49 protein-coding genes, 1 tRNA gene, 2 pseudogenes and 1 riboswitch (2 of these 53 running past the window's edge) are annotated in these 57,671 nt (G+C 47.9%); of the genes and pseudogenes, 28 read left to right on the plus strand and 24 right to left on the minus strand.

Translation table 11 applies throughout. The annotated features are described in order from the left end of the window. Positions 1-45, minus strand: the start of a protein-coding gene (locus ACL9RG_RS10400; protein WP_422792528.1) for a tRNA/rRNA methyltransferase. It extends 663 nt beyond the left edge of the window; 45 of the gene's 708 nt are visible here — the first part of the coding sequence; it begins with the start codon at positions 43-45; its stop codon lies beyond the left edge, outside the window. Positions 46-715: 670 nt separating this feature from the next. Here ACL9RG_RS10400 and arcA point away from each other — a divergent pair. Beyond that, complete coding sequence (arcA, locus tag ACL9RG_RS10405) at positions 716-1,432, plus strand: two-component system response regulator ArcA (RefSeq protein WP_422792529.1); 717 nt, start codon at positions 716-718, stop codon at positions 1,430-1,432. A 110-nt stretch (positions 1,433-1,542) separates the two neighbouring features. On the opposite strand, the gene creA is transcribed toward arcA, so the two are convergent. Next, positions 1,543-2,019 carry a protein CreA gene (creA, locus tag ACL9RG_RS10410; RefSeq protein ID WP_422792530.1) on the minus strand — a complete coding sequence of 159 codons (477 nt, stop codon included), beginning with the start codon at positions 2,017-2,019 and terminating at the stop codon, positions 1,543-1,545. Between the two features lie 207 nt (positions 2,020-2,226). Here creA and robA point away from each other — a divergent pair, with 207 nt between their 5' ends. Continuing rightward, positions 2,227-3,096, plus strand: a complete 870-nt coding sequence (gene robA, locus ACL9RG_RS10415; protein ID WP_422792531.1) for an MDR efflux pump AcrAB transcriptional activator RobA — start codon at positions 2,227-2,229, stop codon at positions 3,094-3,096. 144 nt (positions 3,097-3,240) lie between these two features. On the opposite strand, the gene gpmB is transcribed toward robA, so the two are convergent. Further along, positions 3,241-3,888: a 2,3-diphosphoglycerate-dependent phosphoglycerate mutase GpmB gene (gpmB, locus tag ACL9RG_RS10420; RefSeq protein WP_422792532.1), complete on the minus strand. Its 648-nt coding sequence runs from the start codon at positions 3,886-3,888 to the stop codon at positions 3,241-3,243. A gap of 50 nt (positions 3,889-3,938) precedes the next feature. Here gpmB and yjjX point away from each other — a divergent pair, with 50 nt between their 5' ends. Continuing rightward, a complete protein-coding gene (gene yjjX, locus ACL9RG_RS10425; protein ID WP_422792533.1) occupies positions 3,939-4,472 on the plus strand; it encodes an inosine/xanthosine triphosphatase in 534 nt (177 codons plus the stop codon). Positions 4,473-4,490: 18 nt separating this feature from the next. Here yjjX and trpR read toward each other — a convergent pair whose 3' ends face one another. Further along, on the minus strand, positions 4,491-4,835 hold the full coding sequence (trpR, locus tag ACL9RG_RS10430; RefSeq protein ID WP_422792534.1) for a trp operon repressor: 345 nt from the start codon (positions 4,833-4,835) through the stop codon (positions 4,491-4,493). A 56-nt stretch (positions 4,836-4,891) separates the two neighbouring features. Continuing rightward, the gene (gene sltY, locus ACL9RG_RS10435) at positions 4,892-6,811 is read right to left on the minus strand and encodes a murein transglycosylase (protein ID WP_422792605.1); all 1,920 of its coding nucleotides are present in this window, start codon (positions 6,809-6,811) and stop codon (positions 4,892-4,894) included. Positions 6,812-7,265: 454 nt separating this feature from the next. Here sltY and ettA point away from each other — a divergent pair, with 454 nt between their 5' ends. Then, positions 7,266-8,933, plus strand: a complete 1,668-nt coding sequence (ettA, locus tag ACL9RG_RS10440; RefSeq protein ID WP_422792535.1) for an energy-dependent translational throttle protein EttA — start codon at positions 7,266-7,268, stop codon at positions 8,931-8,933. Between the two features lie 55 nt (positions 8,934-8,988). Here the strand turns inward: ettA and ACL9RG_RS10445 are convergent, their stop codons facing one another. After that, positions 8,989-9,897 carry a LysR family transcriptional regulator gene (locus tag ACL9RG_RS10445; RefSeq protein ID WP_422792537.1) on the minus strand — a complete coding sequence of 303 codons (909 nt, stop codon included), beginning with the start codon at positions 9,895-9,897 and terminating at the stop codon, positions 8,989-8,991. Between the two features lie 120 nt (positions 9,898-10,017). On the opposite strand from ACL9RG_RS10445, the gene ACL9RG_RS10450 reads away from it, so the two are divergent. Beyond that, positions 10,018-11,019, plus strand: a complete 1,002-nt coding sequence (locus ACL9RG_RS10450) for a zinc-binding alcohol dehydrogenase family protein (protein WP_422792539.1) — start codon at positions 10,018-10,020, stop codon at positions 11,017-11,019. Between the two features lie 176 nt (positions 11,020-11,195). Here ACL9RG_RS10450 and ACL9RG_RS10455 read toward each other — a convergent pair whose 3' ends face one another. The 6 genes from ACL9RG_RS10455 to nudF all read right to left on the minus strand — a co-directional run bounded on the left by ACL9RG_RS10455 (position 11,196) and on the right by nudF (position 16,158). Further along, positions 11,196-11,336, minus strand: a complete 141-nt coding sequence (locus ACL9RG_RS10455; protein WP_422792540.1) for a hypothetical protein — start codon at positions 11,334-11,336, stop codon at positions 11,196-11,198. A 327-nt stretch (positions 11,337-11,663) separates the two neighbouring features. Further along, positions 11,664-13,559, minus strand: a complete 1,896-nt coding sequence (parE, locus tag ACL9RG_RS10460; protein WP_422792541.1) for a DNA topoisomerase IV subunit B — start codon at positions 13,557-13,559, stop codon at positions 11,664-11,666. Between the two features lie 105 nt (positions 13,560-13,664). Then, positions 13,665-14,246 (minus strand): esterase YqiA, encoded by a 582-nt coding sequence (yqiA, locus tag ACL9RG_RS10465; protein WP_422792542.1) that lies wholly within the window; start codon positions 14,244-14,246, stop codon positions 13,665-13,667. Next, a complete protein-coding gene (cpdA, locus tag ACL9RG_RS10470) occupies positions 14,246-15,073 on the minus strand; it encodes a 3',5'-cyclic-AMP phosphodiesterase (protein WP_422792543.1) in 828 nt (275 codons plus the stop codon). The genes yqiA and cpdA overlap by 1 nt, the downstream gene beginning before the upstream one ends. Positions 15,074-15,100: 27 nt before the next feature. Next, positions 15,101-15,526, minus strand: a complete 426-nt coding sequence (locus tag ACL9RG_RS10475) for a DUF1249 family protein (RefSeq protein ID WP_422792544.1) — start codon at positions 15,524-15,526, stop codon at positions 15,101-15,103. Continuing rightward, positions 15,523-16,158 (minus strand): ADP-ribose diphosphatase, encoded by a 636-nt coding sequence (nudF, locus tag ACL9RG_RS10480; protein WP_422792545.1) that lies wholly within the window; start codon positions 16,156-16,158, stop codon positions 15,523-15,525. The genes ACL9RG_RS10475 and nudF overlap by 4 nt, the downstream gene beginning before the upstream one ends. Before the next feature lie 229 nt (positions 16,159-16,387). Here nudF and tolC point away from each other — a divergent pair, with 229 nt between their 5' ends. The 3 genes from tolC (at position 16,388) to ACL9RG_RS10495 (ending at position 20,055) form a co-directional block, all read left to right on the plus strand. Continuing rightward, positions 16,388-17,896 carry an outer membrane channel protein TolC gene (gene tolC / locus ACL9RG_RS10485; protein WP_422792546.1) on the plus strand — a complete coding sequence of 503 codons (1,509 nt, stop codon included), beginning with the start codon at positions 16,388-16,390 and terminating at the stop codon, positions 17,894-17,896. 299 nt (positions 17,897-18,195) lie between these two features. Further along, positions 18,196-18,864, plus strand: a complete 669-nt coding sequence (locus ACL9RG_RS10490; protein WP_422792547.1) for a DUF1190 family protein — start codon at positions 18,196-18,198, stop codon at positions 18,862-18,864. Positions 18,865-18,867: 3 nt separating this feature from the next. Beyond that, positions 18,868-20,055 carry a glutathionylspermidine synthase family protein gene (locus tag ACL9RG_RS10495; RefSeq protein ID WP_422792548.1) on the plus strand — a complete coding sequence of 396 codons (1,188 nt, stop codon included), beginning with the start codon at positions 18,868-18,870 and terminating at the stop codon, positions 20,053-20,055. 73 nt (positions 20,056-20,128) lie between these two features. On the opposite strand, the gene ygiD is transcribed toward ACL9RG_RS10495, so the two are convergent. Both ygiD and ribB read right to left on the minus strand, forming a co-directional pair. Continuing rightward, positions 20,129-20,923, minus strand: coding sequence for a 4,5-DOPA dioxygenase extradiol (gene ygiD / locus ACL9RG_RS10500; protein ID WP_422792549.1), 795 nt, complete (start codon positions 20,921-20,923; stop codon positions 20,129-20,131). A 332-nt stretch (positions 20,924-21,255) separates the two neighbouring features. Beyond that, positions 21,256-21,909 carry a 3,4-dihydroxy-2-butanone-4-phosphate synthase gene (gene ribB, locus ACL9RG_RS10505; protein WP_422792550.1) on the minus strand — a complete coding sequence of 218 codons (654 nt, stop codon included), beginning with the start codon at positions 21,907-21,909 and terminating at the stop codon, positions 21,256-21,258. A gap of 137 nt (positions 21,910-22,046) precedes the next feature. After that, positions 22,047-22,206: riboswitch (FMN riboswitch) on the minus strand. 135 nt (positions 22,207-22,341) lie between these two features. On the opposite strand from ribB, the gene ubiK reads away from it, so the two are divergent. Beyond that, a complete protein-coding gene (ubiK, locus tag ACL9RG_RS10510; RefSeq protein ID WP_422792551.1) occupies positions 22,342-22,611 on the plus strand; it encodes a ubiquinone biosynthesis accessory factor UbiK in 270 nt (89 codons plus the stop codon). Positions 22,612-22,685: 74 nt separating this feature from the next. On the opposite strand, the gene hldE is transcribed toward ubiK, so the two are convergent. The 3 genes from hldE to ACL9RG_RS10525 all read right to left on the minus strand — a co-directional run bounded on the left by hldE (position 22,686) and on the right by ACL9RG_RS10525 (position 28,415). Further along, entirely contained in the window at positions 22,686-24,113 is a 1,428-nt protein-coding gene (hldE, locus tag ACL9RG_RS10515; protein WP_422792552.1) for a bifunctional D-glycero-beta-D-manno-heptose-7-phosphate kinase/D-glycero-beta-D-manno-heptose 1-phosphate adenylyltransferase HldE, read from the minus strand. 87 nt (positions 24,114-24,200) lie between these two features. Continuing rightward, the gene (gene glnE / locus ACL9RG_RS10520; protein WP_422792553.1) at positions 24,201-27,053 is read right to left on the minus strand and encodes a bifunctional [glutamate--ammonia ligase]-adenylyl-L-tyrosine phosphorylase/[glutamate--ammonia-ligase] adenylyltransferase; all 2,853 of its coding nucleotides are present in this window, start codon (positions 27,051-27,053) and stop codon (positions 24,201-24,203) included. Between the two features lie 54 nt (positions 27,054-27,107). Continuing rightward, positions 27,108-28,415, minus strand: coding sequence for an inorganic triphosphatase (locus ACL9RG_RS10525; protein ID WP_422792554.1), 1,308 nt, complete (start codon positions 28,413-28,415; stop codon positions 27,108-27,110). Positions 28,416-28,721: 306 nt separating this feature from the next. On the opposite strand from ACL9RG_RS10525, the gene ACL9RG_RS10530 reads away from it, so the two are divergent. The 3 genes from ACL9RG_RS10530 to ACL9RG_RS10540 all read left to right on the plus strand — a co-directional run bounded on the left by ACL9RG_RS10530 (position 28,722) and on the right by ACL9RG_RS10540 (position 31,573). After that, a complete protein-coding gene (locus ACL9RG_RS10530) occupies positions 28,722-29,342 on the plus strand; it encodes a TIGR04211 family SH3 domain-containing protein (RefSeq protein WP_422792555.1) in 621 nt (206 codons plus the stop codon). 145 nt (positions 29,343-29,487) lie between these two features. After that, positions 29,488-29,943 carry a hypothetical protein gene (locus ACL9RG_RS10535; RefSeq protein ID WP_422792556.1) on the plus strand — a complete coding sequence of 152 codons (456 nt, stop codon included), beginning with the start codon at positions 29,488-29,490 and terminating at the stop codon, positions 29,941-29,943. A 394-nt stretch (positions 29,944-30,337) separates the two neighbouring features. Next, entirely contained in the window at positions 30,338-31,573 is a 1,236-nt protein-coding gene (locus ACL9RG_RS10540) for a multifunctional CCA addition/repair protein (RefSeq protein ID WP_422792557.1), read from the plus strand. A 191-nt stretch (positions 31,574-31,764) separates the two neighbouring features. On the opposite strand, the gene folB is transcribed toward ACL9RG_RS10540, so the two are convergent. After that, the gene (folB, locus tag ACL9RG_RS10545; protein ID WP_422792558.1) at positions 31,765-32,121 is read right to left on the minus strand and encodes a bifunctional dihydroneopterin aldolase/7,8-dihydroneopterin epimerase; all 357 of its coding nucleotides are present in this window, start codon (positions 32,119-32,121) and stop codon (positions 31,765-31,767) included. 107 nt (positions 32,122-32,228) lie between these two features. On the opposite strand from folB, the gene plsY reads away from it, so the two are divergent. From plsY to ACL9RG_RS10565, 4 genes and pseudogenes are all read left to right on the plus strand, one after another. Further along, positions 32,229-32,882: a glycerol-3-phosphate 1-O-acyltransferase PlsY gene (plsY, locus tag ACL9RG_RS10550; protein ID WP_422792559.1), complete on the plus strand. Its 654-nt coding sequence runs from the start codon at positions 32,229-32,231 to the stop codon at positions 32,880-32,882. A 123-nt stretch (positions 32,883-33,005) separates the two neighbouring features. Next, a pseudogene (locus ACL9RG_RS10555) lies at positions 33,006-34,514 on the plus strand (PLP-dependent aminotransferase family protein). 140 nt (positions 34,515-34,654) lie between these two features. Beyond that, positions 34,655-35,107: a GNAT family N-acetyltransferase gene (locus ACL9RG_RS10560; RefSeq protein WP_422792560.1), complete on the plus strand. Its 453-nt coding sequence runs from the start codon at positions 34,655-34,657 to the stop codon at positions 35,105-35,107. 21 nt (positions 35,108-35,128) lie between these two features. Continuing rightward, positions 35,129-35,830, plus strand: coding sequence for a GNAT family N-acetyltransferase (locus ACL9RG_RS10565; RefSeq protein ID WP_422792561.1), 702 nt, complete (start codon positions 35,129-35,131; stop codon positions 35,828-35,830). 161 nt (positions 35,831-35,991) lie between these two features. Here the strand turns inward: ACL9RG_RS10565 and tsaD are convergent, their stop codons facing one another. Then, positions 35,992-37,005: a tRNA (adenosine(37)-N6)-threonylcarbamoyltransferase complex transferase subunit TsaD gene (tsaD, locus tag ACL9RG_RS10570; RefSeq protein ID WP_422792562.1), complete on the minus strand. Its 1,014-nt coding sequence runs from the start codon at positions 37,003-37,005 to the stop codon at positions 35,992-35,994. Between the two features lie 350 nt (positions 37,006-37,355). Here tsaD and rpsU point away from each other — a divergent pair, with 350 nt between their 5' ends. From rpsU to ACL9RG_RS10590, 4 genes are all read left to right on the plus strand, one after another. Beyond that, the gene (rpsU, locus tag ACL9RG_RS10575; protein ID WP_001144069.1) at positions 37,356-37,571 is read left to right on the plus strand and encodes a 30S ribosomal protein S21; all 216 of its coding nucleotides are present in this window, start codon (positions 37,356-37,358) and stop codon (positions 37,569-37,571) included. 195 nt (positions 37,572-37,766) lie between these two features. Further along, positions 37,767-39,515, plus strand: coding sequence for a DNA primase (gene dnaG, locus ACL9RG_RS10580; RefSeq protein WP_422792563.1), 1,749 nt, complete (start codon positions 37,767-37,769; stop codon positions 39,513-39,515). Positions 39,516-39,771: 256 nt separating this feature from the next. After that, positions 39,772-41,610, plus strand: a complete 1,839-nt coding sequence (gene rpoD / locus ACL9RG_RS10585) for an RNA polymerase sigma factor RpoD (protein ID WP_422792564.1) — start codon at positions 39,772-39,774, stop codon at positions 41,608-41,610. Positions 41,611-41,890: 280 nt separating this feature from the next. After that, positions 41,891-42,934 carry a CAP-Gly protein gene (locus ACL9RG_RS10590; RefSeq protein ID WP_422792565.1) on the plus strand — a complete coding sequence of 348 codons (1,044 nt, stop codon included), beginning with the start codon at positions 41,891-41,893 and terminating at the stop codon, positions 42,932-42,934. A 67-nt stretch (positions 42,935-43,001) separates the two neighbouring features. On the opposite strand, the gene mug is transcribed toward ACL9RG_RS10590, so the two are convergent. Further along, positions 43,002-43,496 (minus strand): G/U mismatch-specific DNA glycosylase, encoded by a 495-nt coding sequence (mug, locus tag ACL9RG_RS10595; RefSeq protein ID WP_422792566.1) that lies wholly within the window; start codon positions 43,494-43,496, stop codon positions 43,002-43,004. Positions 43,497-43,638: 142 nt separating this feature from the next. On the opposite strand from mug, the gene ACL9RG_RS10600 reads away from it, so the two are divergent. Continuing rightward, positions 43,639-43,715, plus strand: a tRNA-Ile gene (locus ACL9RG_RS10600). A 246-nt stretch (positions 43,716-43,961) separates the two neighbouring features. After that, the gene (locus ACL9RG_RS10605; RefSeq protein WP_422792567.1) at positions 43,962-44,330 is read left to right on the plus strand and encodes a hypothetical protein; all 369 of its coding nucleotides are present in this window, start codon (positions 43,962-43,964) and stop codon (positions 44,328-44,330) included. A 26-nt stretch (positions 44,331-44,356) separates the two neighbouring features. Here ACL9RG_RS10605 and ACL9RG_RS10610 read toward each other — a convergent pair whose 3' ends face one another. From ACL9RG_RS10610 to ACL9RG_RS10625, 4 genes and pseudogenes are all read right to left on the minus strand, one after another. After that, positions 44,357-46,018: a zinc finger-like domain-containing protein gene (locus tag ACL9RG_RS10610; protein WP_422792568.1), complete on the minus strand. Its 1,662-nt coding sequence runs from the start codon at positions 46,016-46,018 to the stop codon at positions 44,357-44,359. Between the two features lie 605 nt (positions 46,019-46,623). Continuing rightward, positions 46,624-47,145: a hypothetical protein gene (locus ACL9RG_RS10615; RefSeq protein ID WP_422792569.1), complete on the minus strand. Its 522-nt coding sequence runs from the start codon at positions 47,143-47,145 to the stop codon at positions 46,624-46,626. Positions 47,146-47,287: 142 nt separating this feature from the next. Beyond that, positions 47,288-50,749: a YadA-like family protein gene (locus tag ACL9RG_RS10620; RefSeq protein ID WP_422792606.1), complete on the minus strand. Its 3,462-nt coding sequence runs from the start codon at positions 50,747-50,749 to the stop codon at positions 47,288-47,290. A 42-nt stretch (positions 50,750-50,791) separates the two neighbouring features. Continuing rightward, positions 50,792-51,034 (minus strand): annotated as a pseudogene (locus ACL9RG_RS10625) (hypothetical protein); the annotation flags it as partial. Between ACL9RG_RS10625 and ACL9RG_RS10630 the strand changes: the two are divergent. From ACL9RG_RS10630 to ACL9RG_RS10655, 6 genes are all read left to right on the plus strand, one after another. After that, positions 50,922-51,344, plus strand: a complete 423-nt coding sequence (locus ACL9RG_RS10630) for a hypothetical protein (protein ID WP_422792607.1) — start codon at positions 50,922-50,924, stop codon at positions 51,342-51,344. The pseudogene ACL9RG_RS10625 and the gene ACL9RG_RS10630 overlap by 113 nt on opposite strands. Before the next feature lie 707 nt (positions 51,345-52,051). Then, the gene (locus tag ACL9RG_RS10635) at positions 52,052-52,876 is read left to right on the plus strand and encodes a winged helix-turn-helix domain-containing protein (RefSeq protein ID WP_422792570.1); all 825 of its coding nucleotides are present in this window, start codon (positions 52,052-52,054) and stop codon (positions 52,874-52,876) included. Between the two features lie 181 nt (positions 52,877-53,057). Further along, on the plus strand, positions 53,058-53,336 hold the full coding sequence (locus ACL9RG_RS10640) for a hypothetical protein (protein WP_422792571.1): 279 nt from the start codon (positions 53,058-53,060) through the stop codon (positions 53,334-53,336). A gap of 585 nt (positions 53,337-53,921) precedes the next feature. Continuing rightward, positions 53,922-55,139, plus strand: coding sequence for a beta-ketoacyl-[acyl-carrier-protein] synthase family protein (locus ACL9RG_RS10645; RefSeq protein ID WP_422792572.1), 1,218 nt, complete (start codon positions 53,922-53,924; stop codon positions 55,137-55,139). Position 55,140: 1 nt separating this feature from the next. Next, entirely contained in the window at positions 55,141-56,655 is a 1,515-nt protein-coding gene (locus ACL9RG_RS10650) for a phytoene desaturase family protein (RefSeq protein WP_422792573.1), read from the plus strand. After that, on the plus strand, positions 56,646-57,671 hold the 5' portion of the coding sequence (locus ACL9RG_RS10655) for a beta-ketoacyl-[acyl-carrier-protein] synthase family protein (protein ID WP_422792574.1). It continues 207 nt past the right edge of the window; the window shows 1,026 of its 1,233 coding nt (coding positions 1-1,026); its start codon is at positions 56,646-56,648; the stop codon falls past the right edge of the window. Before ACL9RG_RS10650 ends, ACL9RG_RS10655 begins: the two co-directional genes overlap by 10 nt.

The following is a 57,671-nucleotide window of genomic DNA, read 5'->3' on the forward strand; positions in this document are numbered from 1 at the left end:
ATTTTCAGGGCGAGCTGGGGACACGAGAATAATATGAATTTGCATGACGAGCCTCTGGAGAAAGAGTGAAAAAGGGGGCTGTAATTCGCAGCTAAAGTTTATTTATGGCAGCTTGCAGGTAGCATAACCGCAATTATAATTAATATCCGTTTAACAGCACATCGAATATGTTGGCTCAGCGTTGAGATGAGATCTTTCATCGTCATTAAGTGAAATTAAGGATATCTTAATTTCTTTATGTGATTAAAAACTAAACCTTACAAATCATAGCAATAAACCAAAAGACTCTTGTAAATAAGCCACCTAAAAATAGTTCACCTTATTTAATAGATAAATATCGTTCAATGTAAGCTGAAGTGTATGATTTCAGGTCGACTTGTTAAGTGTTTTTCACACTTCTGTTACACTGCTATAATCGTAATTGATATATGTCAACAAAGCATAATTTTGTTGAGTGGTAATTTCCGCACTCGCTGTTATATTACTGTTAATAGGGTTAGGATATGCACCACTCAGGGTACCTTAGGGACTGTAGTTAAGGGTATCTTTTAACCGAGTTGGCGGTGTTGTTGCCGGTGATGAAAGTGCATCAAAAACGCATTTACGTACTTTAGTCATGTAACGAGTGAGACAGTAAGAACTGTCAAAATTTATCGGAATAACAAGGACTTCTGTACTCCTATTTTATATTTGTTGGCAATCTTAGGTAGCAAAAATGCAGACCCCTCACATTCTGATCGTCGAAGACGAGTTAGTGACACGTAATACGCTTAAGAGCATTTTTGAAGCGGAAGGCTACATGGTTCATGAAGCCAATGATGGCGCAGAAATGCACCACATCCTCTCCGAAAATGACATTAACCTGGTGATTATGGATATCAACCTGCCAGGGAAAAACGGCCTATTGCTAGCCAGAGAACTGCGCGAACAGGCAAGCGTCGCGTTAATGTTCCTGACCGGACGTGATAACGAAGTCGACAAAATCCTGGGCTTGGAAATTGGTGCCGATGATTACATCACCAAACCATTCAACCCACGTGAACTGACTATCCGCGCCCGTAACCTGCTTTCGCGTACCATGAACCTGAGCAGCTTAGGTGAAGAACGTCGTCTGGTTGAAAGCTATAAATTCAACGGCTGGGAATTAGACATCAATAGCCGTTCGCTGATTAGCCCTGCGGGCGAGCAGTATAAACTGCCACGCAGTGAATTCCGCGCCATGCTTCATTTCTGTGAAAATCCAGGGAAGATCCAAACCCGTGGTGATTTACTCAAGAAAATGACTGGCCGTGAGCTTAAGCCACATGACCGTACTGTCGACGTCACGATTCGCCGTATTCGTAAGCATTTTGAAGCGACGCCTGATACGCCAGAGATCATCGCGACTATTCACGGTGAAGGCTATCGCTTTTGCGGTGATTTAGAAGGTTAAGCTGTTTTAGATAGATGATTACGTTCTTTCAAACAGGTTGCCAACCAGTCTGATGAATTTTAAGGCCGGCAGAAGCTGGCCTTAAAATTTGGCATTAAACCAACGCCATATTAATGGTTGGTCCAAGGAATAATAGGAACCGCACTCAGCGCGTTTTTAGGCGATCCATCCACGACTTTGTCAGAATAGCTAAGATAGATAAGGGTATTACGTTTTTCATCATAAAAACGCACAACCTGAAGCTTTTTAAACACTAACGATGTTCGCTTTTGGAACACGACATTGCCCTTGTCCTTACCTTGCTTAATCTTGTCGCTCAGTTCAATTGGCCCAACTTGCTGGCAGGAAATGGCGGCATCGGATGTATCTTCAGCAAGCCCTAAACCACCTTTTATACCCCCAGTTTTCGCACGACTGATATAACAAGTTACATTTTTAATATCAGGATCATCAAAAGCTTCAACCACAATTTTATGGTCAGGTCCGAACAATTTAAACACAGTATCGACCGAACCAACTTGTTCTGCCTGTACGTTATTTATACAAAAAAACAACATCGAACATGCAAAAATCAAACATTTTTTCATTAGGTTACCTTATTGTTGTTAGTCAGGTTTATGGATAATTGATTGACGTAATAAATAAGAGTCAGCGCACAAAATGGCAAATTAACCGATCATCGACCTAGTTTTTAGCACCGTATGCTAAAAAATATCTGTGAGTTTTACCCTTAAAAAATTGTTATCATGCGGCGTCATCATTCTATGCGCCAATAAGTTCAACGAGGACGATCTATGGATCAAGCAGGGATCATTCGTGATCTTCTCAGCTGGTTGGAAACACACCTCGACCAGCCGTTATCACTCGACAACGTTGCAGCAAAAGCCGGTTATTCTAAATGGCATCTACAACGCATGTTCAAGGATGTTACGAGTAACGCGATCGGTGCTTATATTCGTGCGCGTCGGCTATCTAAAGCTGCCGTGGCGCTACGTTTGACCAGCCGTCCGATACTAGATATCGCTCTACAGTATCGCTTCGATTCTCAGCAGACGTTTACGCGGGCTTTTAAAAAGCAATTTGCGCAAACTCCAGCGCTTTATCGTCGTTCTGAAGATTGGCATTCATTTGGCATGTGTCCGCCTATTCACTTAGGTGCTTTTGTTCTACCACAGGCAGAATATGTTGCTCTGCCAGAACAACACCTGGTTGGCATAACGCAAAGCTACTCTTGTCGACTTGAGCAGATCACCACTTACCGTCACGAAATGCGCCTGCACTTTTGGCGTCAGTATATTGGTGATGCGAAGACTCTACCGCCAGTGCTTTACGGTTTGCATCATTCTCGGCCAAGCCATGAGAAAGATGATGAACAAGAGGTGCTATACACCACGGCAATAGAGCCGCAACACCTACAAGAAAATATTCAGGAAGGTCAGCCTATCGAACTTCATGAAGGTGAATACGTACAGTTTCGCTTCAAAGGCTCACCAGATTCACTGCAAGAGTTTATTCTGACCTTGTATGGTACCTGTCTGCCATTATTGGAACTGACGCGAAGAAAGGGACAAGATATCGAACGCTTCTACACCACACGCAAGGTAATGGATAACACCATGCCAGCAGAAATAGAGTGTGATTATCTGATCCCAATCCGTCGCTAATCATATCCACCATACTGGAAGCTGCCTCTGCGTTAGCTACACTCGGTCACCCGAATCACTTACTGTAGTAAGTTCACCCGGATGACCTCTAACGACCTTGATGCAACGACAATTATTTGGATATAGATTTGCGGCTCACTGATTTCATCGTTGTATTTCGTCTAATGCGGGTTGATCCAAGTGACTGATATCACCCGCCGTTTCGACGATCCATCCTGTCGCGAGCCATGCACTTTCTTGATGGTCAACACGCGAAATAGAACAGTTGCGCAAACGGAGTCGGCGTTCTGCATAGGCAGGTAAGCCTAACAACGTACTGATTAGACAACCTAACGCAATACCATGGCTGACAAGCAATGGTTTACTCCCAGCGGGTAGGTCAAGGCAGCTATTAAGTGCGGCACGCATACGCGCCCCAAGCTCTAACATTGACTCCCCCTGAGGAATACGGCCATCAGGTGTCCCGTCTACCATCTGCTTACGCCAACGCTCTTCTTCAGCATTCAGGCTGTCTATATTACGGCTTTCCAATATTCCCATGTGTAGTTCGCGCAAACGTGGCTCTGTTACCACTGTGCAACCACAGACATCGGCGATAATCTCGGCGGTATGACGAGTACGCCCAAGATCACTGCTAATGACATGAGTAATACCTTCATGCCGCATACGTTCGGCAACTTGCTGTGCCTGAAAAATGCCTTTCTCTGTCAAAGGGCTGTCAGATTGCCCTTGGATACGACGGGCGGCATTCCATTCGGTTTCGCCATGACGGACGAGATATACCTGTAACATGATTATTTTCCGTTATACTGCGTAAAATATGCTTGAAGGATGCTCAAACTATGTACCACGTTGTTGCTGCTACCACCAATCCTGCAAAAATTATGGCAATATCTTTAGCATTCGAAGACATCTTCGGTGCCGATAGTTTTCGTATCGAAGGCGTCGATGTCGATAGCGGTGTCCCAGCCCAACCTATCGGCAGCATGGAAACCCGTACTGGCGCACGTCACCGCGTGATATCCGCTCGTCAGGTACGTCCAGAGGCTGATTTCTGGGTCGGCGTAGAAGCTGGCATCGAAGACAACATGACCTTTGCCTGGATGGTAATAGAAAACATGCACCAAAGGGGAGAATCTCGTTCTGCCAGTTTGATGCTACCCGAAATTATATTACAAGAGATTAATCAAGGAAGTGAGTTAGGCGATGAAATGGATAAACTAACGGGGATCAGTGAAGTAAAAAGAAAAGGTGGTGCTATCGGTATCTTTACCGCCGGCAAACTTACACGCACCAGCGTCTATCACCAAGCTCTCATACTTGCCCTCGCCCCTTTCCACAATGCAGTTTATCAATTACGCCCACAAACCCATTAATCTGTGGCTGTAGCAATTTCAGGGCCCTTTGGGGCTCTGCTCATTGCCAAGCAACTGGACTTGCAGCCAAGCCTTCAATTCCGCAGGCGCCCCTTTTAAACCATTAGAACCTCGCGTTATTGTCGCAATCCCAGCCCCAAGCTGGTTTTTCAGTTCACGCTGACTCAACTGCCCTTTCATCAGCTCTTCGACAATACGCAAACGCGTTCCCAATGCATCACGCTCATCTGGCGTTAACATCAGCTGCAACAAATCATGGTGCCGATTTTCCGCGAAAGATTGCTGTAACAACACTAAGAAACGTTGCCAGTCTTCATTACTTTGTTGGGAAAGAGCGGGGTCTATCTGGAAAGGCTGTGTCATGTTTGAGCTGCCATACTATTAAACTAGTACGGCAGCATATCATAACGACTAAAAGATCAATAACGTCTCTGCCATTCAGCATCAGTCAAAATTTTTGCCGGTTGATGCAGGAAGTAACGATAAAACGCATCATAGGCCAGCACATTTTTGACATAGCGCCGCGTTTCGGAGAACGGAATACTTTCGACAAATGCCACTGCATCAATCTGGCCCGCGCTATTATTGAGCCATGTATTTACCCGCGACGGGCCAGCATTATAAGCCGCACTCGACAAGATGCGATTACGGCCGAACATCTGATACACATACTCAAGATAATTGGTACCAATATTGATATTGGTTTGCGGGTCAAGCAACTGGCTACTGTTGCTATAGCCAGGAATGCCATTGAGCTGCACGATATGCGTCGCCGTGGTCGGCATCAATTGCATTAACCCAGTCGCGCCAACCGGTGAACGCGCATGCGGATTCCATGCGCTTTCCTGACGAGCAATCGCCATTGCATAACTCTGAGTAATGCCTTTATCTAGAGTCGCTTGGCGGAACTCATTGCTCCATGCCAACGGGAAGCGCTCTTGCAGATAATCCCACAATTTACCGGCTATCGTGGCTTGAACACTCAGTTCCGGCCAGTTTTGTTCAAAAGCATAACGCGCTAAAGCTTCTTGCTGCGGTTGACTGCGACTGGCAACCAGATAAGTCCATTCAGTGCGCGCCAAATTATCCATCTGCCAATACATCAGCTCACGTACGCGGGCAATTTCTGGCAACTGCGCGATACTGCTATCAGGCTTGGTGGCAACCAACACTACCATCGGATAAGTCACACCCAATTTCTGAGCCGCCGCCATTGGATAGAAGCCGCGCCCCTGCATGAGAGAACGTAAAATTGCTTCGCCGTCAGCTCGCTTTCCTTGATCAATCAAGGCAGAAGCACGCCAGTACCGCCATTCATCTTCTTGCAAAGCCTCTGGCGGCAGGCGATTCATCCACTGCATGAGACCTTGACGATCGCCAGCAGCCAACGTCATGCGAATACGACGCTCAACTAACGAGGTAGAATTACTGCGCAGGATCACCGCATCACGCCACTTAGCTTGTTCAGGCGTTGCATCGCTCCCCATGTAACGCCAAGCGACAGCCTCTTCCATATCCAGTCTTTGAGCATCACTCATTTTCTGAGCGTTGACCAAAATCGGGATCATTGCACGCGCGTTTTCGACATCATTGCGTGCCACTCTGGCAAAGGTAATATCCACCGCATTGCGCGTAAAATCGGTTGGCGTAACCGTACGGGCAAAATCTACAAGGGTATTCGGGTCGTTTTGTAGCTTAATCAACGCATCAGACATCGTCTGATAGCTAGACGGCAGTTGCTTAGCCAGGAAACTAACCAAGCTGGTATTTCCCTCTTTTAACGCCAGGCCAATACGTTGTAAAGTGAGTTCTGCCGTTTGATTTCCAGCCAGTTGCCACTGTGTGAACAATTTATCGCACACACCCGGCAGCGAGTGTCCAACTAACCAAATGTTTTTCGCCCCTTCAAAAGCAACCTGCTGTTGGCCGGTCGACCATTTGGCATAATAATAGTTACAGCGCGCAGCAACGGGCTTTGGTGGCTGAGGGCTAAAAGAGAGTAAACCTTGCCAATCCTGGCGGGTCGCTAACTCATTAACAAAACGGGAAGGTAACGAGCGGGCCGGAGGCAACGTGGGGTTGGCCTGTACAAAAGCGCTGACCTGCGCAGGCGTCGCCAGAGCAATATCTTGCGTCAGCTGCCGGTATTGCAGATAAGGATAGAGAGGATAATCCGTTAATGTCGGCATCAACTGGCTGACTACAGCCATCTGGTTGCTATCCCAAGCCTGTTTGATCTGCATATAACGCTGGCGTTGTGCATCAATAGAATCTGCTTTCGCCACGCCGGTTACCGAGACCAACAACATGCCTACTGCCAGAAATCGCCACTTGTCCACCTTGACCATACTTGCTCTTATCCTCATGGGTTGTACTACCTGATGATTACTCACTGCTGCACTCGAGCGCCGTTCAATGGGCCATGATACCTTGGCAACCATTACGCTAATCTATTCATCTGCAAAATTGAAGGACTGCCCGGCACGGCGCCATAATATTTACATTGTTTTGAATAAAATGATTGTCATATGCGCCAATAATCATCGAAATATGACATCTTCGCCCGCCTCAGCTCGTAGTAAAACGACGCTAAGATAACATTCTATGCATCCAACCAAGTTGATCATTGGGATCGCAGAGAGAAACAAGCTAAACTCCGCATTCGGAACACTTATCAGTCATGCCGCAGTCAGGCGGGACTGACTTTACTCTGTCGTCACTCTGTCGTCGCATAACAGCAGCAACTACTGCGCTCTTCGGACACGACCTGAATAACAAGAGGCTCAAAACAACGTGGCTCAATACGTATACAGCATGCATCGCCTTGGCAAAGTTGTCCCGCCAAAGCGTCATATTTTAAAAAATATTTCCCTTAGCTTTTTCCCTGGTGCCAAGATTGGTGTTTTAGGTCTGAATGGCTCAGGTAAATCTACATTACTGCGCATCATGGCCGGTATTGATACCGACATCGAAGGTGAAGCACGCCCACAGCCAGACCTGAAAATTGGCTATCTGCCACAGGAACCTCAGCTCAACATGGAACATACCGTGCGTGAGTCTGTGGAAGAAGCCGTAGCTGAAGTTGTTGGCGCGCTGAAACGCCTTGATGAAGTTTACGCACTTTATGCCGATCCAGATGCAGATTTCGACAAGCTGGCCAAAGAACAAGGCAAACTCGAAGAGATCATTCAGGCACAAGATGGTCATAATCTGAATAGTCAGCTTGAGCGTGCTGCCGATGCACTGCGCCTGCCAGATTGGGATGCTAAAGTGGCTAACCTGTCCGGTGGTGAGCGTCGCCGTGTTGCGCTTTGCCGCCTGCTGCTCGAAAAACCAGACATGTTGCTGCTCGACGAACCAACCAACCACTTGGACGCCGAGTCCGTCGCTTGGTTGGAACGCTTCCTGCACGATTTCGAAGGTACCGTTGTGGCAATTACCCACGACCGTTACTTCCTGGATAACGTTGCTGGTTGGATCTTGGAGCTTGACCGCGGTGAAGGTATTCCGTGGGAAGGTAACTACTCCACTTGGTTGGAGCAGAAAGATGAACGTCTGGCACAAGAAGCCTCTTCTGAAGCCGCTCGTCGTAAATCTATCGAGAAAGAGCTGGAATGGGTACGTCAAGGTGCGAAGGGCCGTCAGTCTAAAGGCAAAGCACGTCTGGCCCGTTTCGAAGAGCTCAACAGCACTGAATACCAGAAACGTAACGAAACTAACGAATTGTTCATTCCACCTGGTCCACGCTTGGGCGACAAAGTCGTTGAAGTGAAGAACCTGAGCAAATCTTACGGCGACCGTGTGCTGATTGACGACCTGTCCTTCTCCGTACCAAAAGGCGCTATCGTCGGTATTATCGGTCCGAACGGTGCGGGTAAATCTACCCTGTTCCGTATGATGTCTGGTCAGGAGCAGCCAAACGGCGGCACCATTGAGCTGGGCGAGACCGTTAAACTGGCCTCTGTCGATCAGTTCCGTGATGCGATGGACAACAGCAAAACCGTGTGGGAAGAAGTTTCCGGCGGTCAGGACATCATGCGTATCGGCAACACCGAAATGCCAAGCCGCGCCTACGTTGGCCGCTTCAACTTCAAAGGTGTTGATCAGGGCAAACGTGTTGGTGAGCTGTCCGGCGGTGAACGTGGTCGTCTGCACTTAGCTAAACTGCTGCAAGTTGGCGGCAACATGTTGCTGCTCGATGAACCGACGAACGACCTGGACATCGAAACCCTGCGCGCCTTGGAAAATGCCCTGTTGGAATTCCCAGGCTGCGCAATGGTTATTTCCCACGACCGTTGGTTCCTTGACCGTATCGCAACCCACATCCTTGATTACCAGGATGAAGGTAAAGTTGAATTCTTCGAAGGTAACTTCACCGAGTATGAAGAATACAAGAAGCGCACCTTAGGTGCTGAAGCGCTGGAACCTAAGCGCATCAAATACAAAAAGATGATCAAATAATCTGTTGTTAAGCTTCGCTAAATGGCCCGGATATCCGGGCCATTTTTTTTATCGCCTATCCCTGTAATGCTTTAGTGTAGCTGTCCGAAAACGCGTATTCATCCAGCATAAAATCAATAAAACAGGCCAAGGCTGGCGAGTTGAGCTTACGGCTGGGGTAAACCAAATACAGATCATTGCTCTGCGCCTCCCACTGCGGTAAAACCTGCACCAACTGCCCTGCTCGCACTTCTTGATGGCAAAGAAATGCTGGAAGCAACGTGATCCCCGCGCCTGCAATCGCACATTCGCGCGCATACAATAAATTATCAGTGGTGTGCCCCGCCGGTAGCAACCAACGATAGTAACTATCACCATAGGTCAACGACCACTCGGCCCATGCCCGATGAGCAATGCAACGGTGCAACACTAGCTGTTGCGGGGTTTCTATTGCCGGATGCTGCGCTAAATAATCGGGTGAAGCCAGCAGATAGCGAGGTGATTCCCCCAATCGTCGACCAATCAAGGAAGAATCATGTGGCTTGCCGGTACGCAGCGCCACATCAAATCCTTCCTGTACCAAATCAATCATCGCATCCGATACCGAGACTTCGAGTGAAACCTCGGGATAACGCTGGGTGAATTCGGCGTTTACTCGGGCCAATAATGTTGCACCTAGCCCAGCGGGGCTGGTTATCCGCAGGCGGCCGCTCGGATTATCACGTAAACGGCGGATCGCCAGCTCGGCACGCTCACTGGCCTGCAGCATCTCTTGGCAGTGCACCAGGTAGCGCTCACCCGCGAAGGTCAAATTTAACTGACGCGTAGTACGATTTAATAAGCGTAATCCCACCGCCTGTTCGAGCTGACTGATACGCTGACTGACGCTAGATTTAGGTAATTTGGCGCGATTTGCCGCCTGCGTGAAACTGCCACACTCTGCCACCAGCGCAAATAACGCCATATCCTGTAGCTGTTTAAACATGATTGTTCACCTTAGACGAACACTTTGTTATCTATTGTCCATCTTATCAGTTCTATTTATCGAGACTACACTCAACTACATCTTAAAAACCTATTACTGACTGTCCCGGAGTGTCCAATCATGACTATTCACGCTATTGCCATCGACCCAACATCACCCGCTAATTTTATCGCTATCGAACTGCCACGGCCTGCCATTGGAGAATACGATCTGCTGGTTGAGGTCAAAGCCGTTTCCGTCAATCCAGTCGATACTAAAGTGCATAAAGGCGCACAGAAAAACGGCCTGCAGGCACTGAAAATTCTGGGTTGGGATGCCAGCGGCATCGTCAAAGCTACCGGCAGCGCGGTGAAAGGCTTTAAAGCAGGAGATGAAGTTTGGTACGCCGGTGATATCACTCGTTCCGGTAGCAATGCGACAGAGCAATTGATCGACTCACGTATTGTGTCGCATAAACCACGCAGCCAGAATTGGGCGCAAGCCGCCGCCATGCCGTTGACCGCACTGACCGCTTGGGAAGGTTTGTTTGAACGTTTGAAAATTCAGGATGCAGATACCGAGAAAACGCTGTTAATCATCGGTGGTGCCGGTGGCGTCGGTTCTTTAGCGATCCCCTTTGCTGCTCAACGCAGTAAGGTGAAAGTTATCGCTACCGCTTCCCGCCCAGAATCTGCCGCTTGGTGCATTGAACGCGGTGCAGACTTAACGGTGAACTATAAAGATCTCAAAGGCGAGCTCGCTAAACACGGTATCGAACAGGTCGATTTCATTTTTTGCCTGAATGACACCGACGGACACTGGGCCGCCATTGGCGAACTCATCGCTCCACAAGGCCATATCTGCACCATCGTAGAAAACGAAGCGCCGCTGGATATGAGCGCCTTAAAACTTAAAAGTGCAGCCCTGCATTGGGAACTGATGTACACCCGAAGTATGTTCCAGACCCCGGATATGGCAGTACAAGGTGAGATCCTGCAACAAGTCGCCGATATGGTTGATGCCGGAACGCTACAGACTACGCTAAGCGACACATTACAAGGGCTGACAGTGGAAAGTATCCGTACTGCACACGAAAGAGTACTGGAAGGACATATGCAGGGGAAACTGGTCATTGTTTATTAAGTCATGACCGTGCTTGATACGGTTTTGTAAAACCAGAACGGTGAATTTTTCGGTTTCTTAATATCTGTGTTCAATGCAACTCCACAGCCGAAACCGAGCCAAGGGGGGGAGGCGCCCCCCCTTCGCGATCCCACGCCCTTTGTCACTTCAACCCCGTATCCAGCGGAGGCCATGTTTCAGAAGCTTCCGTTATCGCGCAAATGCCAGCCTTCCAGGCTCCCCGCCTCCGGGTTCAAGCCAACGATAACTCCATTGTCTTTCACCACTCCACCGGTGGCATTTTGAGTGCGCTTGGCGGCTTTTAAGGTCAAATTCAAAGGCTGTTTAGCTTTTGACGTTAAAAGGTTGGTGGCGCGCTCGAAATGGCGCTGAAGGAGTGGTGAGAAATCGCGAAGTGTTTATTGAGTGAGTCCGAATCCCGACGGAAGGCACTGCGGAGCAGCGACATTTGCGCCTGTCGCTGCGGCATCTGAAACATGGCCTAATTGGAATCCGCTATCACACCATTAAAAGGCGCGGGATTTTCAAGGGGAGCGCCTCTCCCCTTGAAGCGGCTTAGGCTGCAATGCCAAATTGGACACTATATTTGAGAAGCCGAAACATCCACCGTTGCCGGTTTTACAAAACCGCCCCTCAGTGTCGGTCTACACTGAAAGCTCCGCTGTATCACCCTTATCTTGCAACCAGTTGCGGCGATCTTCGGAACGTTTCTTGGCGAGAAGCATATCCATCATCCGCAAGGTTTCATCAGTGTTCTCATCGTTAATGGTTAATTGCACCAGACGACGAGTATTTGGATCTAAGGTAGTTTCACGCAGCTGTAATGGGTTCATTTCACCCAACCCTTTGAAGCGTTGAACGTTCGGTTTGCCTTTTTTGCGTTTAAGCTGCTCCAGCACACCGGCTTTCTCTTCTTCATCCAGCGCGTAATACACTTCTTTGCCTAGATCGATACGATACAACGGCGGCATCGCAACATAGACGTGACCACCTTTAACCAATGAACGGAAGTGACGCACGAACAGCGCACACAGCAACGTAGCAATGTGTAAACCATCGGAGTCCGCATCCGCGAGGATACAAACTTTACCGTAACGCAGTTGCGTCAGATCTTCGCTATCTGGATCAATGCCGATCGCTACCGAAATATCATGCACTTCCTGCGAGGCCAACACTTCATCAGATGAGACTTCCCAGGTGTTAAGGATCTTACCTTTGAGCGGCATGATCGCCTGATATTCACGGTCACGCGCTTGTTTGGCCGATCCACCTGCTGAGTCACCTTCTACCAAGAAAAGTTCAGTCATGGAGAGATCTTGCGACGTACAGTCTGCCAGCTTACCTGGTAATGCCGGGCCGCTGGTCAATTTTTTACGCACGACTTTCTTAGCTGCGCGCAAACGACGCTGGGCGCTGGAAATACATAGCTCCGCTAGCTGCTCGGCCGCCTGCACGTTCTGATTCAACCACAGGCTGAAAGCATCTTTTACCACGCCAGATACAAAAGCAGCACATTGGCGCGATGACAAACGCTCTTTCGTTTGGCCAGCAAACTGCGGGTCCTGCATTTTCACTGACAGCACGTAAGCACAGCGATCCCAGATATCTTCAGCCGAGAGTTTCACTCCACGTGGCAAGATATTGCGGTATTCACAGAAATCACGCATGGCGTCTAACAGGCCTTGACGTAAACCATTGACGTGGGTGCCGCCTTGCATCGTCGGGATCAGGTTAACGTAACTTTCAGTCAGTAGCTCGCCACCTTCAGGCAGCCATAGCAGTGCCCAATCTACCGCTTCGGTATCACCGGCGAACGCACCGACAAATGGCGCTTCTGGCAAGGTGATCAATCCGTTAACCGCTTCCATCAGGTAATCGGTTAAACCATCCAGATAACACCAGCGCTGTTCGGTATTGTTTACCTGATCTTTAAAAATAATCTCGACGCCCGGACAAAGTACCGCTTTGGCCTTTAGCAAATGGCTGAGGCGACTGACGGAGAAACGTGGGCTATCAAAGAAGCTGGCATCTGGCCAAAAGTGCACGCTGGTGCCGGTGTTACGTTTACCGCACGTCCCCGTTACCGTTAAATCCTGCACTTTATCGCCATTTTCAAAGGCCATTTCATAGACTTCGCCACCGCGTTTCACTGACACTTCGACACGCGTGGATAAGGCATTGACTACTGAGATCCCTACGCCGTGCAGGCCGCCAGAGAATTGGTAGTTTTTATTAGAGAATTTACCACCAGCATGCAGGCGGCAAAAAATCAGCTCAACCGCTGGCACACCTTCTTCAGGGTGAATATCGACTGGCATACCGCGACCATCATCGATAACTTCCAGAGATTGATCGGCGTGCAAAATGACTTCGATTCGACGTGCGTGACCGGCTAACGCCTCATCGACGCTGTTATCAATAACTTCCTGCCCAAGGTGGTTTGGTCGGGTAGTATCGGTGTACATGCCGGGACGGCGGCGCACAGGTTCAAGACCGCTGAGGACCTCAATCGAATCGGCGTTATAAGTTGATTGGCTCATCGTTTATTAATTCGTGGCTCATAAGTTGTGGGCTAACGATTGTGTTGTGAATTACGGGAGTTCGGCGGCTACAGTTGTCACTATCAAAGAGACAACCCGCATGATTTATTCCGACGCCAGCCCGAGGAAGTCCACAATCTGCGAGAAATAACGCTCAAACCCGACAAAGGCATGGTTGCCTTCTGGCTCAACCGTTTGGCGACACGAGGTGTAATACGCCACGGCCTGTCGGTAATCGAGGATCTCATCGCCGGTTTGCTGGAGTAACCACAGTAAATCGGGTGACTCTAAAGGTTCGATCTGCATGACTTTCAGATCGTCAACATGGCGAGACTCTAACACATATTGTTGACCAGTGTAGGGGTTCTGATTAGGCCCAATATAGTCAACCAATAACTCAAAGGGTCTCACGGCAGGATTTACTACCACTGCGGGCAGCATAAAACATTGTGATAACCAGGTGGCGTAATAACCACCAAGAGATGAACCAACAAGGCCAAGTCGCGCACCAGATTTGTTCATAATCAGCGTTTCAAGCTGCTCTGCAGCATCGGCAGGATACGGCGCAAGCTGTGGCGTAATCATCGCAATATGTGGATGATTAACCGCCAACCAAGCTTGCAACGCGGTGGCTTTAGCCGACTGCGGTGAGCTATTGAATCCATGCAGATAAACCAAGGTATCCATTAATAACCTTCCGAATCACTATCAGGGCGGAATTCATCACTATCAAGGCGGCATACTTCGGTGACAACACGACCATCAGGATACAGGTTAAGATAACGCCAGCCTGGAGAAAGCGTATCTAGCGTAAAATTGGTGCAATGAGATTTGAACTGCACGCAGGTAGAAGGTGTCGCCAACATCCGTTTACCATGCCAATCAAGGTCTAACTCTTGGTGGATATGCCCACACAATAACGTGGTGACGCGTGGATAATGTTGTAATAACGTCGCCAACGTATGAGCATTTCTTAAACTATGTTGATCAAGCCAGGTACATCCTGAAGGCAGCGGATGGTGGTGCAACATAATCAACGTAAAGCGCTTAGGATACTGTTCAAGACATTGCGTCAGCCATTCGAATTGCTGCTCACTCAGTTCACCATGAGGCACGCCGGGCACTTGGGTATCAAGCAAGACGATTTGCCAATGCTCTCCCAACAATACCTGTTTAGAGGGATGGATCCCTGTCTGTGCTAATGCCTTAACCATCGCGGGCTGGAAATCATGATTACCGGGTAGCCAAACACAAGGCGTGGACAATTGGTCTATTCCATCAACAAAGTGTTGATAGGCTCCCAGTGTTTGGTCTTGGGCCAAATCGCCCGTTGCTGCGATAAGATCAACCTCGCGCTGCGAAGCAATAATAGCATCCAGCACAGCGTGATAACTGCGAAAGGTGTTTACACCTAACAACGTATCATTTTTGCTGGCGAACAAATGAGTATCGGTAATCTGTAATATCCTGGCTTTGGCCCCATCAGCCAAAGGCAACGTGAACAGGCTATTCAAATGGCGTCCTTTGTTATTTAAGTCTGTCTAACAAGTCGGAACAGGCATCGCTCCATGCGCCAAACAATAGCGCAACCAATCCGCTAAAAACTGGTTAATTTGATGCTTTTCATCACGTTGATGCAACTTTTTATTGGGGTAATCATAGCGTGCCTTGAAACGAAATATCTGTTGGCTAGCACACACTTCGGCAACCATAGCATCGTGGTATAGACGAATGGTCATCGATGGCAGACTCCAATAGCTAACAGCAGGCGCGGTTTGCTTGATTTCTACCAACGACGTATAGCGCGTCGATTCGAGGATCGTTAGCTGATAGACAGCGCTCGCTACCTGATAAGTGACCATTTGACCCACTTCGTCATTACGCGGTAGCAGGCGGCGAAGTTGTGCAAAGTTGGTCTCACATACCCTCATCATTTCAGGGAAGTCAGGTACATAACGCTTTATCATTCTTTAGCCCATTCTTTTCTTAAAGAGTCGTGGTGCAAGGCCAGCCACTGCAAAGCAATCACTGACGCTGCATTATCTATCGCTCCTTCTTCCACCCAACGATAAGCCTGTTCCCGGCTAACCACATGTACTCGGATGTCTTCATTTTCTGATTCCAAACCATGAATCCCGTGCGCCGTTGTGGAGTCCACTTCCCCAACCAAGATAGACAGGCGCTCGCTGGTCCCACCCGGACTGGCAAGATAGCTCAACATCGGCTTACAACGTTTAACGCTAATGCCCGCTTCTTCTTGCGCTTCTCGCCTGGCGACATCTTCAACTGTTTCGCCCTCTTCGATCATACCGGCAACCATCTCCAGTAACCAAGGCGTGTTACTGCTTTCGATAGCTGGGAAACGCAGTTGCTCTAGTAGAACCACAGTATCGCGCACAGGATCATAAGGTAGCAGAACTGCAGCATGACCGCGCTCAAAAACCTCACGCACCACTTCGCCGCTCATTTGTCCATTAAACAAACGATGACGAAACCGATAAGACTTCATGGAGAAAAAACCTTTGTAAACGGTCTTCTCTGCCATAATTTCTACATCATTTTTGCCGAAACTTACCGGTGATGCTTGATATTTGCTCATGAAATCTCTTTCCTCGGCCGATGATTAAAGAATAAATTGCCGCCGCGTGGACCAATTAGATGGAAAAACGTTCATAATATTCAAGATAATTTGTGACAGATTAAGATGAATTCAGCTAGCATGGCACATTAAGTCACCTCGCTCGTCTGCTACTATCTGTTAGAATCTGCGTCTATTTATTGAATGTAAGCGCTAACATAACAACATTGTTGCACTACAAGGAATGCAAATGAAGAAACTGCTCTCCCTACTCATTGGACTTAGCCTCGGCGGTTACAGTGCGTTAAGCCAGGCTGAAAACCTGATGCAGGTATATCAGCAAGCCAAGGAAAGTAACCCAGATTTGCGTGCGTCTGCAGCAACACGTGATGCTGCATTTGAAAAGATCAACGAATCGCGCAGCCCGCTGTTACCGCAACTTGGTTTAGGTGCCGATTATAATTATACCGGCGGCTACCGCGATGCGAATAATGTGAATAGCAACGTCTCGAGCGCCTCCTTGCAGCTGACACAAACTCTGTTTGATATGTCTAAATGGCGTGCATTGACCCTGCAGGAAAAAACTGCCGGTATTTCAGACGTTACTTTCCAGACTGCACAGCAGACCTTAATTCTGAATACTGCGACTGCCTATTTCAACGTTTTGCGTGCGATTGACTCATTGTCTTATACCGAAGCACAAAAACAGGCAATTTATCGTCAATTGGATCAAACCACTCAGCGTTTCAACGTTGGCCTGGTGGCAATTACTGACGTACAAAACGCCCGTTCACAATATGACAGCGTGCTGGCAAATGAAGTGACTGCCCGTAATAACCTGGATAACGCGTTGGAATCACTGCGTCAGGTAACTGGACAGTTCTACCCAGACTTGGCGTCGCTGAATATCGCAACCTTCGGGACTCAACGCCCAGAGCCGGTTAATAGCCTGCTGAAAGAAGCAGAAAACCGTAACCTGAGCCTGTTGTCTGCGCGTTTGTCACAGGACTTAGCTCGCGAACAGATTCGTTTTGCCCAGGATGGCCATCTACCAACCATCGGCCTGACGGCGTCTACCGGGTTATCTAATACTCGTTATAACGGTTCTAAAACCGGTGAAGGTACTACCTTTACTGACAGCGATGCTGGTCAAAACAAGATTGGCCTGAGCTTCTCCCTGCCGTTGTACAGTGGTGGCTCAGTGTCTTCACAAGTTAAACAAGCACAGTTCAACTTTGTGAGTGCCAGCGAACAGTTGGAAAGCTCACATCGTTCGGTTGTCCAGACGGTGCGCTCTTCATTCAATAATATCTCTGCGTCAATCAGCAGCATCAGCGCGTTTAAACAAGCGGTTGTCTCTGCGCAAAGCTCATTGGATGCGATGGAAGCCGGTTATCAAGTCGGTACTCGTACCATTGTGGACGTTTTGGATGCTACAACGACGCTGTATAACGCTAAACAGCAGTTGTCTAACTCACGTTACGATTATCTGATCAACCAGCTGAATATCAAATCAGCATTGGGGACGTTAAACGAAAACGACCTATTGGCGCTCAACGGTGCGTTGGGTAAAGAAGTGGCAACGTCTCCTGATCAAGTTGCTCCTGAAAATCCTCAGCAAGATGCTTCTGCTGATGGTTACAATGCACAAGGTTCAGCGCCTAAAGCTGTTCATACTCAGAAAACCAGCGTGCGTGCTCCGGCAGCACATGGTTCTACAACGAGCAGCAAAAAAAGCGGCAATCCGTTCCAGAACTAATGTTTTACGGGGAGTTAGCACTCATGTGCTAGCTTCCCGTCATTAATGACAGACTCAAACCATTTATCCCTCGAACCTCCAATAACTCGCGAATAAATAGCCCTCACTTTTCCCTAAATTCGACGCAGTTTTCTCCCAATAGCCAGGCATCTATCACAGTATGCCCTCCGCTAACGTAAAGTCCGGTAACTATTGCTATTACCGCTTTAATAATGAGCGTCTTTCCCCTATTCTTACACGGTTAACATTTTGTAACTTCTGGGAAAGGGCGACAAAGCCCAATAAATGGGATGAAATCGATGAAACGGACAAAAAATATTAATTTAGCGACCTTCCGTAAAACGTGGCGTAGCTCGCGCCTTACCCCTGTTGCTTTAGCGGTTAGCGCCGTATTTATGCTCAGCGCTTGTGAACAAAGTGACGAAACTGTCTCGCTTTATCAAAATGCCGATGATTGCTCTAAAGCCAATCCATCAAATAGCGCTCAGTGCGCGGCCTCTTTTAATGCAGCGAAGCAAGAAGCGGTGAAAACAGCCCCTAAATATGCAAGCCAGGCTGATTGCGTGGCGGAGTTTGGCGAATCACAATGTACTCAAGTTCCTGCACAAGCGGGAATGTCTGCCGAGTCACACAGCGGCGGCAGCTCGTGGATGCCGTTAATGGCAGGCTTTATGATGGGCCGAATGATGAGCGGCGGCGCAGGCTATGCTCAGCAGCCACTTTTCACTTCCAAAAATGCGGGTAACGCGGCAAGCGGAAAATTCGTTGATGCCACGGGTAAGAGCTATGGTCCCGCGACAACTGGCCGCAGCATGAACGTGCCAAAAACGGCGATGGCACCAAAACCGGCAACCACTTCAACCATCACCCGCGGTGGTTTTGGTGAAAGTGTTGCGAAACAAAACACCATGCAACGCAGCGCGGCGTCCTCGTCTAGCCGTTCTGGCTCTCGCAGTATGGGCGGCTAATGCATGAAACGTATTAATCTGGTTGAGCGCCCAGACTGGCGAGAAAAAGCCGCTGAATTTGGTTTTAATTTTCACACCATGTATGGCGAGCCTTACTGGTGTGAAGACGCCTACTATGAATTTACGTTGGCGCAGATAGAAGAATTGGAAGATGCTACCGCCGACATCCATCAGATGTGTTTAAAAGCGGTGGAGCGCGTGGTCAACGACGACGCGTTGATGACCAAATTCCGCATCCCTAAGCACTGCTGGGAATTCGTCAGAAGCTCTTGGCGTAGCCAACAGCCTTCGCTGTATTCACGTCTGGATTTAGCTTATGACGGCATCAGTCCTCCTAAGCTTCTAGAAAATAACGCTGATACGCCGACGTCATTGTACGAAGCAGCCTTTTTCCAATGGTTATGGCTCGAAGATCAGGTCAAATCGGGGAAATTGCCGGCGCATTCTGATCAGTTCAATAGCCTGCAGGAAAAGTTGATCGACCGTTTTGCCGAGTTGAAAAACCAGTTCGGTTTTTCACTGCTGCATCTAGCCTGCTGCGAGGATACAGAAGAAGATCGCGGCACCGTGCAATATCTGCAAGATTGCGCGCATGAAGCGGATCTGGCGACGGAGTTCCTATTTATTGAAGAGATCGGCTTAGGCGAACGCGGTCAGTTTACCGATCCTCAGGATCAGGTGATCAGCAATCTGTTTAAACTGTATCCTTGGGAATTCATGTTCCGCGAAACCTTCTCCACTAAGCTTGAAGATGCGGGTGTACGTTGGCTTGAACCGGCCTGGAAAGCGATTTTATCCAACAAAGCGCTGTTGCCATTGCTGTGGGAAATGTTCCCAAATCATCCTAATCTGCTGGCATCCTATTTTGCCGAAGATGCCTATCCACAGATGGATCACTATGTGATTAAGCCGCTGTTCTCACGCGAAGGTGCCAACATTCGCATTATCGAGAAAGGCCAGGAAGTGGCAAGCGTTGACGGTCCTTACGGCGAAGAAGGCATGATCGTGCAGCAGTTCCATCCTTTGCCACGTTTTAACGATAGCTATACGCTGATCGGTAGCTGGCTGATAAACGATCAACCTGCTGGCATCGGTATTCGTGAGGATAGAGAATTGATCACTCAAGATCTCTCGCGCTTCTACCCGCATATCTTGCTGGATAATACTCAGCAAGCAGACGCTGATTTCTAACTGGTAACGGATAATGAGGCCGCCTCATTATCCGTTTTCTTTCTTGCGTTAGCCTCAGTGAACCGAATTCACGTTAACCTAACTGCACTGACAGCATACTCAGCGAGCCGCCTGTAATACCATTAGTTGGCAGAGAAATCGCCTCTTCCCCATCCCAACTTCCCAACACATAAAGTAATGGCAGATAATGCTCTAGCGATGGATTCGACAATTCTGCCGCTTCATGCTGCATAAAGTTAACCAGCGGGTGATCTTTGGCCTCGCCTTTCCAATCAAGATTATCAACCACATATTGGTTAAACGCCGTAGCCCAAGGATAAGCTGGCGCGTCGTCGCCTTCGCCACGTCTCATCATACGTAAATTGTGTACCACATTGCCACTGGCCACGATCAACACGCCTTGTTCACGTAATGCCGCGAGCTTCTTACCAATTTGATAGTGGTATTCAGCAGGCTGTGTACCATCGATACTCAATTGGATCATCGGAATATCCGCTAATGGATATACCTTTGCCAATACGCCCCAGGAACCGTGGTCAAATCCCCATTCACTGGTATCGGCGATCACCTTAATCGGTGCCAACAGCTCTTGCACCTGTTTGGCCAACTCTGGCGAACCCGGTGCCGGGTAACGAACGTCAAACAGCGCCTGAGGAAAACCACCAAAATCATGGATGGTTTTAGGATTACTCATCGCCGTAACGGCCGTTCCGCGGGTATACCAATGCGCAGACACCGCCAGAATGGCTTTCGGACGAGGTAGGGTTTCCCCCAACTTAGCCCAGGTTTGCGTATAGATATTGTCTTGCAACACATTCATTGGACTACCGTGTCCCAAAAACAAAGCAGGCATCCGCGAGGTCGTCATTTTATTTTCCTTACCAGGGTGAAAACAGGCAGCGGCGTAATGAATACCAAGGCTGCGCGATAAAAACACACTACTCTTTTCTGTTATCGGTTGCAGGCGGATAAGCGTGATGAAGATGTTCAATAATTTTGAATATTGGTTATGATGAAAATATTCCGGCAACAGATCGGGATTTAGGAGTGAATGAGTAAGCGAAGAGGGTTAATGTCAATTTCTCATAAGCACAGGTGAAAATGATCTATACCTTTTTAGTACCTGTTAAGCGGATAAAATAGAAAAGGCCGCTTACGCGACCTTTTTCACTGGCTATGCTGTTATCTAGCTTTAGGCTATTAACTCGCTTTTTGGGTTTGTGATTGACGGTATTCAACCAAATCGTCAATCGTCACCACTGGCATATTATGCGCATTCGCGAAAGCAACAACTTCTGGCGCATGCGCCATAGTGCCATCGTCATTAGTCAGCTCACACAGCACGCCATAAGGTTTGAAACCAGCCAAAGAAACCAAGTCAGTCGTCGCTTCAGTATGACCACGACGAGTTAACACGCCGCCCGGCTGTGCACGCAGTGGGAATACATGCCCTGGGCGATTAAGGTCAGAAGGCTTAGCATTATCGGCAATAGCCGCACGAATAGTGGTTAAACGGTCACTTGCTGAAACGCCAGTCGTCACACCAACAGCGCCTTCAATCGTGACGGTAAAGCCCGTTTGGAAGTGGCTGGAGTTTTGCTCAACCATCATTGGCAAATCGAGCTGCTGACGGCGTTCTTCGGTCAAACACAGGCAAACAATGCCGCTGCCGTGACGAATGGACAATGCCATTTGCTCAACGGTCATGGTTTCGGCGGCAAAGATCATATCGCCTTCGTTTTCACGGTTTTCGTCGTCCAGTACCATCACACCTTGGCCATTGCGTAACGCGGTAAGCGCGCGTTCAACACGTTCGACAGGTGAACCGAATTCGGAAAGTAGGGTCTGATTCATGGTAAAATAACCTCATTAAGACTATGAAAAATAAATGGATTACCAGAATCAGGGCATCTTGCGGGGGTAAGCATAGTCAGCACGAAGCTCACTATAACTATAAAATAACGCAGCAGGCATTACTGCCTAACTCTAACCGTTACTCTCTCCCATCCGGACTATAACCGTCGGCCCCGGAATTACACCGGGTCTGCTGACCTCAAACCATTGGCTGACTTGAGCGCTCGCGGGCTTCCACCTGATATTTCCTAGTGGTTTACCGCCGGTGGGGATTTTCACCCCGCCCTGAGAATAAGCAAGAGAACTATAACGCTAAAAAAACCGTTGGGCAATGCACTCTTTGTGCGCTGAAAGCGCGGATCAAAGGTTTATAGAAACCTTGCCAGCGATTACACTAGTTACCAGCACCCCATTTGAAACAAGGTAAACATCATGATTGACCCGAAAAAAATTGAACAACTTGCCCGCCAGGTTCATGAGTCAATGCCGAAAGGGATCCGAGAGTTCGGTGAAGAAACCGAAAAGAAAATTCGTCAGGTGTTGCAGGCGCAATTTAGCCGCATGGATTTAGTAAACCGTGAAGAATTTGATGTGCAAACTCAGGTTCTGCTGCGTACTCGTGAAAAACTGATCGCGTTGGAACAGCGTATTGCTGAACTTGAAGCTAAAGCGTCACCGGCCGCAGATAAGCCAGAAGCCTGATTCAGATTTATTTTGCGATAAAAAAGGCCCGCAAAATTGCAGGCCTTTTATAAATTAACTCACTGTTAATGCTATTAATTGTTGCTTTTAATTTGGTTAATAATTCGTGTAGTCGACAAGCCATCTTCAAAATTAAGCACACGCACTTCGCCACCTGCCGCCCATACTTCTTCGGCACCGGCAATTTGCTCTGGTTTGTAATCACCACCTTTAACCAGCAAATCTGGCAAAATTCCGGCAATTAAACGCTGCGGCGTATCTTCTTCAAACGGGACCACCCAATCCACCGCACCTAATGCCGCAAGCACGGCCATGCGCTGTGCCAATGGATTCACCGGGCGAGTTTCGCCTTTCAGGCGCTTAGTCGATGCATCGCTATTTGCCGCCACAATTAAGCGATCGCCAAGCTTACGAGCGTTAGCCAAATAAGAAACGTGCCCAGCGTGAAGAATGTCGAAGATACCGTTGGTCATCACCACTTTCTCACCGCGCTGACGCGCCATGGCAACAGCGGCTTTGAGTTCTTCTTCGCTCATCACGCCAAAACCGGTTTCGGCGCGGCCATGAATAGCGTTTTCCAGCTCGATAGGAGACACCGTCGACGTACCAAGTTTCCCTACGACCACACCAGCAGCAGCATTGGCCAGGAAGCAGGCTTCTTCCAGCGAATGCCCCGCTGCAAGCACCGTTGCCAGTACACCGATAACGGTATCACCGGCACCGGTGACGTCATACACTTCCTGCGCCTGTGTTGGCATATGCAGCGGCTCTTTACCCGGTTGCAACAACGTCATGCCTTGTTCTGAGCGGGTGACCAGCAGAGCTGACAAATCAAAATCAGCAATCAACTTCATGCCTTTTTCAACCAATTCAGCTTCGTTTTTACAAGTACCTACGACCGCTTCAAACTCAGACAAGTTTGGTGTCAGTAGGGTCGCGCCGCGATAAGGTTCGAAATTTGCGCCTTTAGGGTCGATCAGTACCGGCACCCCGGCTTCTTTCGCCAGAGCAATCATCGCACTGACATTACTCAATGCGCCTTTGGCATAATCAGACAGTACCAATGCTCCCGTATTTGGCAGCGCCTTTTTGATTTTTTCCAGCATCGGTTGCAGATCAACGCCTTCAAAACCTTCTTCAAAATCCAGGCGCAGCAACTGTTGATTGCGGGAAAGCACGCGTAACTTAGTGATAGTTGGATGGGTTGGGATCGCCAGGAAATCGCAGTTAACCTTAACGTCACTCAGACTTTTACCCAGTGCGATAGCAGCATCATCCGCGCCAGTTAACCCAATCAATTGTGAACTCGCCCCAAGAGAAGCAATGTTCATCGCCACGTTGGCGGCCCCACCAGGACGTTCCTCGATAGTGTTGACCTTCACGACAGGCACCGGCGCTTCTGGAGAAATACGATTGGTTGCGCCATACCAATAGCGATCCAGCATCACATCTCCAACCACCAGCACGCCAGCACGGCGAAAATCAGGCAAAGTCACTTTCATCCCACACTCCAAAACAGATAAAACCAAATAGGTAAATTATTCAGACAAAGCATGCGCAGATAATATCACACGCAGAGGAAAACCGGCTTAACACAGCCAACGAGCCCAACTGGCGCGAACTTGCTCACGCTCGGTGCTGAAACATTCCACACCCACTTTGCCACTATGTTCTTGTAATGCTTGATGATGAATTTCATCACGCAATGTAATGTACGCACGTTTTAACTGCGTCGCTTCTTCTTCGGACATAATGCCAAATTGCGCCATCAGTTCAAAAATTCTAACGTTATCTGACCAGCGAGTCAGCCCCGGCTGGCTCTGGGCGAAACGTAGAACCAAATATTGGGCAATAAATTCAATATCCGTGATCCCACCTGGGTCGGCTTTGAGGTCGAACACATTGCCTTTTTTGCTCGCCAAATGCGTTACCATTTTCTCGCGCATTTCACGTACTTCTTTTTTCAGCTCGTCAGCATCGCGCTGACGGCAAAGGATCTCTTGCCGGGTCTGATTAAATCGCTGTGCCAACTGCGCGTCACCATAAACTACACGAGCACGCACCAACGCTTGATGTTCCCATGTCCAGGCTTCGTTATGCTGATAATCAGCAAAGGCTTCGATAGTACTAACCAACATGCCGGATGCGCCGGACGGCCGCAGACGCGGATCCACCTCATACAAAATACCGGATGCAGTACGCGTACTGAAAAGATGCATAATTCGCTGTGCCAAACGCAGATAGAATTGACGGCCATCGATACTACGCTCGCCATCTGTTACCACATTTGCCGGGCAATCAAGTATGAACACCAAGTCCAAATCTGAGCTATATCCCAACTCCCAGCCCCCCAATTTACCGTAGCCGATCACCGCAAAACCGCGTCCTTCGAGCTGTTGTAAATGAGTGGGTTGCCCATAGCGGGAGACCATTAAATCCCAGGCCTGCTGCACCACAACCTCGAGAATAGCTTCCGCCAGATAGGTCAGGTGATCGCTAACTTTCATCACCGGCAGCGTGCGAGAAATATCTCCGGCTGCAATACGCAGGTGTTGCGCCTGTTTAAACTGGCGTAGCGCTTCAAATTGCTGCTCTTCATCATCGGTTGGGATGCGCATTAAATACTGGCGCAGTTCGTCGCGGTAAGCGTCGGGCGCAATGGTTTGGTACAGCGTGGTAGGGTCGAGAAGCTCATCAAGCAGCAGCGGGTGTCGTGCCAGTTGGTTAGCCACCATTGGCGATGCCGCACACAGTCGCACCAGCTGTTTCAACGCCCCTGGATATTCGACCAACAGCTCGATATACGTGGTTCGCGTCACAATATTGAGCAATAAGCCGGTCAGGCGATGCAACGTGACATCGGCATTATTGTAAGTACTGACTTGTTCTAACAGACGCGGCATGAGCTGATCGAGCTGTTCGCGTCCGCGAGGTCCAATAGTACGTTTGTCCACATCGCGGCGGAATTCGGCAATAATACGCAGCAGGTTCTTACGCGCGTCTTCAGATAATTGCGGGGTAAGCGGCAGCAGATCGCTATCTTCTAACTCATCAATCCATAAACTGTTGAATTGGCTATATTGCGGATCTTCTCCGGCTTCTGGCGTGTCATCACCAATCAGATCATTAAATACCGCACGTACCGCCAGCATATGCGCATCAGTGCTGGCTTTCAGGCTGTCCCAGTCGGCAAAATCCATACCCCACGCTAATCTTGCTTGGTTTAGCGCATCAGAGGGCAGAGTTTGTGTCTGTTCATCGCCAATCGCCTGCAACAAATTCTCTAGGCGGCGCAGGAATAAATAGCCTTGCTGTAAATGCGCAACCTGCTCAGCGGGGAGCAGGCCTAATGATTCCACAGCCTGTAATGTCGGCAAGAGAGAACGTTGTTGCAATAAGGGTTCGCGGCCACCGCGAATCAACTGAAATACCTGTACGATAAATTCGATTTCACGAATTCCGCCAGCGCCCAGCTTGATATTGTCTTTCAATCCGCGGCGTCTGACTTCGCGGGCGATCATGCCCTTCATATTACGCAGTGATTGGATCACGCTGAAATCAATATAACGGCGGAACACAAACGGCATCAGCATCTTACGTAATTCAATGCTGCTTTCGTCATTAGCACCGCCCATCAGCCGCGCCTTGACCATCGCGTAGCGTTCCCAATCGCGGCCTTGTTCTTGGTAATAATCTTCTAATGCTGGGAAGCTCATCACCAGCGGGCCACTGTCGCCAAAAGGCCGCAGCCGCATATCAACCCGATAAACAAAACCGTCGATAGTCGGCTGATCCAAGGCTTTAATCAGCCGTTGTCCCAAACGAATAAAGAATTGGCCGTTATCCAGTTCCCGACGCCCGCCTTGCGTGTGACCGTTTTCTGGATAAGCAAAAATTAAATCGATATCAGAGGAGAAATTCAGTTCACCACCGCCAAGTTTCCCCATCCCGAGGATCAATAACGGCTGTGGCACGCCTTGCGCATTCACCGGCGTGCCCCATTCGCGACAGCAGGCGGCATAAAGCCAGTCACGTGCGCTCACAATCAGCACTTCCGCCAGTTCGCTCAACTGCTGTAACGTTTGCTCAACACTGCTGGTTTGCATCGCTTGCGACCAGGCAATACGCGTTAACGTGCGCTTGCGGAACACGCGCAATGCCTTCATCAAACCGGCTTCATCATTGACGCTAGCGACTGACTGCGCTAACGCATCACGATAGGATTGCCACTCCTCGGCCTGCGGCGGATGTTGCGTTATCTCACTCCACCACTCAGGGTGCAGAATCAGGTTTTCGCCGATGAAATCACTACTGGCAATGACACTCAACGCACTATCTGACAGGGCGGGAATATCATTTAATTGCTGATTTTCGATGCTCTGCGCAAAGCGCAGCTGAAATTTTTCTGCCTGAGTTTGCAGCAGAGGAGTGAGAGGCAACATGTAAGGATCCTTGAGCATCTGATAAGCCTGAAGCGCACTCCAGGCATCAATCAATTAACGAGGCTGTCCGTTTAACCAAAATGCATCCTGCATCACCGCATGTTGACGTGCGGAGTCTTCCCAGGCGTGCTGTTGTTGCACGATGGCCTGCTGGAGTTCGAGCCAACCATTGATATAAGGTTTTACATCATGCTCTGGGTAAGCCCCCGCCAGCAAGTGGAAGGCGATAATCTGGCGTTTTAAACGAGCAAGTTGATCGCTAAAACCGGCTTCGGTCAGCGAGGAACCAAACGCTTCTTTCAGGTCGGCTGCCGTTCTGCCTAACATGATGTCAGCAAAACGCTTAAATGAGCTGTCTAGCTTGGTTTGCGATTTGGCATCAACAAAAGGTTTCCACGCTTGATTAGCCAACCAAGATGTAAGCACTAACTTACATTGCAAGTAGCCAACACTGTAGCAAAGCAACTCGGCATCAGCGCCCTTCTGTTCCAATTGACCGACCAGTTCAGTGAGCTGAGCACGTAGTTCAGTTGACGCCTTGCGTGGGATCAGCCCGCCAAAAATAACCAATGTCTGGCGTACCGCTTCAACAGCTTGCAGCACGGCCAAACGTGCGGTTTTATCACCACGAACCCACAGCTCCTCGTTAGATTGCCATTGCGCCAAGGCAAAGCTCATCATGCCGCTCAGCACCTGCTCGACGCTGGCTTTCGCCGCAGCGCTATAGATAGGGAAAGGCTGCACTTCACGCGCTGGATTTCCTTTCGCGAGATGATAACCGCGTGCAGCTTTACTTAAACCACCGAGGCGCAATCCGCCTTGTTTGCCGATAATCGCCGCCAGTTCCAGCAAATCGGCCGTGTTGCCTTGTTTAATTTCCAGTTCGATTTCTGCCAAGGACTCAGACAGCTCTCCCGCGACAACTTCACCTTGGTCAAGGCCAATCTCAATCTCGCTTTTGTTGTGAGTAACCACCCACTTCTCACGTACAAAATCAGTACGGAATAGCGGGTTTAGTTCAGCCTGTAACGCGTTAACATCCAAACCTTCAGGCCAGATATCTGCTGGGAACAGGCTTAAATTCAGCTCTGGTTTTTTCAGCGCAACATTGTATTCCGGACGTTGGTGCAAACCCGCGACCACGGTACCCGCCGTTTTAATGGTCATTTCGTACTGGTCATCGAAACCACGGATACGCAGCCCCATATCCATCGACCGCAAAGTATTGTTAGCAGTTTCATAATAGATATTGGTGAGTTTCTGCGGCGCAGAATGTACGCTCGTGAGCGAGGCTAACAGCGAAGGCAGCTCAGCAATGGCTGCTGGGCTGGCGATAAATTTTAATTCGATTTCTAAGGTCATAGTCTTCACACCAATTCGTTGCCGGCAACAGGCGCACAAGCAAGATATAAAATATTGCGCGATTCTAGCACAGGGAAGAATAGTGCGATGACAGCTAAATACACGACTCACCGCTAAGTTAGCCAATAAAATAGGCTATTTTCCTAACAGATTGCTACTGAAGCGAAAAAAGAGGTTTTAAAAACCTCTGAGATAGTTCTCATTCCTGTTTAAGCATTGCGTCGTCACACTTATGCACTTACTATCGCTTGATACGCAATAGGCACCCTTTTAGCGTGCCGCAAACCCACTAAGAATGATGAAATAATGCAGAAATTACGCCTAATTGCTCTCGGTTTACTGACTTTAAGCCTCTCTTGGGGCGCTCATGCCGATGAAAAGCGCTATATCTCCGATGATTTGATCACCTATATCCACAGTGGTCCGGGCAATCAATATCGCATCATGGGAACATTGAATTCCGGTGATGAAGTGACGCTGAAAAGTGTCAACAATGCGACTAACTATGGTGAGATTGTCGATGGTAAAGGGCGCACAGCTTGGATCCCAATGGATCAGCTAAGCAACTCGCCAAGTCTGCGTAGCCAGGTTCCTGCGCTACAGCAGCAGGTCAAAACGCTGACCGATAAGTTGAATAATATCGACAATAGCTGGAACCAACGTACCGCCGAGATGCAACAGAAAGTTGCCTCTAGCGATGGCACGATCAATGGCCTGAAAAAAGAGAATCAGGATCTGAAAAACCAACTTATCGTGGCACAGAAAAAGGTCAACGCGGTTAATGTTCAGCTTGATGACAAGCAACGTACCATTATTTTACAATGGTTTATGTACGGTGGCGGTGTCGCTGGCGTTGGTTTGATCCTCGGCTTGGTGCTACCGCATTTGGTACCGCGCCGTAAGAAAAAAGACCGCTGGATGAATTAAGGATCAATGGCTCTTTAGAGTTACTGATAACCAAAAGGCGCTTAACAGCGCCTTTTGGTACTTTAGCGAAACTCTGTCTCTCGCTGAGCACCACATTGATTTCATGGCGTAAATTTAATAGATAACTTAGGGCAACAGGCTTTGCATGAAATCAATTAAATTATTATTACTCACAACTCTCTTTGCGTTTCCTTTGTCATTTTCTCCCTATGCCTTGAGCAACACGGTTCAGGAAGTGAATGACCGACTGGATATGCTTTATGGATCTCACAGTAATTATCATGATTTTTTTGAAACGCTAAAACAAAGCGTGACGCAAAGAAATAAAGAACAAGTAGCCGAAATGGTTAGTTACCCTCTCAAAGTTAATATAAAGGGTAAAAAAGTTGTTGTTAAAAACAACCTTGATTTTATTAAGAATTATAGTGATATCGTGACTCCGAATATCGCTAAAGCGATAACCACTCAGAAATATACGGATCTATTCTCCCGAGATACAGGAATCATGATTGGTCAGCATGGTGAAGTGTGGTTCAGTGGCATATGCAATGACTCAACCTGTAAAAATCTAATCATAAAGGTCATAGCCATTAATAACTGATGGCAATATTCATCGCCCCTTCTTTGCTAACGGGGCTTTTTAAAGTCTGTTATTACATTCCCATCTTCATTCCCTTAGTGCTCATGTGATACTTGAAAGCACTCGCCATCACTTACCCGCAGTGGCAAGGCTTCACCGACCTCGCAGAACCCGATAAACATTCAGAACTGCGTTGGGAAATGTAGATAAACTCCCCTCTGACACTATTCCTTATGTCAAACAGGCAATAAAACATATTATCTCAGGCTCATCGTATTCAGATAACGGCTGGTAAAGCTTCTCTGCAGTTACCTTAACAACTCTGTTACACTGCTACTATTGTGTATTGCTGAATCCATTTTTAATGCAAAAGCACCTTGAGTGCCTTTGCGATTCCTTTTTCAGGAGTTGCCCCGTGAAAATCTACCTCGTCGGCGGTGCCGTCCGCGACAGCCTGCTAAATCTCCCAGTAACTGAACATGACTGGGTGGTGGTTGGTTCAACCCCAGAAAACATGTTGGGGCAGGGATATCAGCAAGTCGGTAAGGATTTTCCAGTATTCCTACATCCAGTCAGCCACGATGAATATGCGCTGGCGCGTACCGAACGCAAATCAGGCCAAGGCTATAACGGTTTTACCTGCTATGCCGCACCAGATGTGACACTAGAGCAGGATTTATTGCGCCGCGATCTGACAATCAATGCTATTGCGCGTAGTGCTGAAGGCGAACTGTTTGATCCTTATAACGGCCAAGTCGATCTAAAAAACCGTATTTTACGCCATGTTTCAGATGCATTTGGCGAAGATCCGCTGCGCGTATTGCGCCTTGCCCGCTTCGCCGCGCGTTTTGCTCATCTTGGCTTTACAATTGCCCCCGAAACACAAGAACTTGTGCAGGCAATGACAGCAAGCGGTGAACTGGAAGCATTAACGCCAGAACGCGTGTGGAAAGAGACGGAAAAAGCGCTACAAACCCAGGATCCACAAATCTATTTCCAGGTGCTTCGTGATTGTGGCGCGCTGAAAGTGCTGTTTCCTGAGGTTGATAAGCTGTTTGGAGTGCCAGCCCCGGAAAAATGGCATCCAGAAATTGATACCGGTATCCATACCTTAATGACCCTAAAAATTGCTGCAGAACTCAGCGATGAGGTCGATATCCGTTTCTCCGCGCTATGTCACGATCTCGGTAAAGGATTAACGCCACCAGCACTTTGGCCTTCGCATCACGGCCACGGTCCAGCAGGTGTGAAGCTTGTTGAGAACCTATGCCAGCGATTGCGCGTGCCAACTCACATTAAAGACTTAGCCAAATTAGTGGCAGAGTTCCATGACTTGATCCACACGGTAAATAAACTGCGTCCAGAAACGCTGTTGAAATTATTTGATGCCATCGACGTGTGGCGCAAACCACAGCGTCTGGAACAGATGATCCTAACCAGCGAAGCCGATGCCCGTGGCAGAACAGGTTTTGAGAACATGGTCTATACGCAGGGCGATTACTTGCGCGAGGCTTTCCAAGCGGCCAATAGCGTGTCTATCAAAGAAGTCGTCGAGCTAGGTTTACAGGGGATCGCGATTCGCGATGAGCTAAAAAAACGCCGGATTCAGGCGGTAGCGCAATGGAAACTGACGCAGGAAATTGCTTTATAATTTTATCATCTGAAACAGCCCATGGCGGGCTGTTTTCATTGAGCCAGAAGCCGTTAATTGAATGATTATACCCAAAATAATTGGAGTTACATCAAGGCGGCAAGGGAGCGCATCCCGATGAGCTTACTACGGTCAAGTGATTCGGGTAAGCAACCGCCGCCAACGCAGAAGCAACTTCAAGTATGACGGGTTTAGCTGCGCTTGCCACGCTCGATAATGACACCAACATTGGCGGCCTGTGCTACCGCGCCCGGTTTACTCAATTTAATACGCACCCAAGGTGACTTAAAACGCGCCAATAACAGTGTAGCGACCTCTTCCGCCACGCGTTCAACCAAAGCAAAATTCTGGCTACTGACGTGCTGGATCACCGCCTCGCTCACATCGGCATAGCTCAGGCAATCATTCACATCATCACTGGCCGCAGAGATTTTATTATCCCAGGCAAGCTCGATATCGAACACCAGCTTCTGTTGGATAGTTTGTTCCCAATCAAAAGCTCCGATAGTGGTAATCACGCTTAGTTGTTCTATAAATACAATATCCATCAGGCAATTCTCTGTTTTTGGTGTTACCGGATATCACTTCCAGCGGAAAATGCGTATTATCCACAGATGTTGCTATTAACACGACCCTAATTAGACGGAACTGCGTTATGAGTGCTACCGCGCTTGGCATGATTATTTTCGCCTATCTATGTGGCTCGATCTCCAGTGCAATTCTGGTGTGCCGCTTGGCGAAACTCCCCGACCCACGTACCCAAGGTTCTGGCAACCCTGGGGCAACTAACGTATTGCGTATCGGCGGCAAAGCTGCCGCAGCGACAGTACTTATCTGCGATGTGCTCAAAGGCATGTTACCGGTTTGGCTGGCTTATAAACTCAATATTCCACCGCTATATCTTGGTTTAACAGCAATCGCTGCCTGCCTTGGGCATATCTATCCGGTATTTTTCCACTTTAAAGGCGGAAAAGGCGTTGCCACAGCTTTCGGTGCTATTGCCCCGATCGGCTGGGACTTAACTGGACTCATGACCGGTACCTGGCTGCTCACCGTATTACTTAGTGGTTATTCATCACTTGGCGCGATTGTCAGCGCGCTGATCGCTCCGTTCTATGTCTGGTGGTTCAAACCACAGTTCACCTTCCCAGTTGCCATGTTGTCTTGCCTGATTTTGTTGCGCCATCATGACAATATCCAGCGTTTATGGCGCGGTCAGGAAAGTAAGATCTGGGACAAATTGAAGAAAAAAAGAGCGGCCAAGAAAGCGGCGCTTGCTGCTGAAAAAACAGCGAAAAAAGATAAATAGCCATCATATAAACCATCAACGATGGCTTATGCCAGTCCGCTTATGCCGACTGGCTTTTTTTGGCTCGATAGATTGATATTGTTAAGTTTTTTCTATTTTTTCCGCCCGCAGTTAAGGATAACCATGAAACGCCGCAGCGACAGCTCATCGTCTTCCTCTAGTGCTATACAGACTCTATTTAGCGCGCAATTGCAGCAGGGAATAACAAGAAAAGCTGCGTTGCACTTGGCTATCAAACAGCTGGTGACAACCGGGGCATTACAATATCAAGCCCGGCTTCCTGCTAGTCGTGCTCTGGCAAGCCAGCTAAAGGTATCGCGTGATACCGTCGAACTCACCTACGCGCAGCTAGAAGCCGAAGGCTATATTGCTCGCAAAGTAGGACGCGGGAGCTTTGTCAATTATCAGCAAAACACCTTGATTGGCCGCGAACTGCTGTCCGCTGGCAACGCAGATAATGGCCCGTTGGTAGAGCGCGAACTCAGCGAGCACGGCCAGTTGTTACTGTCCACCTATCACACACCACATAATAACCGCGCCGGATCGTTGACGCCCTCCATTCCCGATTTACGCCCTTTCCCTATCGATACCTGGCTACAACTAGAAAAACTCGCCGTTCGCCAGGAGAGCACCCGTTTACTCGGTTACACAGATCCACAAGGGCTGGAAGAGCTGCGTAGCGAAATTATTGAATATCTGCGACGAGAAAGAGGTGTCGAGGCCTGCCTCCAACAGGTAATCGTCGTTACCAGCTCTCAACAGGCATTGTCGCTATGTACTCAGGTGCTTTTTAATCCCGGCGATACCGTGTTCGTCGAAGAGCCAGGATATCAAGGCGCGAAGAAACTGGCGCTATCTGCAGGGCTTGTAACCCGCCCCATCGAGGTAGATCAGGCAGGGATGAACATCGATCAACTCGTTAATGCCTCCAGCGGCGGCAGAGGGGTTTACATCACGCCGTCTCACCACTAACCGCTTGGGCATCCGCTCAGTATTGAGAGAAGATTAAAGCTACTTGATTGGGCGCGAGACAAAAAAGCCTGGATCATCGAAGATGATTACGGTTTTGAATTTACTTATCAGGGGCAAGCCACCGCGTCATTACAGGGGCTGGATAAATATCAGCGTACGCTCTATATCGGCACCTTCAGCAAAACTCTGTTCCCCGGATTACGTATCGGTTTCATGATTGTCCCTCCCGCGTTAATCCAGCCGATGGTCGCCGCCAAGCAATTTCAGGATGGCTATACATCAGGACTGACACAAATGACACTGTATAAATTTTTACGCGGTGATTTTTATGTCGAGCATTTACGCAATATGCGCACACTTTACAAAGCCAGGCTCGATATTCTCTACGCTGCGGTGAATCAATATCTTGCAGACTGGACGCAACCACAGTTGCCACAAGGCGGCTTGCAATTAGTTTGCCCGCTGGCCGATAACGCAACAGAGCAACGTTTGATACAAGCCTGCGCCGCGCAAGAGATCAGACTCCATGGGCTAGCTGAGTTTTACACTAAGCAACCTAAACAAGGTGCATTAGTACTGGGATTCGCCGCCTATTCACCCGATGAAATCCTCCAGTTCATCAAACGTATCGCACACATTTTCAGTACGCTTCCCCGCTAAATGGCCGCTGAGTCACGCCGTTAAAATTGGTCTGCTCATTGTCATCAATTGGTCTGTACCCGCCCTGTCATTGCCAAGGTATCCTGCTGTTTACTCGGTTGATTTATTCATAAATAACCATTTAAAACAGAGAGATATGCATGATTCAATGTAATAGTGAAGTAGTAGTTCGCAGAATAAAAAACGATGATAAATCGCAATGGCTCGCTCTTTGGCAAGGGTATCTCCATTTTTATCGTGCGGACGTAACCGCGCAAATCACTGACAACACCTTTGAGCGTCTCTGTGGCGATCAACATGTTTATGGCTTAGTCGCGGAAGATAAAAACGGCAATTTATTGGGATTAATGAATCTTATTTTCCATCCTTCGACCTGGAGCACAGCTGGCTACTGCTACATCGAGGATTTGTACGTTTCTCCTACAGCACGCGGGCAGAAAGTATCAGAAAAACTCTTCCAACATGCCTATCAACTCGCCAACGAAAGAGGCAGCGATAGAGTGTATTGGATGACACAGGAATACAACGCCCCTGCACGCTCTCTGTACGACAAAATCGGCAAAAGAAGCTCATTTATCGTTTATACCCGTTAACGGTTGCCAGGAAGAAGACAGATGATAATCAATCAACATGGCCAAACTGTTGGTGATCCGTTACCCGAGTGGCAACCAGCAAAACGTCCCGGTGATGAGATTCTTAACGGTCGTTTTTGTCGCCTTGAACCGCTTAATCCACAGCGTGATTACGTAGAATTATTTGAAGCATTCCAGCAGATGACCGATGGCCGTGACTGGACCTATTTGTTTACAGAACGCCCAGAAAGTCCGCAAGCTATGCTGCAAAATCTGCGTGATATGCATGACAACCCGGCGTTAGTAAATTTTACGGTATTTGACCTGAGTACCGGCTTAGCGGTTGGCAGCGTGGCTTATATGCGTATCGATGAAGCAAACGGGGTACTGGAAATTGGCCATGTCAGGTGGTCACCGGCAATGAAACGCCATTCTACCGCCACAGAAGCGATATCGCTGATGTTGCACTATGCCTTTGACAGCCTTGGCTACCGGCGTTGCGAATGGAAATGCGACAGCCATAATACGCCGTCGAAACAGGCCGCACTGCGTTTTGGATTTCTATATGAAGGGACTTTCAAATATGCGGTCATCACCAAAGGGCGCACCCGCGACACCGACTGGTTTGCCATCACCGGCGATCGCTGGCCATCTGTCGCCAGCGCGTTTGCACAATGGTTAAGCAAGGATAATTTTGATTCGGCTGGACAGCAGATAAAACGCCTGCAAGCATTTATGCGCTGAATCTGATGCTTTTGACTGGCTTTTCTAACCTAGTCGCGCACTTTGTCAGCCCAGAGAATACATGCAGGACCGCCGATTTAGGCTAAGCCGGGCAAAGAGGCCCGGCTCAACCGTTCCGTCCAGCCAACGCAGTGAGCGCAGCGATAAAGCCAAGCGCGAGCTTAGATAGCCGGTAACTCTGCCAATGGCCAGCGTGGTCGCACGGATACAGAAAGATCCTGGGTTGCACCTGTCGTTAAACGAACCATTCCCGCGTAGGCAATCATCGCACCATTATCGGTGCAAAACTCTGGGCGAGCGTAGAATACTTCCCCACCGCGCTTAGCCATCACTTCGGTCAATTTAGCGCGTAATGTACGGTTAGCGCTCACACCACCGGCCATAACTAAACGTTTGAACCCGGTCTGTTCCAGCGCACGTTTGCATTTGATTGCCAGCGTATCGACTACTGCATCTTCAAAGGCACGGGCGATATCGGCATGCGTTTGTGCATCGCTATCATTGTCACGCACGGTATTGGCAGCAAAGGTTTTAAGACCGGAGAAACTGAAATCCAGGCCAGGGCGATCGGTCATTGGACGGGGGAAGGTAAAACGTCCCGCCACGCCTTGTTGTGCCATTTTTGACAACAACGGTCCGCCGGGATAATCCAGCCCAAGCAGCTTAGCCGTTTTATCGAAAGCTTCACCGGCGGCATCATCAATAGATTCGCCGAGCAGTTCGTATTGGCCGATGCCCTTCACGCTGATCAATTGGGTATGGCCACCGGAAACCAGCAGCGCAACGAAAGGAAACGCCGGTGGGTTATCTTCAAGCATCGGGGCCAACAGATGGCCTTCCATATGATGCACCGGGATAGCAGGAACGTTCCAGGCAAACGCCAAAGAACGGCCAATCGTCGCACCAACCAGCAATGCGCCGACTAAGCCCGGCCCTGCGGTATAAGCCACGCCATCGATGTCTTGCGCACTGAGATTCGCCTCTTTCAACGCCGCCTGAATCAGTGGGATAGTTTTGCGCACATGGTCGCGTGACGCCAGCTCAGGCACCACACCGCCGTAATCGGCGTGTAATTTTACCTGGCTATAGAGTTGGTTGGCCAACAAACCGGTTTCACTATCGTAAACTGCAATTCCGGTTTCATCGCAGGACGTTTCAATACCCAGTACTCGCATCACTCTTTCCGTCAATGTTCTTGTACGTAATGTTCTTGTACGATTTCGCGGCGCGCAGTCTACCACAAATCCGCCGATTAGCGCGTTTCGATCGCCAGGATCCTTGGATTTTACGCACTCATCGGGCCCGTTTGCTGAGATTCAGGCGATTAATAGCGAGCAATTTTAGTTGATTGGTATATAATCGCCGACCGACGCAAAAGCGAGCGCAATCTGAAGTGGAATGCGCCTGCTTCAATTTGCCGTTGTGCTTTACAACGCCGTGCAAGTTGGAGTAAAATTCCGCACCATTTTGAAATGTGCTGGCACAACGCTAGCAAACAAACCGATTTTATCGAGGTGAGAGGCACATGCCTGTAATTAAAGTACGTGAAAACGAGCCGTTCGACGTAGCTCTGCGTCGCTTCAAACGTTCCTGCGAAAAAGCAGGTGTTCTGGCTGAAGTTCGTCGTCGTGAATTCTATGAAAAACCGACTACCGAACGTAAACGCGCTAAAGCATCTGCAGTAAAACGCCACGCCAAGAAACTGGCTCGCGAAAACGCACGCCGTACTCGTCTGTATTAATCTTCTGGGGGTAACCCCATCTCGCATTTTTGATGTTTAAGAATGCGCAGGCTGAGTAGTCGCATACGAAGGCCGTGCTTTCCGAAAGGAATGCGCGGCTTGTTCTCGTTTATAGGCTATACCTAATATGTTTCGTTATGCCGTCTCTGTTCGGGCTGTAACACGAAAGATGAAAGGTAAGTGAGTAAGGGGCTTATGGCTGGGAGAATTCCGCGCGTATTTATCAATGACTTGCTGGCTAGAACCGACATCGTCGATTTAATCGACGCGCGGGTAAAGCTGAAAAAACAAGGCAAGAACTATCACGCGTGCTGCCCATTTCACCATGAGAAGACACCCTCATTTACGGTAAACGGCGATAAGCAGTTTTATCACTGTTTTGGCTGTGGAGCTCACGGTAACGCCGTCGACTTCCTGATGAACTACGACAGACTCGAGTTTGTTGAATGCATCGAGGAACTGGCGACCATGCAAGGTTTGGAAGTGCCTTATGAAGTTGGCACCGGCCCAACCCCAATGGAACGCCATCAACGCCAAAGTCTTTACCAATTGATGGAGCCGCTTAGCGCGTTCTATCAACAGTCGCTTAAACAATCCGCCGGGGCGCCAGCACGTGAGTATCTGGCAAAACGAGGATTAAGCGATGAAGTCATTAACCATTTTGCCATTGGTTTCGCTCCCGCAGGTTGGGATAACGCCTTAAAACGCTTTGGTAAAAACGCCGACGATATCAGTTCATTGAACGATGCCGGAATGTTAGTGACAAATGATCAAGGCCGCAGTTACGACCGCTTCCGCGAACGGGTTATGTTCCCTATCCGCGATAAACGAGGCCGCGTAATCGCCTTCGGTGGACGCGTTTTGGGTGATGGCATGCCCAAATATCTTAACTCCCCGGAAACAGATATTTTCCATAAAGGTCGCCAACTGTATGGCCTTTATGAGGCACAATTAAAGCATCCTACGCCAACGCGACTGCTAGTCGTTGAAGGCTATATGGACGTTGTCGCGCTAGCGCAGTTCGGTATTGATTATGCTGTTGCCTCGCTTGGAACCTCAACCACAGCCGAACATATTCAGCTGTTATTCCGCGTGACGGATACCGTGGTGTGTTGTTACGACGGTGACAGAGCAGGCAGAGAAGCGGCATGGCGCGCGTTAGAAACGGCACTGCCTTATCTTAATGATGGCCGCCAGCTGCGCTTTATGTTTTTACCCGATGGCGAAGACCCGGATACGTTGGTTCGCAAAGAAGGCAAAGAGCAATTTGAACAACGGATGGAGCAGGCAATGCCGCTTTCAACCTTCTTGTTCGACTCTTTAATGCCGCAAGTGGATTTGAGTAGCCCAGACGGCCGCACTAAGTTGAGTATGCTAGCGCTCCCGTTGATAAGCCAGGTACCCGGCGAGACATTACGTTTATATTTACGTCAGCAGTTAGGTAATAAGCTCGGCATTTTGGATGATAATCAGCTCGAAAAGCTGATGCCGAAGCAGGCAGATAGTGCGAATACTTACCAGGCGCCCCAGCTAAAACGCACAACCATGCGTATACTTATTGGGCTATTGGTACAAAATCCACAACTGGCTACACTTATACCTTCGCTGCAAGGGTTGGAGCAGGTAAACCAACCGGGATTGGATTTATTTACTGAGCTGGTTGCGACATGTCTTGCACAGCCGGGGTTAACGACCGGCCAGTTGCTAGAGAATTATCGTGATAATAAATTCAGCCAACAGCTTGAAACTTTGGCGACATGGAACCACATGATCGTTGAGGAAATGGTAGAAGAGGAATTTCGCGCAACGCTAGCAAGCTTGTACGACTCAATCCTCGAAAAACGGCTGGAAACATTGATTGCGCAAGCCCGAACGCATGGGCTTAGCCCAGCAGAACGTGAAGAAGTCCGTTCGCTCAATCAAGTGTTAGCCAAAAAGAAATAGGCTTGAATCACTCGCTTCAAGCAGATTGCCACAGGCAGTTTGAACATGACAGCACTAAAATAATAGTGAACAGGTTCAAATGGCAATGAAAACCGCCTAACGAATACCAAACGGCTTAAGTGCCGATAAATGTCGGGGTGCTACCCCGCAAGATGCCGCTACAGTGGGCCGCGGCGAATAAAACAGCCCTAAAGTTATTGTTGGCGGTTTCGCCGACCGACACCAACCCAATACTCTGAAGTGTGGATACCGTCTTATGGAGCAAAACCCGCAGTCACAGCTTAAGCTACTTGTCACCCGTGGTAAGGAGCAAGGCTATCTGACCTATGCTGAGGTCAATGACCATCTGCCGGAAGATATCGTCGACTCCGACCAGATCGAAGACATCATCCAGATGATTAATGACATGGGCATTCAGGTACTTGAAGAAGCACCTGACGCCGATGATCTCATGCTGGCGGAAAACCGACCTGACACCGACGACGACGCAGCAGAAGCCGCCGCACAGGTGCTTTCCAGCGTTGAATCTGAAATTGGCCGGACAACCGACCCAGTGCGTATGTATATGCGCGAAATGGGTACCGTTGAACTGCTGACTCGCGAAGGCGAAATCGACATCGCCAAGCGCATTGAAGATGGTATTAACCAGGTTCAATGTTCAGTTGCAGAATACCCGGAAGCTATCACCTATCTGCTAGAGCAATATGACCGCGTTGAAGCAGGCGAAGCTCGTCTGTCTGATTTGATCACCGGTTTTGTTGACCCTAATGCAGAAGAAGACATCGCACCGACCGCGACTCACGTCGGCTCTGAACTGACCAATGAAGAATTGGACGATTCGGACGATGATGAAGACGAAGATGAAGATGCTGAAGACGATAACAGCATCGATCCAGAACTGGCTCGTCAGAAGTTCACCGAACTACGTGAACAACACGAAGCAACACGTCTGGTGATCAAAAAGAACGGCCGTAACCACAAAAGCGCAGCAGAAGAGATTCTGAAGCTGTCTGACGTGTTCAAGCAGTTCCGTCTGGTGCCAAAACAGTTCGACTTCTTAGTTAACAGCATGCGTTCTATGATGGATCGCGTCCGTGCTCAAGAACGTTTGATCATGAAGCTGTGTGTTGAACAGTGCAAAATGCCGAAGAAAAACTTCGTCAACCTGTTCGCTGGCAACGAAACCAACCAGACTTGGTTCGATGCAGCACTGGCCATGGCAAAACCTTGGTCTGAAAAACTCAAAGAAGTGACCGAAGACGTTCAACGCGGCTTGCAGAAACTGCGCCAGATTGAAGAAGAAACCGGTCTGACAATTGAGCAAGTCAAAGACATCAACCGTCGCATGTCTATCGGCGAAGCGAAAGCGCGTCGTGCGAAGAAAGAGATGGTTGAAGCAAACTTACGTCTGGTTATTTCTATCGCTAAGAAATACACCAACCGTGGTCTGCAATTCCTGGATTTGATTCAGGAAGGTAACATCGGTCTGATGAAAGCCGTTGATAAGTTTGAATATCGCCGTGGTTATAAGTTCTCAACTTATGCAACCTGGTGGATCCGTCAGGCTATCACCCGTTCTATCGCTGACCAAGCGCGTACCATCCGTATCCCGGTACATATGATTGAGACTATCAACAAACTCAACCGTATTTCCCGTCAGATGCTGCAAGAGATGGGCCGTGAGCCAACGCCAGAAGAGTTGGCTGAGCGCATGTTGATGCCGGAAGATAAAATCCGCAAAGTGCTCAAAATTGCTAAAGAGCCAATCTCAATGGAAACCCCAATCGGTGACGAAGAAGATTCGCATCTGGGCGACTTCATTGAAGATACCACGCTTGAGCTGCCGCTGGATTCTGCAACGTCAGAGAGCCTGCGCTCTGCAACACACGACGTCCTGGCTGGTCTAACTGCACGTGAAGCGAAGGTTCTGCGTATGCGTTTCGGTATCGATATGAACACCGACCATACGTTGGAAGAAGTGGGTAAACAGTTCGACGTTACCCGTGAGCGTATCCGTCAGATCGAAGCGAAAGCGTTGCGTAAACTGCGCCACCCTAGCCGCTCTGAAGTACTGCGTAGCTTCCTGGACGACTAACCACTAAGGTTTCGTCTGATTCTAAACACCCTGCGGGTTTATGCCTTCAGGGTGTTTTTTTTATACCCTCCATATTTGAAATATTCCTCTCGCCCTATTTTCCACGCCATAACATCAATGTGCATAAAACCAACACCCAGATCCACCATCAAATATATTGTTAATTCCGCTTATTTCAGGAATTAAAAAGCAAATAAAAAACACATAAGAATTATCGTCTATACTTTTTAAGCTTCACGCGAGTAATACCAATAATCTGATAAGACAGGGAGTAACAACTATGCATATTTCTGATGAGTTGACGGCAGCAAAAAGAATCTCATGGGGTAGCATTATTGGCGGTGTGGTAACCGTTTTAGCGATATCGTTGCTGCTGTCCACTCTGGGCACCAGTTTGGGGTTAGCGATTGTTGACCCATTATCTGACGACCCTGTTAACGGAGCGGGAACTACCGTTGTTATCTGGTCAGCTATATCGATTATTCTGAGTTTGGCCGCTGGCGGTTATGTTGCAGGGCGACTCGCGGCAAACGATGGATTTATCCACGGTTTCCTGGTGTGGGCCACCGCGCTTATCGTCGCCGCCATTCTGGGGAGTTTACTTATCGGCAGCGCAGTAAAAGCCACTGGCAGCGCACTAGGTTCTATTGCTTCAGCAACAGGTAGCGTAGTTTCAGGCGCGGGTTCTGCTGTCGGCAGTGGTATTTCCGGGTTGGCTAAAGCGGGAGGTAAAGCTTTTGATAACCTCGGTATTGATACCGACCTAAAACCAGAAGAGCTGAAAAGCAACATCGTCGATGCGCTGCGTAAAAGTAATATCGACTCCTTGCAGCCGGATTATATGCACAAGCAGCTGGAAGGCGCTAAAAACGACATCACCGATACTGTGAAGCAAATTGCTACCGGTGGCGAAGATAGCGATGCTGCGATTCAAAGCCTGGTTGATAAGCTGAAAGCACGTGGTGAAGCGCTGACTAAAGATGTCGATCGCGACAGCCTGACCAAAGCGCTGACTGATAACACCGATCTAACGCCAGATGAAGTCAATAAAACGGTCGATAACCTGATTGAGACTAAGAACAAAACTGCCGAGATCGTTAATCAGCGTTTGAATGAAGCTGAACAGAAAATCCAGCAGGCTAAACAGAAATACGCAGAGCTGAAACAGAAAGCACGCGAACAAGCCAACGATGCAGCTAAAGCCGTTGCTCGTACCGCGTTGTGGTCATTCTTTGCGTTGCTGATTGGTGCACTGATCAGTGGTTTCGCCGGCTCACTGGGCGTAAAAAACTATACCCGCCGAGCAGTGATTAGAAATCCTTAATTTGCATACGTGATTTAATGAATCACTTTATGCCCTGTCAGCTATCGTTGGCAGGGCATATTAACATCTAGCCGATAGCATCATATAACTCACGGTAAGCAGCTACCAGCTCATCCAGCGTAGCTCGGTTCAGTCCGCTCGGGTTTGGCAACACCCAGACTTCCGTTTCACCTATCTTCTGCGGCTGACACCCCCAGCTCACTTTACTCACGCCAAACGCGCGGCTGAATGCCTGCTTGCCCAACACCGCCAATGCACGCGGCTGGTAGCGCAGGACTTTCTCATGTAACGCCGCCCCGCCCTGCTGCAGCTCATCTTTCGCCAACTCGCTGGCTTCAACCGTTGGACGATCTACCAACATAGTAATCCCACAACCGGTATCCAACAGATGTTGCTCCTCTTCAGGCTTAAGCAAACGCGCGGTAAACCCCGCCTGATAAATCACCTTCCAGAAACGATTATTGGCGTTAGCAAAATGGTAGCCGTGATGCGCAGTAGATAAACCTGGATTGATGCCACAAAACACCACGCGCAGATCTTCGGCGATAATATCGACAATCATTCTCTTCCCTCGATAGCTACTTACAACGAGTTATCGCAAAAACCATCAATAATAACAACAGCCTAATACTGTATATAAATTACGCATACAAACTATAACCTATAGACCTACGCCTAAACACTGCCGTATAATGCTTGCCCTCGGCCCCTTAGCTCAGTTGGTTAGAGCACGCGACTCATAATCGCTTGGTCACTGGTTCAAGTCCAGTAGGGGCCACCAAATTTTAGTTTTAAATTCATATAATTAAGCCACTTCGCAAGAAGTGGCTTTTTTGTTACCTCGTTTTTGAGTTTCGGTAAAACGTACTTTTTCATTTCGACCTCTGCAAATGTTAAGGTAGAAAATCTAATTATAGCGGTCTCATTTTAGGGGGAGTGGATATATATAATGGTGATATCCAACTATAAAATAAAACAACCATTAACCTCGATAACGCTATGTTGATAACCGTGAGGAAAATATAAATTGATACCTTCTCTTGTTCAGGTAATCGAATTTGTGCGCGATTTTAGTAGCCATCGTCGAACCCCAATCAATGAAGATACTTATCTTGAAGCTGACCTTGGTATCACTGGCGACGACGGCTCAGAGCTGCTAGAAGAAATAGCCCAAGCATTCGGCGTGATTTTATGTACTGAAGAAGATGGCTATCGAACAACCTTTGGTTTGCAAGAAAATGAATATCTGTTTCAGTCGGAAGGCTTCGATCTGTTCTGCATCAATCGATTTATCGACTGGCTGCGCGGTGTACCCCGCCCTATTATTCGCGATCTGTCGATCGGTCAGTTGCATAGGGCTTTGGTCGCGGCTTACAGCACAAAGGCTGATAATTAATCCTCTGTTGTTCTATCAGTCACTTCTTATTTACTCACAATCCACCTCACCAATTCCCCCACTGGCAACACACCAAATAGCTGATGATCGTGCGTCATCCAGACCGGTGCCAGCATCAACATCGTCATTGTAGATATGCAAATTAATACGGTGGTCAACAACCAATAGCTGCGTACAGCACCGGTCTCAACGCCCCATTTACTTAGAGGTTTACCTAAGCGAATACGCAGCCAGCTGCGCCGCCATACGTAACTTAATAATGCACCGCCGAGTGCGCTAAATAACACGATAAGCCCGTAATAAAGGCAGATATAGAGAAGAGAAGTGAGCAGAAACTCTTGATTATCATAACGCGATGGAATGGTCAGATAAACGCGCTGGGGATCGGTGTCAAACCCGGTTCCTTTACCAACCAATGTCCTGAACGGTAGGACAAAATAGATAATCAGCGTCGTTAGTAACGTCCATTTAACGACCGACCAGTATTGGATAGCACGCAATATTTTCGTCAGATTGCCAAGCGCTTTATCAAGATAAACAGTTGGGAAAGCACGGTGAAGTGCTTCACGTAATACTTCACGTTTTTTACCTTGGCGGTTTTCCTTCAACATCTCCTGATGCGCTTCTGATTCCATAAAAGTTCTCACCGCTTCATGGCTACGACTGGCGACCCGCGGGTTTAATAATTTCATCGGAGTAGCCTGTTGTGTCAGTGCATCCAGATCGCGCCGAAGCAACACTTCTAACACATGTCCTGCATCCAGTATCTGTGGTGTCGTGCCGTATAATACCCAGTTAATTGGAGTATCCGCGCATTGTGGCGAGGTGCTTTCAAATTGGGCAAAAGGAATGTTGGCGTTATAGGTAATACTCACCGTACGATTAATATAATCGATATTGTTCTCACCCACTTGGACTGCACCCAATTGGGAAAGGTTTACTACACCAACTTTGTGTAAACCATCGAGAATAAACTCAGGATCATCATCCCGATAAAAAATTAATTGGTAATAAGGACGAGCGACCGTTTTAAAACTAGAAATTTCTGACAGTTCGCCTTCCCCGTCACACGACAGGCAATTGACGCGGCCATTGCCATTACAATCAATGCATCTCACCTTGCCCCGGGCATTGCATCTATCACAATCTTTGCGTGATTGTTCATAACTGTTTTGTGTAGAGGAGGCGTCATATGCCACGTGCTCTTGCTTTACCTTGCCGCTACCAAAACAATAATGGCACTCTTGTTCACCACTACCGATACAAACGCGGCAATTGACGCGTCCATCACCTGAACATTCGTGGCATCGCTCGGTAAGGCAGATTTTTCTGGGATGCTGATAAACCACGACAGCATTTTGGATCTCACCATAAGGCCGCGCCAGGAATATTTTCTGAGCGTCACGCAATGTTTCATTGCGCGCAAGTACAGCGCTGGTTTCTACCTTTAACGCCCGTTCATAGGCCATTCGTTCAACATGAACGGCATCTTCCCCATCAGCATTTACGCGACCGGATAGTTCTTCATGCTCGCGCTCCACATCAAAACGCAGACTTAAATTAATTCTGTAGTCGAAATCAATAAATCTATCAAGCGCCACAACCCATTGATTCGGCTGTAATCTGGTAGAATCCGCCACAAATTTTTGAATAGTATTATGGCAGGCAGATATCCAAGCCTCTGTCATATCATGTCCTTTACGCAGGATGGGTAAGTAGCATAAAAATATTCCCTAATGGGAGAAGCCTTAAGAATAATAGTCATAAAAGTCATATAGGATTGATTTTATATATATGAAAATTGCATATAGGCAGATAGAAAGCCGATACTGCTGTATATCAACATATCGATATACGACATAAATTTTTATCAGTTACATTCTCGGCACAATTGAGTAATACATGAGTGAAAATAGGATAATAATTGTAGGATTTTTATTATAAAACACATATTCGCTGGCTAATCTGATACTGCTTGCCCTGAAATTTTAGGCAATGGTGCAGACACCTCCTTGCTCGCACCTTGAGGCTCAGTCTCTCTCAAAAACTTACTTGCGGCTTGAATAGCACAGCGGCTAACTCAAGAACGCCTCGGATAGCAGCACATCGGCAACCATAAGCCAGGGATCGATTACATTCACGTAAAGTAATTATTCACTCTGTAAGCAAACGCCTGATGCCCGAGATGAACAACATCTGCCTGCGATCCCTGTTTGGGACATCTTACATAAGCAACTTGCTTTGTCAGGCGGGAGGTTTTATTTCAACTCACAAGAGGTCTTAGTGGTCTGTGTCAACGCTGGAAGCTATTCTGTAGAAATGTGATCTTTCGGCTACCTAATTTGTTTACTATATTTTTACGATGCGTATAAATTGTTTTTACACTTAGTTTTTTTGTTTTAGCTTCAATGCTGGCGTTCGTTCCTTTCAATATCCCAGAGAGGCATAGAAACTCACTTTCAGATAAACAGATGGTAGCAACTGTTTTCCTTTCACTCTGCGAGTCGTAGTTCTCTAAGAATGAAATAATGGAGTTTATGGGTTCTTGAGAGGTAAATATTGCAATTATTTTTTCAAATTTCTTTTGAAAAAAACCTGCAATAGGAAGTAACTGTAAATCGCAAATTAAAATAACAAGAGAATCCCCAAGGCTAACCACCCAATCATAATTGGAAAAAACGTTGACATTAACAACACTAAAATCGACAAAAACAATATTATTGCATAACGTTAATGGCGTATTTTCGACATCCTGAAATGCATCTTGGCATCCTAAGGAGAAAAGATCACTAGCATACAAAGTATTTATTTTCATTTAGAACCCTTCCTTGTTCATTGTATTTTATTGCTAATACACAGCATGAACTATATTAATTATGGAAAGTAAATTACCTTTTCTTATAAAAATTAAAAGATGTGCCGTGAGTCGGCACATCTTTTGACTAACTCTCAATTATTTACCACTGATAGCCGACACCGACAGACATACCAAAATCGCCTTGAGTATTACTACTCCCCTGAACTTTAGTCACCCATTTGCCGTTTTCAGAAACCTTTGATGCGCCGATAGCCACTGCTGACTGGCCATTATACGTGCCACCGCCCATGGACATCATGCCAGCACCAGCACGATAAGGCTGGGGTAGTGACCCCATCGCCATAGCAGAAGCAACACCACCACTCAGCTTATCTTTCATATCCGTCATACGTTTCCCCAGCTCACGGAAGTTCTGGTTCGTCGTATTGGTTAACGATGATAATCCCTCATTCAATTGATCTACGTTAACAGCATCTGTACCAGCCGAGCCTCTTGCCACATTGGTCATCTGACGTTCGGCCCCCATAGTGCCTACAGAGACAGTATTATCACGCTCTGCTATTGAGTCGTTTCCTAAAGCAATGGAATTCTTTCCTGTGGCTTGGGCATTACTGCCAAGTGCCACTGAGTTATCAGCTGATGCCTGAGCGCCGCTCCCTAAAGCAGCACTATTTCTACCCGTAGCCGCTGCTTTAACTCGGTTGCTACTGTTATTGGTAGAGACATTGCTTGATGCTTTCGCAATATCTTTTACCTGGCTAACGGTCGCGGCATCGTTGTCTGCTACACCGTTAGCAACACCGCTCAATATGCGATCGCCTGAGGTACCCGTAAGAGAAACAGAGTTCCCGCCTTTGTCTTTACCTACAGTAATCTGTTGCGTTGTGCGATCTTGCTGGATCAAACCAACGCTACCGTTAGCAATACCATCAACATTATTTTTTATCTCATTGATATCATCTGTATTTTTATCAACTTGATTTTTTACTTGATACAACTGGCCGCCGTTTACCGCATCGGTACTACCTGCCGCAATATTGCCATTGGCTATATTAGTGATGGTGACTGGCGATCCTGTCGTACTTCCTCCTAGCGTGACTTTATTTCGAGCATCATTATCGTAATGAATAGAATTACCCATATTGGCATTAATAGTCCCCACTCTGGCATCTAACGCCGCAAGTGAATCACCTAGGTTGTACGAAATACCTTGTATGCTGTAACGCGGGCCTCTGATTTTACCGTTAGTCTCATCGATTGAGGCATCACTAGCGCCGAGTTCGTCAAAGAGGTTCTTCAACTGACTGACATTGATTGCATCTTCATTTTTAAGTCCAGCTTTTACACCACTTAAGATACGACTCCCTTCACTTCCAGCAATTGACATCGACGTCCCACCAGTAGTTGCTGCTACGCTTAAAGCGAAGGTATTAGCATCCTGTTTTACCAGCCCTACATTGCCAGAGTTAATCTCTTTGCTGATATTGGCAATGCTGACTTTGTTCGTATCAACACCGTCGTTCAGTATCGCCAGCGCACTTCCCACTGTGTTCGCCTTCTGGCTCTGAACACTGTAGTTTGGTGCTATAAAGTCGCCATTCGCATCAACAGATGCCCCTGCACCCAAACTTGCCACTACACTGCTTATGTTTTTAGAAGTCTGCTTAATCTCTGCCGCGTTGCTGGCAATACCCGTCGTATTACTCTCTACGGCCGCATTAGTCGCAAACAGCTGGCTGCCGTTAACCGCTTCTCTGCTATCCACACTCAGTACACCGGCGTTAACCCCCGTTAGCGTCCGAGCACCGTCGGTGCCTGCCAGCGACATTAACGTGCCGCCGCTGTTCGCCGCCACGCTTAACGCGTGCGTTGTGGCATCCTGCGTCACCAGGCCGACCGTGCCCGCATTCAGATCGTTGGTAATGTTGGTTATGCTGGTTTTGTTACTGGCAATATCAGCGGTGTGCTTATCGATGGTCGCTTTATTGCTATCAACACCGCTGTTTAACGCAGCAAGGGCATCTCCCACCGTTCTCGTCTGCTGCCCCTGCACGTTATAGCGGGGTGCGGTCACGCTACCGTTGGCATCGACCGATGCACCACCGCCCAGGGTTGATACCACCCGCTCCACGCTGCCGATAGTCTTTTCAATATCGGTGCGATTTGTCGCTATATTGGCTCTGTTGGTTGCAATATCAGAGGTATTCACAACGATATTGGCGTTACTGGTCGCGATGTCAGCGGTATTGGTCGCTATATTTTCCTTACTGGTGGCGATTTCCGCAGCATGGGTGGCGATGTTAGCCCTGTTCTCACTGATGCTTGTCGTATTGGCATCAACCGCCCGGTTGGTCGCAAACAGCTGGCTGCCGTTAACCGCTTCGCTGCTATCCACACTCAGCACTCCGGCGTTAACCCCCGTTAGCGTCCGGGCACCGTCGGTACCTGCCAGCGACATTAACGTGCCGCCGCTGTTCGCCGCCACGCTTAACGCGTGCGTTGTGGCATCCTGCATCACCAGGCCAACCGTACCGGCATTCAGATCGTTGGTAATGTTAGTTATGCTGGTTTTGTTACTGGCGATATCAGCGGTGTGCTTATCGATGGTCGCTTTGTTGCTATCAACGCCGCTGTTTAACGCAGTCAGGGCATCTCCCACCGTTCTCGTCTGCTGCCCCTGCACGTTATAGCGGGGCGCGGTCACGCTACCGTTGGCATCGACCGATGCACCACCGCCCAGGCTTGATACCACCCGCTCCACGCTGCCGATAGTCTTTTCAATATCGGTGCGATTTGTCGCTATATTGGCTCTGTTGGTTGCAATATCAGCAGTATTCGCAACGATATTGGCGTTACTGGTCGCGATATCAGCGGTATTGGTCGCTATATTTTCCTTACTGGTGGCGATTTCCGCAGCATGGGTGGCGATGTTAGCCCTGTTCTCACTGATGCTTGTCGTATTGGCATCAACCGCCCGGTTGGTCGCAAACAGCTGGCTGCCGTTAACCGCTTCGCTGCTATCCACACTCAGCACTCCGGCGTTAACCCCCGTTAGCGTCCGGGCACCGTCGGTACCTGCCAGCGACATTAACGTGCCGCCGCTGTTCGCCGCCACGCTTAACGCGTGCGTTGTGGCATCCTGCATCACCAGGCCGACCGTACCGGCATTCAGATCGTTGGTAATGTTAGTTATGCTGGTTTTGTTACTGGCAATATCAGCGGTGTGCTTATCGATAGTCGCTTTGTTGCTATCAACGCCGCTGTTTAACGCAGCCAGGGCATCTCCCACCGTTCTCGTCTGCTGCCCCTGCACGTTATAGCGGGGTGCGGTCACGCTGCCGTTGGCATCGACCGATGCACCACCGCCCAGGGTTGATACCACCCGCTCTACGCTGCCGATAGTCTTTTCAATATCGGTGCGATTTATCGCTATATTGGTTCTGTTGGTTGCAATATCAGAGGTATTCGCAACGATATTGGCGTTACTGGTCGCGATATCAGCGGTATTGGCAGCAATATTGGTTCTGTTCGTACTGATATTTTCTTTATTCGTATCAACACCACTGTTTAAAGCTGTCAAAGCATCAGCCAAGGTATTCACCGTTCTACCCTGTACCAAATAGGAAGGACCGTTAAAAACACCATTAGTGTCTAGTAGTGCACCACCTCCCAAAGAAGATATAACGGAGTTTAATTGGAAAATATTGGTCGCATCAGTATTTGTAGTACCAGCCGCGAGGTTTACTAACTGCCTATTGTATCCAGTATTCCCAATGGAAAATGAATCGTCTCTCTCCGCTACAGAATTATTACCCAAAGCTATAGAATTATTTGCCGTGGTAATACTATTTTCACCAATAGCTATCGCCCCAGCAGCATTTTTTATTTTGGAGAGATTACCAATTGCAATAGAACCTGCACTACCTTCGATTGAAGATCTCGTCCCTAAAGACATTGCATTTTCTGATTTATTTATAAAACTAGATGTTCCTAGCCCAATAGCATTTTTGGAACCATCATCAACAATCGAATCTCCACCTATCGATATAGATCTTTCAGAATTAGCCTGTGCATATATTCCTAACGCAATGGCTAAAGCGCCATTATCTTTCCCGCCACCACTAACAGACGAATCACCTAAGGCTACGCCCCCATTCCAAGCTTTAGAACTAGCTCCTAATGCCGCACCCTTATAACCTGGCCCCGCCGCTTTATTTTTATTCATCGTCGCTTGAGCTGGGGCTCCATCCTCATCAGCTGAAGCAAAATATTTAGTATCATGGCTTGAAGAAAACACGGAAAAAGACATAAAAAATAAGATAACAATTATACTTTTTTTAAATATGCTTTCACCATAATTTTTTCCAACCATAAAAAAAACAATAGCTTTATGAAAATTTATAATAGTAAAAATACCGTTACGCATTTCAATATATTTAAATCTTTCACAAACTCCCTTTAAGGAGGTATTTAGTCCCTTCATATTTCTCATTGATACCATATTATAAAAAATTAACTTATGGACACCTACTTGTCTTCACAAGCACTTAAGGCGCTTCACCACATAACAACGAGCATTAAAAAATCGCAGTTGCTTATATTTCAATACACTTAGATATGTTCAGACTGGAAACTTCAACCTAGAGAAACAATAACCTTAGTGCGATGATTTAAAAACCAATCACTTATTAACTAAAATAAAATCAATAAAAACATCGCCAAAAATAATAAAAAACCAATAAAAATCAATGCAATAAACCGAATATCTTATCTTTTATTTTGCTTGAGACATGTTTTTAATCACACTGGAAATTTGATGGGATTTTTCTTATAATAATTTGACAGCTTAATGTGCCAGATAGTGATTGTTCAGATATTCCCTTAAAAAGGCATTGGTATAAATATGGATGAACTTGATGAAAGGAACGGTTATCTACTTAGTAGTAATGTAGAGTTTTGGCCTACAAAATTAGAGCTATATCGCCGAGATATAAAAAAAACATTTAAGCTCCAGTATCCTGCAAGTTGCTGCTTGCTAGAGCTTGTTAGAAAACAACCAATGATTGTATCGCAGTCGGAATTGATGGAAACCGGCTGGGCCGATAGAAAAGAATATGTCACTGCCAATGCTTATTACCAATGCATTCTTAACTTACGTAAAGCACTAGAAGATGCGGGATTAGATTCACATTTTATTCGCACGGTGCATCGCCGTGGTCTGCGTATCGCACCAAATGTCAAAATAAAAAGCATTATTCAAACACCATTAAAAATGGACATTGAAAATAAAGAAGAAGAAACTGTACCATCAATAAAGGAAATAGTACCAATAGAGACAAGCTCTCAACCGATGGCGTCTATTAAGTCCAATAAAAAAATCACGCCTTTCATTCTATTCCTATCAATCTTCATTATATTTATTCTTTCTGTCTTTATCACCCCGCAAGTTTATAAACGAAATCAATATTATAACTTTGATGATTACATTCAAATTACAAATATCGGCGACTGTCCGGTATATGTGAATTCAACACTGCTCGATAAAGCATCATTTGAACGTTTCATTAAATATAATGATATTAGCTGCGGAGAAAAAACCTGGTGGTATATTACACGCTACCCCAGCTCACCTAGAAGTTCACTCATACGCTGTCTTCGTCCTTTAACCGGGGATAAAAAGACCTCTTGCACAACAGATTATTATTATGGGCTAAGAAATTATGATTAAAATAAGAAAAAAAAACCTTATTTACGTAATCATCACAACATTAATATTATTTGTATTTTCATTACATTTCCTAAAAAAAGAGACAATATATTGCACTGGCGATTTAGTTGTACATAGGAATAATGAAATAGTAAAAACCAACATTACTTACAACCTATCGAATAGCTTAGGTAATATCGACATGGTAGGGGAACTGCACCGTGATAATAAAATTATCGGTACAATATCTCGAAATGTAACATTTCACTACATTAATAATGATTTTAACTATAGGCTCACATCAGAATCAATTAACACAAATTCAATGGACACGCTGAATGATGATGCTTTAAAAGAATATGTGCCAGCCTTCTTTCTCCAGCCAAATCAAAAAATGTCTCTTAATATTAAAACTATCAAATCAGGTGGCTGGATTATCTCTACCAATTCCGTCCCTTTTTTAATGTGCAATAAAATATGAAATACCCTTTATAAGATTTCGCTGTCATCGGCACTGGCTATAGTGCCACCACCATGATTTTACCCTTGTTGTCCGTAAAGAATGGCTATCTATTGTGTATCCATGGGCTAATGCAAGCGATGTTCGCATCACTTCCAAGCCAGTTTATCATCAAGTTACGGCTTACTCGGCATCTGAGAATTATTTAATATAATCCGTCAAAATTTTTCTTTATCATTCTAAAATGGATATTTAAACTAATATCTCCCTATATCGTGCACTACTTTTCATTACATCATCTATATTATTTGCAATAAATGCTAATGAAATAACAGGTGTCTTTACGCCACCAGCGGTCAAGATTACTATCAACCCACGCTTACCACTTAAGATCTTAGGTATTAATTCCTAATGAAAATTAAAGTCGTCATTAATTAATCACATAAACCTTTATCTATAAAGCTTACCAACATCACAGCCATGCCATTGATTTATATTGTTATTTTATATCTTTTATTAAGAAAGATGTGAAATTGTTTTCATTACGAAAATAAAATATCAAACCATATTAATATGGATTTAATCCTATATTTAAAAGAGGTTAATATGTTGCACCGCGTCGCAATTACTGGACTCGGCATTATTTCCAGCATTGGTATTAATCTGGATGAAGTGACTGAGTCTCTCTATACGGGTCGTTCCGGTATTGTTGTCGATAAAGAACGTGAAACATTAGGATTTACGTCCCCACTTTCTGGTGCGATAAAAGACTTTGATAAAAAATTTCCACTCAATCGTAAACAGCGTAAGTCGATGCCACAGTTTGTTGAATGGGCATTTGAAGCGGCAATGTCAGCACTTGTTCAATCAGGGCTTTCCCATGAAGAAATACAAAACCCGCGTTCGGGGTTAATTTTTGGCTGTGATTCTAGCGTATTAGATGCTGCCGCACAGACAGAACAACTGAAAGCCAGTAAAGATACCTCAGTGCTGGGTAGTGGCTTGATATTCAAAACCATGACGTCATGTATCACCATGAATCTTAATGCCATTCTGGGCACTCAAGGTGCGTCATGGTCCATCAGTGGTGCCTGCGCCAGCGGCGGGCACGCGATTGGGCAGGCGGCAGATTTGATACGATTTGGCCGCCAGGACCGCATGATTTGTGGCGGCGCACAGGAAATTAATTGGCAATCCATGTGCAGTTTCGATGGATTAGGCGCCTTTTCAACTCGTATTGCCACTCCTCACGCAGCCAGCCGTCCTTTTGCTAAGGGCCGTGATGGCTTAGTCCCCAGCGGCGGTGCGGCGGCGATCGTGCTGGAGCGCTATGATCTGGCCGTAAAACGGGGCGCGAAGATCTTAGGTGAAGTACTCAGCTACGGTTTTTCCTCAGATGGCGAGAATATTATTGTTCCCAGCCGTACCGGGCTTGGCAGAGCAATGCGTATGGCACTGCAAGAATCAGGATGCGCCAGCCAAGATATCGATTATATCTGCGCGCACGCCACATCAACCCCGAAAGGCGATGCCATGGAAGCGGCAAATATCACCGATGTATTTGGCCCGTGCAAAGTCCCAGTTTCCTCAACCAAATCAATGACCGGCCATGAGTTGTGGATGAGCGGCGCCGCTCAGGTTGTCTACACCTGTCTGATGGCACAACACGCATTTATGGCGCCCAATATCAATTTCGACGGGCCGGATGAAACCACCGCCCAGCTTGATATCGTCACGCAAACGCGGCTCCAGCCCATCAAGAAAGCTTTGTGCAATTCGGCTGGATTCGGTGGCACCAACTCTAGCCTGGTATTGGGTTTCTGATATGCAAAAGCGACCTTCCGCTGTTGTCATTGGGGCCGGACTTTCTGGTATGACTGCCGCATTGCTGCTAACCATGCATGGATATCAAGTCGCGCTGATTGAATCTGACAAGAAGGTCGGGCAGATGTTGCGTGGCTTTTATAAGAGCCGGGTTTACTTCGATAGCGGCATGCACTTTGCCGGGGAACTGTCCGAACATGGTTTGCTCACCGCTTATCTGAGCTATCTGGGCCTGAGCAAACTCGACTGTGTCGATTTTGATCCCACCTGTTTTGAAAAGGTACGTTTTTCAGACGGTTGCGAATTTGATATTCCGGTCGGTTATGCCGCGATGACGGCACAGCTTATCAATGATTTTCCGGCGGAAAAACAGGGTATCCAGCGCTACATGAGTACGCTGCGCGAGGCGTATTATCTTTCCCCCTTCCATTCGCTACGCAAAGGCGCGCAGCCCGGCGTAGAACGCGATTACCCACAGTGGCAGGTGCCCGCCTCACATATTATCGCGCAACATGTTCGCGATCCTTATTTGCGTACCTTGTTGGCGATCCCCTGTCTGTATCACGGCGTAGAGCCGGACAAAACGCTGTTTATCCAGCATGCCTGGGTTGCTGGTACTCATATGGATAGCGTACGCACCTTCGCACGCGGTGGCTTGGGTCTGTCTGAGGCGTTTGAAACACGACTCAACGAGGCCGGAGTGGCATTGCACTGTCAACGCCGCGCAATAAAAGTTCACTGCCGGGCAGATGGTCAGTTGCAGGATGTCGAACTCGATAATGGTGAGCACCTTAGTTGTGACGTCGCCGTTTATACCGGCCATCCTCACTATCTTCCAGAGTTAATGCCAGAACATGCAATGCGTCCCGCGGCTCGCAGCCGCTTGCGCGAACTCAACGATTCGATGTCTGGGCATTTACTCTATCTGACCTCGGATCGGCCACCGCCGGATATTCTTAATAAAAAGAATGTGCTGTATTGCCGCCACGACCTGCCGTTTAACCAACAGTTCGCGCCGCAAAAAAGTGGCCACGGCGGGCCGTTTTATGTCATGTCCGGGCCGTCAGTTCTGGCACAACAACCGGGTGATACTGATGCTATCGGCGATTACATTGCGGTAGCACCCTGCCTGCCAGACGAATACTTGCCTTTCTATGGCACCGGCAGCGGTAAACGTCCGGCGGAGTATCGGCAGCTAAAAAAGGAGCGTCTGAAAGATTTTTCACAACAACTCTTCGCCGCGCTTCCTGAGATGAACGGGTTTCGTGTCGTGGGCGGAGGAACGCCGCTTACACTACAGAAATATCTTCATTCGCCGCACTGCGGCATGTATGGCGTAGCACACGATATCACTCAATACCCACCGCTGCCGAATACCAAAGTGCCGGGATTTTATCTTGCAGGCCAGGGGATAACGGCACCTGGCGTGCTTGGCGCCATCATTTCTGCTTTTGTCGCATGTGGTTTCGTAGTGGGTCATTCCACGTTAATAGACGGAGTTCGAGCATGCAAATAAGACGAGTGGTTATAACCGGGGTTGGTGCCATCACGCCGTTTGGGCCGGGCGTCGATCGACTCATCGCGGCGCTGGCAGCAGGTCAAAGTGGTATTAGCGTATTACCCGCCCCCGCCTATCGCAACGACAATGAAGCCGTGCCGCAAATCGCAGGCCGGGTGACGGATATCGACGTAAGTACGATCGCGCGTAAGCATCGGCGAACTATGTCGCCCATGTCGCTATATGCTGTACTCGCCGCTCAGGAAGCCTTAACTCAGGCACAACTGCCGCTGGAGAATATCAATAACCCACGTTTTGGGATCATTGTCGGCTCCACAATGGGTAGCGTTGAGGCTTACCAATCGGTATTCGAAAATTATTTGCCGGAGCATCGTTTTGATACGGTCAAAACCAGCGCTTTTTTCAAAATGATGGGCCATACCGTCGCCTCAAATTTAGCACAAATGCTTGGCGTGACGGGACGCGTAATGGCGCTGTCTGCGGCCTGTGCGTCAGGTGCGCAGTCGGTTGGGGCGGCGTTTGAAGCTATCGCCTGTGGCGCACAAGATATCATGCTATGCGGCGGTGCTGACGAGCTGCATCCTCTCACTATCGCCACCTTCGACCTAATGTCGGCGGCATCGCGGCACTATAACGATAGGCCAGAATGCACGCCCCGGCCTTTCGATAAAGATCGCGATGGTGTCGTCTGCTCGGAGGGCGTTGGCCTGCTGTTACTCGAATCTTACGATTCTGCGCAGCAGCGCGGAGCCACAATTTTAGGTGAGGTGGCAGGATTTACTAGCGCAAGCGATACATCAAGTATTGCCAGTCCGGCCCCTGAGCCGCTATTAGCCTGCATGCAAAGCGCCTTAGCCAGCGCCCGCCTTGATATAAGTGATGTCAGTTATATCAATGCTCACGCAACCGGCACGCGTTCGGGAGATATTGCGGAAAGCCAGGCCATTCGCATGCTTTGCCAGCAACACATCCCGGTATCTAGCCTGAAAGGGCATCTTGGACACACGATGGCC

The sequence above is a fragment of the Rouxiella sp. Mn2063 genome (assembly GCF_049319665.1).
In the GTDB taxonomy this organism is placed as follows: Bacteria; Pseudomonadota; Gammaproteobacteria; order Enterobacterales; family Enterobacteriaceae; genus JBMOUD01.

Coding starts and splice junctions, on each gene's coding strand:
- arcA (WP_422792529.1), top strand. CDS start 716: ATGCAGACCCCTCACATTCTGATCGTCGAAGACGAGTTAGTGACACGT.
- creA (WP_422792530.1), bottom strand. CDS start 2,019: ATGAAAAAATGTTTGATTTTTGCATGTTCGATGTTGTTTTTTTGTATA.
- robA (WP_422792531.1), top strand. CDS start 2,227: ATGGATCAAGCAGGGATCATTCGTGATCTTCTCAGCTGGTTGGAAACA.
- gpmB (WP_422792532.1), bottom strand. CDS start 3,888: ATGTTACAGGTATATCTCGTCCGTCATGGCGAAACCGAATGGAATGCC.
- yjjX (WP_422792533.1), top strand. CDS start 3,939: ATGTACCACGTTGTTGCTGCTACCACCAATCCTGCAAAAATTATGGCA.
- trpR (WP_422792534.1), bottom strand. CDS start 4,835: ATGACACAGCCTTTCCAGATAGACCCCGCTCTTTCCCAACAAAGTAAT.
- ACL9RG_RS10445 (WP_422792537.1), bottom strand. CDS start 9,897: ATGTTTAAACAGCTACAGGATATGGCGTTATTTGCGCTGGTGGCAGAG.
- ACL9RG_RS10450 (WP_422792539.1), top strand. CDS start 10,018: ATGACTATTCACGCTATTGCCATCGACCCAACATCACCCGCTAATTTT.
- parE (WP_422792541.1), bottom strand. CDS start 13,559: ATGAGCCAATCAACTTATAACGCCGATTCGATTGAGGTCCTCAGCGGT.
- yqiA (WP_422792542.1), bottom strand. CDS start 14,246: ATGGATACCTTGGTTTATCTGCATGGATTCAATAGCTCACCGCAGTCG.
- ACL9RG_RS10475 (WP_422792544.1), bottom strand. CDS start 15,526: ATGATAAAGCGTTATGTACCTGACTTCCCTGAAATGATGAGGGTATGT.
- nudF (WP_422792545.1), bottom strand. CDS start 16,158: ATGAGCAAATATCAAGCATCACCGGTAAGTTTCGGCAAAAATGATGTA.
- tolC (WP_422792546.1), top strand. CDS start 16,388: ATGAAGAAACTGCTCTCCCTACTCATTGGACTTAGCCTCGGCGGTTAC.
- ACL9RG_RS10490 (WP_422792547.1), top strand. CDS start 18,196: ATGAAACGGACAAAAAATATTAATTTAGCGACCTTCCGTAAAACGTGG.
- ACL9RG_RS10495 (WP_422792548.1), top strand. CDS start 18,868: ATGAAACGTATTAATCTGGTTGAGCGCCCAGACTGGCGAGAAAAAGCC.
- ygiD (WP_422792549.1), bottom strand. CDS start 20,923: ATGACGACCTCGCGGATGCCTGCTTTGTTTTTGGGACACGGTAGTCCA.
- ribB (WP_422792550.1), bottom strand. CDS start 21,909: ATGAATCAGACCCTACTTTCCGAATTCGGTTCACCTGTCGAACGTGTT.
- ubiK (WP_422792551.1), top strand. CDS start 22,342: ATGATTGACCCGAAAAAAATTGAACAACTTGCCCGCCAGGTTCATGAG.
- hldE (WP_422792552.1), bottom strand. CDS start 24,113: ATGAAAGTGACTTTGCCTGATTTTCGCCGTGCTGGCGTGCTGGTGGTT.
- glnE (WP_422792553.1), bottom strand. CDS start 27,053: ATGTTGCCTCTCACTCCTCTGCTGCAAACTCAGGCAGAAAAATTTCAG.
- ACL9RG_RS10525 (WP_422792554.1), bottom strand. CDS start 28,415: ATGACCTTAGAAATCGAATTAAAATTTATCGCCAGCCCAGCAGCCATT.
- ACL9RG_RS10530 (WP_422792555.1), top strand. CDS start 28,722: ATGCAGAAATTACGCCTAATTGCTCTCGGTTTACTGACTTTAAGCCTC.
- ACL9RG_RS10535 (WP_422792556.1), top strand. CDS start 29,488: ATGAAATCAATTAAATTATTATTACTCACAACTCTCTTTGCGTTTCCT.
- folB (WP_422792558.1), bottom strand. CDS start 32,121: ATGGATATTGTATTTATAGAACAACTAAGCGTGATTACCACTATCGGA.
- plsY (WP_422792559.1), top strand. CDS start 32,229: ATGAGTGCTACCGCGCTTGGCATGATTATTTTCGCCTATCTATGTGGC.
- ACL9RG_RS10560 (WP_422792560.1), top strand. CDS start 34,655: ATGATTCAATGTAATAGTGAAGTAGTAGTTCGCAGAATAAAAAACGAT.
- ACL9RG_RS10565 (WP_422792561.1), top strand. CDS start 35,129: ATGATAATCAATCAACATGGCCAAACTGTTGGTGATCCGTTACCCGAG.
- tsaD (WP_422792562.1), bottom strand. CDS start 37,005: ATGCGAGTACTGGGTATTGAAACGTCCTGCGATGAAACCGGAATTGCA.
- rpsU (WP_001144069.1), top strand. CDS start 37,356: ATGCCTGTAATTAAAGTACGTGAAAACGAGCCGTTCGACGTAGCTCTG.
- dnaG (WP_422792563.1), top strand. CDS start 37,767: ATGGCTGGGAGAATTCCGCGCGTATTTATCAATGACTTGCTGGCTAGA.
- rpoD (WP_422792564.1), top strand. CDS start 39,772: ATGGAGCAAAACCCGCAGTCACAGCTTAAGCTACTTGTCACCCGTGGT.
- ACL9RG_RS10590 (WP_422792565.1), top strand. CDS start 41,891: ATGCATATTTCTGATGAGTTGACGGCAGCAAAAAGAATCTCATGGGGT.
- mug (WP_422792566.1), bottom strand. CDS start 43,496: ATGATTGTCGATATTATCGCCGAAGATCTGCGCGTGGTGTTTTGTGGC.
- ACL9RG_RS10610 (WP_422792568.1), bottom strand. CDS start 46,018: ATGACAGAGGCTTGGATATCTGCCTGCCATAATACTATTCAAAAATTT.
- ACL9RG_RS10615 (WP_422792569.1), bottom strand. CDS start 47,145: ATGAAAATAAATACTTTGTATGCTAGTGATCTTTTCTCCTTAGGATGC.
- ACL9RG_RS10630 (WP_422792607.1), top strand. CDS start 50,922: ATGGAAAATGAATCGTCTCTCTCCGCTACAGAATTATTACCCAAAGCT.
- ACL9RG_RS10635 (WP_422792570.1), top strand. CDS start 52,052: ATGGATGAACTTGATGAAAGGAACGGTTATCTACTTAGTAGTAATGTA.
- ACL9RG_RS10640 (WP_422792571.1), top strand. CDS start 53,058: ATGGTAGGGGAACTGCACCGTGATAATAAAATTATCGGTACAATATCT.
- ACL9RG_RS10645 (WP_422792572.1), top strand. CDS start 53,922: ATGTTGCACCGCGTCGCAATTACTGGACTCGGCATTATTTCCAGCATT.
- ACL9RG_RS10650 (WP_422792573.1), top strand. CDS start 55,141: ATGCAAAAGCGACCTTCCGCTGTTGTCATTGGGGCCGGACTTTCTGGT.